57 protein-coding genes, 1 tRNA gene and 1 pseudogene (2 of these 59 only partly in view) are annotated in these 54,733 nt (G+C 58.1%); 34 read left to right on the top strand and 25 right to left on the bottom strand.

Features of this window, described 5'->3' with window-relative positions:
- On the bottom strand, positions 1–735 hold the 5' portion of the coding sequence (locus tag HMPREF1255_RS00885; RefSeq protein WP_024110498.1) for a hypothetical protein. 12 nt of this gene lie to the left of the window's left edge; 735 of the gene's 747 nt are visible here — the first part of the coding sequence; it begins with the start codon at positions 733–735; its stop codon lies beyond the left edge, outside the window.
- A gap of 76 nt (positions 736–811) precedes the next feature.
- Entirely contained in the window at positions 812–2,032 is a 1,221-nt protein-coding gene (locus HMPREF1255_RS00880; protein ID WP_024110436.1) for a MoeA protein, read from the bottom strand.
- A gap of 17 nt (positions 2,033–2,049) precedes the next feature.
- Here HMPREF1255_RS00880 and HMPREF1255_RS09290 point away from each other — a divergent pair, with 17 nt between their 5' ends.
- The 4 genes from HMPREF1255_RS09290 (at position 2,050) to mscL (ending at position 4,037) form a co-directional block, all read left to right on the top strand.
- Positions 2,050–2,646 (top strand): 5-formyltetrahydrofolate cyclo-ligase, encoded by a 597-nt coding sequence (locus tag HMPREF1255_RS09290; protein ID WP_051394950.1) that lies wholly within the window; start codon positions 2,050–2,052, stop codon positions 2,644–2,646.
- A 23-nt stretch (positions 2,647–2,669) separates the two neighbouring features.
- Positions 2,670–2,924, top strand: coding sequence for an FmdB family zinc ribbon protein (locus HMPREF1255_RS00870; protein WP_024110391.1), 255 nt, complete (start codon positions 2,670–2,672; stop codon positions 2,922–2,924).
- A 132-nt stretch (positions 2,925–3,056) separates the two neighbouring features.
- Positions 3,057–3,593 (top strand): SAF domain-containing protein, encoded by a 537-nt coding sequence (locus tag HMPREF1255_RS00865; RefSeq protein ID WP_036916615.1) that lies wholly within the window; start codon positions 3,057–3,059, stop codon positions 3,591–3,593.
- A gap of 72 nt (positions 3,594–3,665) precedes the next feature.
- Positions 3,666–4,037 (top strand): large conductance mechanosensitive channel protein MscL, encoded by a 372-nt coding sequence (gene mscL, locus HMPREF1255_RS00860; protein WP_016455483.1) that lies wholly within the window; start codon positions 3,666–3,668, stop codon positions 4,035–4,037.
- A 21-nt stretch (positions 4,038–4,058) separates the two neighbouring features.
- On the opposite strand, the gene HMPREF1255_RS00855 is transcribed toward mscL, so the two are convergent.
- Positions 4,059–4,421, bottom strand: a complete 363-nt coding sequence (locus tag HMPREF1255_RS00855; RefSeq protein ID WP_016455484.1) for a hypothetical protein — start codon at positions 4,419–4,421, stop codon at positions 4,059–4,061.
- Positions 4,418–5,797: a UTP--glucose-1-phosphate uridylyltransferase gene (locus HMPREF1255_RS00850; protein ID WP_024110495.1), complete on the bottom strand. Its 1,380-nt coding sequence runs from the start codon at positions 5,795–5,797 to the stop codon at positions 4,418–4,420. Before HMPREF1255_RS00850 ends, HMPREF1255_RS00855 begins: the two co-directional genes overlap by 4 nt.
- A 91-nt stretch (positions 5,798–5,888) precedes the next feature.
- Here HMPREF1255_RS00850 and HMPREF1255_RS00845 point away from each other — a divergent pair.
- Positions 5,889–5,964, top strand: a tRNA-Arg gene (locus HMPREF1255_RS00845).
- Between the two features lie 175 nt (positions 5,965–6,139).
- On the opposite strand, the gene HMPREF1255_RS00840 is transcribed toward HMPREF1255_RS00845, so the two are convergent.
- Complete coding sequence (locus HMPREF1255_RS00840; RefSeq protein ID WP_024110382.1) at positions 6,140–7,390, bottom strand: MFS transporter; 1,251 nt, start codon at positions 7,388–7,390, stop codon at positions 6,140–6,142.
- A 1-nt stretch (position 7,391) separates the two neighbouring features.
- Positions 7,392–7,736, bottom strand: coding sequence for a metalloregulator ArsR/SmtB family transcription factor (locus HMPREF1255_RS00835; RefSeq protein ID WP_024110483.1), 345 nt, complete (start codon positions 7,734–7,736; stop codon positions 7,392–7,394).
- Positions 7,737–7,952: 216 nt separating this feature from the next.
- Here HMPREF1255_RS00835 and HMPREF1255_RS00830 point away from each other — a divergent pair, with 216 nt between their 5' ends.
- Positions 7,953–8,516, top strand: coding sequence for an NADPH-dependent FMN reductase (locus tag HMPREF1255_RS00830; RefSeq protein WP_024110435.1), 564 nt, complete (start codon positions 7,953–7,955; stop codon positions 8,514–8,516).
- Positions 8,517–8,577: 61 nt separating this feature from the next.
- Here the strand turns inward: HMPREF1255_RS00830 and HMPREF1255_RS00825 are convergent, their stop codons facing one another.
- The 3 genes from HMPREF1255_RS00825 to sucB form a co-directional block, all read right to left on the bottom strand.
- On the bottom strand, positions 8,578–10,353 hold the full coding sequence (locus HMPREF1255_RS00825; RefSeq protein WP_024110496.1) for an ABC-F family ATP-binding cassette domain-containing protein: 1,776 nt from the start codon (positions 10,351–10,353) through the stop codon (positions 8,578–8,580).
- Positions 10,354–11,139: a DUF4191 domain-containing protein gene (locus HMPREF1255_RS00820; protein ID WP_197016954.1), complete on the bottom strand. Its 786-nt coding sequence runs from the start codon at positions 11,137–11,139 to the stop codon at positions 10,354–10,356.
- Between the two features lie 126 nt (positions 11,140–11,265).
- Positions 11,266–12,933 (bottom strand): 2-oxoglutarate dehydrogenase, E2 component, dihydrolipoamide succinyltransferase, encoded by a 1,668-nt coding sequence (gene sucB / locus HMPREF1255_RS00815; RefSeq protein ID WP_024110408.1) that lies wholly within the window; start codon positions 12,931–12,933, stop codon positions 11,266–11,268.
- Positions 12,934–13,138: 205 nt separating this feature from the next.
- Here sucB and HMPREF1255_RS00810 point away from each other — a divergent pair, with 205 nt between their 5' ends.
- On the top strand, positions 13,139–13,366 hold the full coding sequence (locus tag HMPREF1255_RS00810; protein WP_016455492.1) for a hypothetical protein: 228 nt from the start codon (positions 13,139–13,141) through the stop codon (positions 13,364–13,366).
- On the opposite strand, the gene HMPREF1255_RS00805 is transcribed toward HMPREF1255_RS00810, so the two are convergent.
- The 3 genes from HMPREF1255_RS00805 to HMPREF1255_RS09285 are packed head-to-tail and all read right to left on the bottom strand — an operon-like array spanning position 13,363 to position 15,707.
- Positions 13,363–14,874 (bottom strand): leucyl aminopeptidase, encoded by a 1,512-nt coding sequence (locus HMPREF1255_RS00805; RefSeq protein ID WP_024110422.1) that lies wholly within the window; start codon positions 14,872–14,874, stop codon positions 13,363–13,365. The genes HMPREF1255_RS00810 and HMPREF1255_RS00805 overlap by 4 nt on opposite strands.
- A gap of 13 nt (positions 14,875–14,887) precedes the next feature.
- Positions 14,888–15,100 carry a hypothetical protein gene (locus HMPREF1255_RS00800; protein WP_024110499.1) on the bottom strand — a complete coding sequence of 71 codons (213 nt, stop codon included), beginning with the start codon at positions 15,098–15,100 and terminating at the stop codon, positions 14,888–14,890.
- A gap of 52 nt (positions 15,101–15,152) precedes the next feature.
- A complete protein-coding gene (locus tag HMPREF1255_RS09285) occupies positions 15,153–15,707 on the bottom strand; it encodes a DUF3043 domain-containing protein (RefSeq protein ID WP_016455495.1) in 555 nt (184 codons plus the stop codon).
- Positions 15,708–15,878: 171 nt separating this feature from the next.
- Here HMPREF1255_RS09285 and HMPREF1255_RS00790 point away from each other — a divergent pair, with 171 nt between their 5' ends.
- The gene (locus HMPREF1255_RS00790) at positions 15,879–16,229 is read left to right on the top strand and encodes an iron-sulfur cluster assembly accessory protein (protein ID WP_016455496.1); all 351 of its coding nucleotides are present in this window, start codon (positions 15,879–15,881) and stop codon (positions 16,227–16,229) included.
- Between the two features lies 1 nt (position 16,230).
- Here HMPREF1255_RS00790 and HMPREF1255_RS00785 read toward each other — a convergent pair whose 3' ends face one another.
- On the bottom strand, positions 16,231–17,694 hold the full coding sequence (locus HMPREF1255_RS00785; RefSeq protein WP_024110460.1) for a GuaB1 family IMP dehydrogenase-related protein: 1,464 nt from the start codon (positions 17,692–17,694) through the stop codon (positions 16,231–16,233).
- A 135-nt stretch (positions 17,695–17,829) separates the two neighbouring features.
- Here HMPREF1255_RS00785 and HMPREF1255_RS00780 point away from each other — a divergent pair, with 135 nt between their 5' ends.
- The 10 genes and pseudogenes from HMPREF1255_RS00780 (at position 17,830) to HMPREF1255_RS00735 (ending at position 27,691) form a co-directional block, all read left to right on the top strand.
- On the top strand, positions 17,830–18,318 hold the full coding sequence (locus HMPREF1255_RS00780) for a hypothetical protein (RefSeq protein WP_024110384.1): 489 nt from the start codon (positions 17,830–17,832) through the stop codon (positions 18,316–18,318).
- 59 nt (positions 18,319–18,377) lie between these two features.
- Positions 18,378–19,460 carry an anthranilate phosphoribosyltransferase gene (trpD, locus tag HMPREF1255_RS00775; RefSeq protein WP_024110454.1) on the top strand — a complete coding sequence of 361 codons (1,083 nt, stop codon included), beginning with the start codon at positions 18,378–18,380 and terminating at the stop codon, positions 19,458–19,460.
- Between the two features lie 65 nt (positions 19,461–19,525).
- A complete protein-coding gene (gene pcrA / locus HMPREF1255_RS00770) occupies positions 19,526–21,925 on the top strand; it encodes a DNA helicase PcrA (protein ID WP_036916667.1) in 2,400 nt (799 codons plus the stop codon).
- 14 nt (positions 21,926–21,939) lie between these two features.
- On the top strand, positions 21,940–23,289 hold the full coding sequence (locus tag HMPREF1255_RS00765) for a DUF6350 family protein (protein WP_024110447.1): 1,350 nt from the start codon (positions 21,940–21,942) through the stop codon (positions 23,287–23,289).
- Positions 23,282–23,866, top strand: a complete 585-nt coding sequence (gene purN / locus HMPREF1255_RS00760; protein WP_016455502.1) for a phosphoribosylglycinamide formyltransferase — start codon at positions 23,282–23,284, stop codon at positions 23,864–23,866. The genes HMPREF1255_RS00765 and purN overlap by 8 nt, the downstream gene beginning before the upstream one ends.
- Positions 23,867–23,885: 19 nt before the next feature.
- Complete coding sequence (purH, locus tag HMPREF1255_RS00755) at positions 23,886–25,442, top strand: bifunctional phosphoribosylaminoimidazolecarboxamide formyltransferase/IMP cyclohydrolase (protein WP_024110465.1); 1,557 nt, start codon at positions 23,886–23,888, stop codon at positions 25,440–25,442.
- 17 nt (positions 25,443–25,459) lie between these two features.
- Positions 25,460–26,319 (top strand): annotated as a pseudogene (locus HMPREF1255_RS00750) (bifunctional methylenetetrahydrofolate dehydrogenase/methenyltetrahydrofolate cyclohydrolase).
- The gene (locus tag HMPREF1255_RS00745) at positions 26,316–26,639 is read left to right on the top strand and encodes a DUF3017 domain-containing protein (protein WP_024110497.1); all 324 of its coding nucleotides are present in this window, start codon (positions 26,316–26,318) and stop codon (positions 26,637–26,639) included. The pseudogene HMPREF1255_RS00750 and the gene HMPREF1255_RS00745 overlap by 4 nt, the downstream one beginning before the upstream one ends.
- A gap of 57 nt (positions 26,640–26,696) precedes the next feature.
- Positions 26,697–27,365, top strand: coding sequence for an AzlC family ABC transporter permease (locus tag HMPREF1255_RS00740; protein ID WP_024110484.1), 669 nt, complete (start codon positions 26,697–26,699; stop codon positions 27,363–27,365).
- Positions 27,362–27,691: a branched-chain amino acid transporter permease gene (locus tag HMPREF1255_RS00735; RefSeq protein ID WP_016455507.1), complete on the top strand. Its 330-nt coding sequence runs from the start codon at positions 27,362–27,364 to the stop codon at positions 27,689–27,691. Before HMPREF1255_RS00740 ends, HMPREF1255_RS00735 begins: the two co-directional genes overlap by 4 nt.
- Here HMPREF1255_RS00735 and HMPREF1255_RS00730 read toward each other — a convergent pair.
- On the bottom strand, positions 27,688–29,112 hold the full coding sequence (locus tag HMPREF1255_RS00730) for an amino acid permease (RefSeq protein ID WP_231376331.1): 1,425 nt from the start codon (positions 29,110–29,112) through the stop codon (positions 27,688–27,690). The two genes, HMPREF1255_RS00735 and HMPREF1255_RS00730, sit on opposite strands and share 4 nt — an antisense overlap.
- 290 nt (positions 29,113–29,402) lie before the next feature.
- Here HMPREF1255_RS00730 and HMPREF1255_RS00725 point away from each other — a divergent pair, with 290 nt between their 5' ends.
- Positions 29,403–29,774, top strand: a complete 372-nt coding sequence (locus HMPREF1255_RS00725) for a hypothetical protein (RefSeq protein ID WP_155948413.1) — start codon at positions 29,403–29,405, stop codon at positions 29,772–29,774.
- A 51-nt stretch (positions 29,775–29,825) separates the two neighbouring features.
- Here the strand turns inward: HMPREF1255_RS00725 and map are convergent, their stop codons facing one another.
- Positions 29,826–30,746 carry a type I methionyl aminopeptidase gene (map, locus tag HMPREF1255_RS00720; protein WP_051394949.1) on the bottom strand — a complete coding sequence of 307 codons (921 nt, stop codon included), beginning with the start codon at positions 30,744–30,746 and terminating at the stop codon, positions 29,826–29,828.
- Positions 30,747–30,753: 7 nt separating this feature from the next.
- Positions 30,754–31,599 carry a DUF2510 domain-containing protein gene (locus tag HMPREF1255_RS00715; RefSeq protein WP_024110449.1) on the bottom strand — a complete coding sequence of 282 codons (846 nt, stop codon included), beginning with the start codon at positions 31,597–31,599 and terminating at the stop codon, positions 30,754–30,756.
- Positions 31,600–31,647: 48 nt separating this feature from the next.
- On the opposite strand from HMPREF1255_RS00715, the gene HMPREF1255_RS00710 reads away from it, so the two are divergent.
- The gene (locus HMPREF1255_RS00710; RefSeq protein WP_028821936.1) at positions 31,648–32,982 is read left to right on the top strand and encodes a glutamine synthetase family protein; all 1,335 of its coding nucleotides are present in this window, start codon (positions 31,648–31,650) and stop codon (positions 32,980–32,982) included.
- Here HMPREF1255_RS00710 and HMPREF1255_RS10015 read toward each other — a convergent pair.
- Positions 32,979–33,716 (bottom strand): sterol carrier family protein, encoded by a 738-nt coding sequence (locus tag HMPREF1255_RS10015; RefSeq protein WP_024110389.1) that lies wholly within the window; start codon positions 33,714–33,716, stop codon positions 32,979–32,981. The two genes, HMPREF1255_RS00710 and HMPREF1255_RS10015, sit on opposite strands and share 4 nt — an antisense overlap.
- 165 nt (positions 33,717–33,881) lie before the next feature.
- Between HMPREF1255_RS10015 and HMPREF1255_RS00700 the strand changes: the two genes are divergently transcribed.
- Together HMPREF1255_RS00700 and HMPREF1255_RS00695 are read left to right on the top strand one after the other, a co-directional pair.
- Complete coding sequence (locus tag HMPREF1255_RS00700; protein ID WP_024110415.1) at positions 33,882–36,791, top strand: bifunctional [glutamine synthetase] adenylyltransferase/[glutamine synthetase]-adenylyl-L-tyrosine phosphorylase; 2,910 nt, start codon at positions 33,882–33,884, stop codon at positions 36,789–36,791.
- Entirely contained in the window at positions 36,788–37,528 is a 741-nt protein-coding gene (locus HMPREF1255_RS00695; RefSeq protein WP_024110482.1) for a decaprenylphospho-beta-D-erythro-pentofuranosid-2-ulose 2-reductase, read from the top strand. Before HMPREF1255_RS00700 ends, HMPREF1255_RS00695 begins: the two co-directional genes overlap by 4 nt.
- An 87-nt stretch (positions 37,529–37,615) precedes the next feature.
- Here the strand turns inward: HMPREF1255_RS00695 and glnA are convergent, their stop codons facing one another.
- Together glnA and HMPREF1255_RS00685 are read right to left on the bottom strand one after the other, a co-directional pair.
- Positions 37,616–39,037 carry a type I glutamate--ammonia ligase gene (gene glnA / locus HMPREF1255_RS00690; protein ID WP_024110421.1) on the bottom strand — a complete coding sequence of 474 codons (1,422 nt, stop codon included), beginning with the start codon at positions 39,035–39,037 and terminating at the stop codon, positions 37,616–37,618.
- A 90-nt stretch (positions 39,038–39,127) separates the two neighbouring features.
- A complete protein-coding gene (locus HMPREF1255_RS00685; RefSeq protein WP_024110432.1) occupies positions 39,128–39,649 on the bottom strand; it encodes a GNAT family N-acetyltransferase in 522 nt (173 codons plus the stop codon).
- Positions 39,650–39,728: 79 nt separating this feature from the next.
- Between HMPREF1255_RS00685 and HMPREF1255_RS00680 the strand changes: the two genes are divergently transcribed.
- The 3 genes from HMPREF1255_RS00680 to HMPREF1255_RS00670 all read left to right on the top strand — a co-directional run bounded on the left by HMPREF1255_RS00680 (position 39,729) and on the right by HMPREF1255_RS00670 (position 44,004).
- On the top strand, positions 39,729–41,408 hold the full coding sequence (locus HMPREF1255_RS00680; protein ID WP_016455518.1) for a ribonuclease J: 1,680 nt from the start codon (positions 39,729–39,731) through the stop codon (positions 41,406–41,408).
- Between the two features lie 100 nt (positions 41,409–41,508).
- Positions 41,509–41,694 carry a 50S ribosomal protein L28 gene (gene rpmB / locus HMPREF1255_RS00675; RefSeq protein WP_016455519.1) on the top strand — a complete coding sequence of 62 codons (186 nt, stop codon included), beginning with the start codon at positions 41,509–41,511 and terminating at the stop codon, positions 41,692–41,694.
- 96 nt (positions 41,695–41,790) lie between these two features.
- Positions 41,791–44,004 carry an ATP-dependent DNA helicase RecG gene (locus tag HMPREF1255_RS00670; RefSeq protein WP_024110427.1) on the top strand — a complete coding sequence of 738 codons (2,214 nt, stop codon included), beginning with the start codon at positions 41,791–41,793 and terminating at the stop codon, positions 44,002–44,004.
- 57 nt (positions 44,005–44,061) lie between these two features.
- On the opposite strand, the gene HMPREF1255_RS00665 is transcribed toward HMPREF1255_RS00670, so the two are convergent.
- On the bottom strand, positions 44,062–44,481 hold the full coding sequence (locus HMPREF1255_RS00665; protein WP_016455521.1) for a pyridoxamine 5'-phosphate oxidase family protein: 420 nt from the start codon (positions 44,479–44,481) through the stop codon (positions 44,062–44,064).
- Positions 44,482–44,534: 53 nt separating this feature from the next.
- Here HMPREF1255_RS00665 and rsmD point away from each other — a divergent pair, with 53 nt between their 5' ends.
- The 6 genes from rsmD to HMPREF1255_RS00635 all read left to right on the top strand — a co-directional run bounded on the left by rsmD (position 44,535) and on the right by HMPREF1255_RS00635 (position 48,206).
- The gene (gene rsmD, locus HMPREF1255_RS00660) at positions 44,535–45,107 is read left to right on the top strand and encodes a 16S rRNA (guanine(966)-N(2))-methyltransferase RsmD (protein ID WP_024110412.1); all 573 of its coding nucleotides are present in this window, start codon (positions 44,535–44,537) and stop codon (positions 45,105–45,107) included.
- A gap of 18 nt (positions 45,108–45,125) precedes the next feature.
- Positions 45,126–45,596 (top strand): pantetheine-phosphate adenylyltransferase, encoded by a 471-nt coding sequence (coaD, locus tag HMPREF1255_RS00655; RefSeq protein ID WP_036916664.1) that lies wholly within the window; start codon positions 45,126–45,128, stop codon positions 45,594–45,596.
- A 51-nt stretch (positions 45,597–45,647) separates the two neighbouring features.
- Positions 45,648–46,151, top strand: a complete 504-nt coding sequence (locus HMPREF1255_RS00650) for a YbhB/YbcL family Raf kinase inhibitor-like protein (protein WP_024110459.1) — start codon at positions 45,648–45,650, stop codon at positions 46,149–46,151.
- Positions 46,152–46,335: 184 nt separating this feature from the next.
- The gene (gene rplM / locus HMPREF1255_RS00645) at positions 46,336–46,779 is read left to right on the top strand and encodes a 50S ribosomal protein L13 (protein ID WP_016455527.1); all 444 of its coding nucleotides are present in this window, start codon (positions 46,336–46,338) and stop codon (positions 46,777–46,779) included.
- 21 nt (positions 46,780–46,800) lie between these two features.
- Positions 46,801–47,331 carry a 30S ribosomal protein S9 gene (gene rpsI / locus HMPREF1255_RS00640; protein WP_016455528.1) on the top strand — a complete coding sequence of 177 codons (531 nt, stop codon included), beginning with the start codon at positions 46,801–46,803 and terminating at the stop codon, positions 47,329–47,331.
- Between the two features lie 146 nt (positions 47,332–47,477).
- Entirely contained in the window at positions 47,478–48,206 is a 729-nt protein-coding gene (locus tag HMPREF1255_RS00635) for a phosphatidylcholine/phosphatidylserine synthase (RefSeq protein ID WP_016455529.1), read from the top strand.
- Here the strand turns inward: HMPREF1255_RS00635 and HMPREF1255_RS09275 are convergent.
- The gene (locus tag HMPREF1255_RS09275; RefSeq protein ID WP_024110511.1) at positions 48,187–49,068 is read right to left on the bottom strand and encodes a hypothetical protein; all 882 of its coding nucleotides are present in this window, start codon (positions 49,066–49,068) and stop codon (positions 48,187–48,189) included. The genes HMPREF1255_RS00635 and HMPREF1255_RS09275 overlap by 20 nt on opposite strands.
- A 61-nt stretch (positions 49,069–49,129) precedes the next feature.
- On the opposite strand from HMPREF1255_RS09275, the gene HMPREF1255_RS00625 reads away from it, so the two are divergent.
- Positions 49,130–49,432 carry a thiamine-binding protein gene (locus HMPREF1255_RS00625; protein WP_016455531.1) on the top strand — a complete coding sequence of 101 codons (303 nt, stop codon included), beginning with the start codon at positions 49,130–49,132 and terminating at the stop codon, positions 49,430–49,432.
- Between the two features lie 2 nt (positions 49,433–49,434).
- Here HMPREF1255_RS00625 and HMPREF1255_RS00620 read toward each other — a convergent pair whose 3' ends face one another.
- On the bottom strand, positions 49,435–50,877 hold the full coding sequence (locus HMPREF1255_RS00620; RefSeq protein WP_024110400.1) for a DUF2252 domain-containing protein: 1,443 nt from the start codon (positions 50,875–50,877) through the stop codon (positions 49,435–49,437).
- Between the two features lie 132 nt (positions 50,878–51,009).
- On the opposite strand from HMPREF1255_RS00620, the gene HMPREF1255_RS00615 reads away from it, so the two are divergent.
- Entirely contained in the window at positions 51,010–51,774 is a 765-nt protein-coding gene (locus HMPREF1255_RS00615) for a Bax inhibitor-1/YccA family protein (protein ID WP_024110469.1), read from the top strand.
- A gap of 49 nt (positions 51,775–51,823) precedes the next feature.
- Here HMPREF1255_RS00615 and HMPREF1255_RS09885 read toward each other — a convergent pair whose 3' ends face one another.
- The gene (locus HMPREF1255_RS09885; protein ID WP_036916607.1) at positions 51,824–52,522 is read right to left on the bottom strand and encodes an NUDIX hydrolase; all 699 of its coding nucleotides are present in this window, start codon (positions 52,520–52,522) and stop codon (positions 51,824–51,826) included.
- A 45-nt stretch (positions 52,523–52,567) separates the two neighbouring features.
- Positions 52,568–53,461: a hypothetical protein gene (locus HMPREF1255_RS00605; protein ID WP_024110501.1), complete on the bottom strand. Its 894-nt coding sequence runs from the start codon at positions 53,459–53,461 to the stop codon at positions 52,568–52,570.
- A gap of 104 nt (positions 53,462–53,565) precedes the next feature.
- On the opposite strand from HMPREF1255_RS00605, the gene HMPREF1255_RS00600 reads away from it, so the two are divergent.
- Entirely contained in the window at positions 53,566–54,129 is a 564-nt protein-coding gene (locus HMPREF1255_RS00600) for a CarD family transcriptional regulator (protein ID WP_016455536.1), read from the top strand.
- Between the two features lie 18 nt (positions 54,130–54,147).
- Here the strand turns inward: HMPREF1255_RS00600 and HMPREF1255_RS00595 are convergent, their stop codons facing one another.
- Positions 54,148–54,733, bottom strand: the 3' portion of a protein-coding gene (locus tag HMPREF1255_RS00595) for a uracil-DNA glycosylase (protein WP_024110394.1). The gene runs 95 nt beyond the window's last position; only the last 586 of its 681 coding nucleotides appear in the window; the start codon falls outside the window, past its right edge; its stop codon occupies positions 54,148–54,150.

The raw sequence follows: 54,733 nt of genomic DNA, 5'->3' as shown, positions 1-54,733 counted from the left end.
GGCACGAGGCAGGTCGTTCTCAAGAATTTCGGTTTCTTCGTCGTCGAAGATGGTCTTGACGTCCGGACGTGCGGAAGTGACCGGCTTCTGCTCAACCATGGGTGCCGACAGGTCGACTGTGCGTACGGAACGGGGCAGCAGCGGTTTGCTGACGTACGTCGTCGGGGTGACGGGAATCGGCGCGAGCAGAGAATCCAGCGTCTCTTCAAGGCGAATTCGAATGGAACGTTCACCGGAATCGCGGCCACGATTCAATTCGGACTCTTCGATGACGACGGTGGGCTCGTCACCGATGAGCTCGCAGCGCGCTAGGATGCGCTTGGAAACCCTGTCCATTGCGCATACAGAGTAGCGAGACAGCGCCAGCCATGCGATCAGAACCAGGGCACCACCGAGCGTGATCCAATGCGAAAACGAAGTGATGAACGGCAGCACGATCGTCGCGATGAAGATCAGCGTGTTGCCGATCAGGCCAACCCTGCGTCGCCTCGCAGCAACCTGCTTGCCGCGTCTAATCTCGTACTTCACTGCCCTGCGAATCAGCGGTGTGGAAACCTGGTATTCGCTTTCGGAGTCTCCGGATGAACAGTCTCGAACTAGTTGAACCGATGCGTTGAAATTCGACATCGAGTCGTCGTCTAACTTCACCCAACCTCGATCGCGGCGAGTTCCCCTCGGCACCAGATACGCAGCCCACAAAATCGCAATCGCTGCGAAGATCAACCCCGTAATCATACGGATGAATCTAGGGCAAAAATTTACTAATTCTGGGAGCCCTTACGGAGTGTCAGCCAAACAGCCTGAGATTTTATTAAATTCGCTCCTCTGCGAGCCTAATGAACCTCACAGGATCGCCTTCGTTGACGCTCGTGACGTGATCCGGCAGGCAGATCAACCCGTCGCAGTTTGCGATGTCAAGAAGTAGCCCATTCTCGGCGGATGCGAGAGCAGCCGCTTTGCCGTCGATGATCTTGGCGGTCAGGAACTGAGTCATTCCGGCTGGCGATTCCAGCCTTTCGGCAGAAGGGTATTCCTCGGATGCTGGAACGAAAGTTTCCAGCCCCATCAGCTTGGCTACCACCGCACGAACGAGGGTTAGATAAGTGACGTATGCATCGGTCGGGTTGCTTGGCAGTAAGAACATCGGGATAGCGTCTTCGCCGATTAGTCCGAAGGCCACCTTGCCACCGGGGGACACGGCGATATCGGCGACGTCGACCAGACCCATGGAGTCGACGACCTGGACCATCTGGGAAGTAGCCAGTCCGGCTGCTGACACAATCAAGTCGGCGCGTATCAGCTGGTCGCTGACCATGTCGCGCAGCTGTTCGTCGGTGCTAGCCGGAATATCTACTCGCCAGACCTGCGCTCCATCGGCCTTTAAAGCTGCGGCGATCAGGTGGGAGTTGACCTCGCTGACCGCCCGTTCGCTGACCGAAGTCGCGGCGGAATCCACCACATCCAGCACAACGACGCGCGGCCTGGGCCTAGCCAGAACACGGTCGAATCCTGCGCCTGCTAGCAGCCCGCTTAATCGCGCATTCAAGACGGTTCCGTTCTTGATCAGCAATTCGCCCTTACGAACCCCGGACCCTGAGACGCGAACGTTTAAGCCGGCGTTGACCTGCTTGGTAACGTCCACGATGCAGTTGGTGTCGGCATGAGTCACTACGGCGTCGGTTCCGGACGGCATTTCCTGGCCGACGGTGACGGGCACTCCGCGCACCCTAGAGCCCGGTAGCGCGAAGGACGACGAAATGGCGTATCCGTTGGAGTCGGCCACGTCCGTCGGCGGCAGGTCCGCGCAGGCGTGGATGTCTTCGCAAATTGGCATTCCCCACGCGTCGAGGAGATACATCCCGAATGCGGGCAGCGGCTCGATCAGGCTGAGCAGGTACTGCCGCTGATCGTCCAGGCTGCGTCGCCCGAACTCATCCGCCTCGGGAGGTTGCGGAAGGCTGGGGCGCAGTTCCTGTGCTTCCTCGGAAGAGGTGTTCTGCTCGGTTTTCTTTGAGCCTCGGAAAAATGCCATGGCACTACGATAGGCGAATGAGCAAGATTTGTGCTGCCAAGCGCGCCGAGGCGCGTGCACTATATCGTGATAGGCGCTCGGCTATAGCAGATGAGATGCGGAAGAGATTCGACGAAGCCCGTCGCCTAAACCTGGAAAAGATTATTGGCGATGCGCAAAAAGTGGCGATATACCTGTCCGCTCCGCCCGAGCCGGACACCATAGGCTTTGTTCGGTCTTGGCCAAGGCCTTTGTACGTGCCAGTCTTGAGAACTTTTCCGAAGACCAAATCCCCGGATTGGGTGCTGCTGGACCCCGGTCGATTCGACGAACTCACAAGACCTGGGTGGCAGGGGATACCAGAACCGACTCTGGAGCCGCTTGCAGACGAAATCTCACCGGACGTGATCGTGGTCTCGGCGCTCGCGGCCGATAAGGACGGCAACCGCCTCGGCACGGGTGGCGGCTGGTTCGATCGTGCGTTGTCTCGTCTTCCCCAAAGCTGTCTTCGGGTCTGTCTGCTCTACGCTGACGAGATTGTGGACGAGGTTGAAGCGCTGCCGCACGACAATTCCGTTGACGTCCTAGTTACGGAAAGCGGCTGCGAATGGTCTACAGTTAGCAGTCGTATTTAAAGAGTGCCAAACAGGAAGTGAAGATGCCTACCTATCAGTATCGTTGCAGGGATTGTGGAACCGATCTGGAAGTTTTCCAGAAGTTCAGCGATGACGCCCTGACGGTCTGCCCCGAGTGTAAGGGTGAGCTACGCAAAATCTTCAGCCCATCGGGAATCATCTTCAAAGGGTCCGGTTTCTACTCAACCGATAACAGTTCTTCCAAGGCTGCCAGCCCGCGTAACAGCCCGAAGCCTGCGGAAAAGAAAACGGAATCCAAGCCCGCGGCAGGTAAATAATCTTTGAACGGGTGAACTTTTTGGCGTTTCGCGTCAATAGTTCAATACGTGAGCACTAAGAAAAGTAAACCCGTCGCGCGCCTTCGCCACCTCCTTCTCTGGTACAGAAGAGAGGTGGCGGCGCTTTGTGCGGTGGCAAGTATCTTTTGCATCGTTTTTGCGTTGGCTCCGCGCCCCGCAAAAAGCACCCAGGTCTTCGTTGCCGCTTCTTCGCTTAGTGCCGGAACAAAGCTAAGCGCCCAAGACTTCACCGCCAGAGACGTCCCGGACGAGTACCTTCCCGAGGACGTCATTTCCGATTCGAGCCAACTGGTTGGACGCACCCTGACCGCAAACCTGGGCTCTGGAACCATGCTCACAAACTCGGTCATATTTGGTTCGCAACAATCCTCGGGATCAGAGAAACTCGTCCCGTTCCGCGTCGACGACACCCAGGTCGTGTCTCTACTAAAAGTGGGCGATGTGATCTCGGTCGTGGCGAATTCCTCAGACGGCACCAGTCAGACCGTCGCCAGCAACGTGAAGGTCGCAGCCTTGCCCGAAGTCGAGACGGCAGAATTCGGCGGAGCGCAGACGGGCGCCCTAGTCGTGGTTTCTGCCGACGAACAGACGGCTAATGCACTAGCTTCCGCGTCCGCGCAGTCCAAGTTGGGCATTGTCTTCGGTTAGATTGCAAAGGCTTTGTCACTATCTTGATAGGCAGGTAGCTTGATTGTCGTCGTACCTAAGAAAAGGGGAGAAATGAAAGAATTCAAGGAATTCATTATGCGAGGCAACCTCGTCGAACTGGCAGTCGCTTTCATCATGGGTGCTGCGTTCAGCAAAGTTGTTGACTCGTTCACCAACATCTTCTTAAGCCTGATATCTCTTATTTTCGGTAAAGAGCCAAATTTCGACGCATTCCAGCCATTTGGACTTCCGCTCGGGGAATTTTTGACCGCAGTTACTTCGTTTTTGATCGTCTCGGCTGTTTTGTTTTTCCTGGTCGTAAAGCCGATGAACGAGTTAAATCGTCGAGTATCCAAGGGCAAGGAGGAGAAAGAACTGCCGCCTACGGACAATCAGCTGCTTACCGAGATCCGCGACATCCTAAGCGAGAAAGCAAGCAAGTAATTTTTTTATTGCGCTGCCGTCTCACCCGACTTTTCCGTGGTGAGGCGGCAGTTGCGCTATCAACTGAGCATCGTGGGCGCTGAGCGGCATTCTTGCGTCTCGAAGTTTTGGCTTGTCGTTTAGCTCAAGCTCTAGGCAGACCTGTTGAATGAAAGCATGAGTCTGCGCCGGGCCGACGTCGCCCCGCGCTCTCGGCGATACCGGGAATGGCCAGCGTCGTTCTTGCTCGTGGGCCTCGTCTCGAAGGGCTAAAAGTTTCTCCCTGCTCCAACCGTTCTCTACGATCTTCTTCGCAACCGCGGCAGCAGTTTTTAGATTTGCCTGCTCGCCAGGATCGCAATCTTCACCACTTAGCGCGCTAAAAGCAGCGGAATAGAGGCTCATCGGTTCTCCTCTATTACCTCTTTGTCTGGAATCTTTGTGGGTTTGGGCGCCTCGATTTTTACGTCCCCGATTATCTCGACGTTTTCTCCGAAGCTGACGTCTCCTTTCACGCTCAAGGCGCTAGCGCGTGAAAGATGCAGTGGTTTAGGAAACCTAGCGTCGAAGTCTTGGATCAACTGATAGTAATCAGGGTCAAGATCGACCTTCGGCGCCTTCGCATTGGCAACCAGGTGGTACGAGTCGTCCAAGTTGTAGCAGTCGGAGCGCAGGATAAGCAGCTCGTTCGTTTTCTTCACGGGCACGAAGCGATCGCGGTCGATTTCTACAACTGCAGACTTCTTGAAGATCTCGATCGCTGCGCCCATCGCGGTCTCGATCTGGACCACCTTGGGGCTGCTCGGATCTGTGGGGTCAACTGTTTTAGTGTTCTTGATCAAAGGAAGCCCAAGGACGCCGTGCCGCTCATTTAAGCGCTCGCGCAGAGCCACTAGATCCAGCCACAGGTTGTTCGAGTTGAACATCGCGTGGCGATTTTCGTCGGAAAAGTATTGGAGGTCTTCTTCACGGGTCTGAGCAGATTCACGCAAAATTATGTGCTGGTCGGATCTTCTTACCGCCAGGTGACCTCCCTTGCGGTCGTTGGAGGTGCGGCGGCAGACCTCGCAAGCGAACTCGGCTCCGCTGCTAGCGAACCAGCCAGCGAGCCTGGCATCTGGACGCGCGCCCAGATTGTCGACGTTTGAGACGGCTGCGTAGCGGTATCCGCCTTCGATCAGCTGATCCAGCACTCCGGAGTCCCGAAGAGACGGATATATGTCGCCATGGCCGGGAGGGCACCACTCGAGGGACGGATCCGCGGGCCACGAGACGGGGGACAGGTCGCTCGCGTCCAGCTTCGGTTCGCTTGACTGCTCGAAGTCGATGGGGAGCCCATCGACGGTAAGCTCGGGATACTCCGAGAGCGCGTCCAGGCAAGGTTTGCGGGTGGCGAAAGAGTGCATGAAAATAATCGGCAGTTTGACGTCGTATTGTTTGCGCGCAGCGAGCACCTGCCGAACGGAAATGTCCAGGAAGGTGAGTCCGTCACGCACGTGCAGCAACGATTTGGGTCCGTCCAAGCCCATGGACGTGCCGAGACCGCCGTTCAACTTGATGATGACGGTTTTTGCCAGCGCATCTTGCGCCGCAGCTTCGTCGATCTCGATGTCGCGTAGGGCGGGTACGCCGGTGAGCGGTTCTATGTCTTCTTCGCGGATCGTGCCTACCGTGCCGTCTTGTAATTGCCGGTAGTAGAAAGTGAAGCTTTCGATAGCCGACGCACCTATTTCGGCCTGCTGCATCTTCGCAATCGCGGCCTGGAGCCCATTTTCTGCCATGTGGATACGGTAGTAGAAAAAGCGCGTTGACGCTCAAGCGACACTGTCGTCTTGGGTGTAAAGCAAAAAACCGGCTATTGTAGTCCGAGATGGCCCCGTAGCTCAGGGGATAGAGCAGTGGTTTCCTAAACCATGTGTCGTAGGTTCGATTCCTATCGGGGCCGCCATTAAATAGCCCTCTGACTAGGTGAGACGGTTTTACGCTTCACCAACAGGAGGACAATAACCCGCCTTGGTTTTTTTGACCTGCTGTCAAAGGGGCTGAAACTTTTACCCGGTAAAGATTTTTCTGCCGTGAAAAATAGTTCGGCGGCAGAAAAGTGCACCTAGGGCGTACCTCGGTTAGCCATTATTTAGGCTGCCGGGGTAAAGGCTTCTGCTATTTTCTTCGGATTTTTCTTTGGCTGGATTCCTCCAAGCCGACGTCGCTAGCACCGCGAAGACCAACGTCGTAACAGCGAATACAACAGCGGTCAGCGGCGTCTGGATTCTGGCGCATAAGAAGCCCGCCATAGGATAAAGGACTAAATAACACGAGTGCGAGAGCGCGAACTGAGCGGTGAACAGCTGCGTGGAGGTGTGCTCGTCGCAGTTCCTTTTGATTATGCGCGCAGAAGGCGTCATCACTAGCGAGGAAGTGGCGCCGAGAATTAACCAGCAAAAACAGGCCGCGATCCAGCTGCTGGTGAAGGTGAAGATGAATCCGGTGGCTGCAAGTGTGAGAGCTATCGCGAACGCACCAACGATTAGAACCAAGCGGTCGGATACACGATCTAGGATTTTGGGCAACAGCAAAGCAGACATCATGGAGCCTGCCCCGAAGGCGGCGAAAAGAATCGCCACATCCGAGCCGTCCCTGCCGAGCTCGACCTTTACCAAATTCGTGGTGGTGATGATCGATAGAGCGATGGGCGCTGCAACGCAAACATTAAGCGCCATCAGCGAACGCAGCTCCGGAACCCTCAAGAACTTTTTGGCGCCGCCAGCCACGCGGTCTAAGAAAGGGGGCTCTTCCACGTGTTGGTGCTGCGGGAAAGCAGTCGAAGTTACGAGCGCGAGCGAACCGAAAAAGCCAATTGCGGTGCCCACAAATAGTTGGTTGTAGCTCATGGCTAAAAGCGCCGCAGCTGCCAACCCTGGGCTGATCAAAGATTCCACGTTGTATGCCAGCGACGAGAGTGAGAGCGCTTTGGTGTATTCGCGCTCATCCGGCAAAATCTCGGGGATGACGGATTGGAAAGTCGGGGTGAACGTCGCGGATGCCGCCTGAAGAACGAAAATGAGTATGTAGATTTCTAGCGGATTCGCGACAAAAGGCAAGCAGAAGGCGACGAGCGCGCGAATCAGGTCGGCACAGATGAGAACAGCTTTTTGGGGTAAAGGGGCAACCAGCGCTGAAATGAATGGCGAGATGCCAACGTAGGCGATCATCTTTATGGTCATGGCTATGCCCAGAACCATGCTCGCCTGCGAGCCTGCGACGTCATATGCGAGCAATCCGAGGGCAACGGTCAATAGGCCGGTCCCGACCAGTGCTATGAACTGCGCCGAGAACAGCTTGGCGTAAGACGCGTTTCTGAAGACGCTGAGCATTTTAGCCTGCCCTGTGGTGGCGAGGGATTTCCTCGACGCTGTGTTCTGCCTGGTAGAGAGCGTCGCTGGCCAGTTGAGATACGTGCTCGTTAGCCACCCGGTAAAAGACGCGCTGGCCCTCCTGGCGGGTCTGAACGATTCTCGCCATCCGCAGCTTGGCGAGATGCTGGGAGACCGATGCGGGCTGCTTGCCTAGCATGCCGGCGATCTCGTTTACTGAACGCTCTGAGTCATTCAATATCATCACTATTCGAAGGCGAGTAGGATCCGCCAGCATCGAAAAGACCTCCACCGCCAAGTCGATGTATTCGTTATTCAGATCGAATGATTGCTTATCTGCGTTCATATGCAGATACTTGCATATCTTCTCAGCAAAACCAAAGGAAAAGGGGAAAAGAAGGTAGTGGAACCGAATTTTTTTAAAGTGGTAGCTTCTAAGTAATAGGTAAAACAGTCTGACGAGGCGCTTGGGCAATGACGTGCAACGGCTTCGCGAAATGCTTCGAAGCTCTCATAACGCCTGCCAAAGCCGAATCGGGCGATAGGTTACGAAAGAACGAATATGGTCAAAAAAATTTCTGTTTTGGTCGGTAGTCTGCGCAGAGAATCAATCGCGCGGAAAATCGCACACAATGTAATAGACCTTTTCCCCGAAGGGTATAAGGCTGAGATCGTCGAGATTAGGGATCTGCCTCTATACGATTTCGATTACGACGATCCAGAGGTAACAGACAAGAGCCTGCCTGCCGAATACACCAAATTCCGCGAAACAATCAAAGCCAGCGACGGCGTGTTGTTCGTTACTCCGGAGAATAACCGCTGCATTCCTGCTTGCCTGAAAAACGCGGTCGATATTGGCTCTAAGCCGAATTCTGATGTGGCTTGGAAGAACTTGCCGGCCGGCATAATCAGCCATTCTGTTGGACGAATGGGCGGCTACAGCTCGCAGAAGAATCTGCGTCTAGCATTGAGCTACTTCGACATGACCTTACCCGGCCAGCCAGAAATTTTCCTGGGGCAGTCGCCGACGCTGCTTGACGACGAGGGCAAATTTAATAACGAAAAGACTATCGAATTCGTTAAGGGATATATCAATAATTTTGTCGAAATTGTTGAAAATAACTAGTTAGGAAAATGTGGTGGCGGTTGCTATTAAATAGCAACCGCCACCACATTCTTTAAAAGCCCTAGGCGTTTAGTTCGAGCCATTTATCCTCGAGCTCAGATATTTGCTCCTGGAGCTCAACAAGTTTCCCGCCCTGTTCGGTCAGCCATACGTAGTCGCTAGGGTCGTGTTCTTCCATCTGAGCTTCCAGCTTCTCCTGCGATGCACTCAGACGTTTGATCTTGCGTTCCACAGCCTCTATTTCTTTTCGCTGGGCGCGGAGATCAGCGCTGGAAGGCCCGAGCTGTTTCGTCGGTTCCTCCGCAGCCAGGGGAGCGGGGACCTCACCGTCATCGAGCTTCTTTGCTAACCGGAGGTATTCGTCAACGCCGCCGGGCAGGTGGCGAAGCGTGCCACCCAGGATTGCGTACTGCTGATCTGTGATGCGCTCGATCAGGTATCGGTCGTGGCTTACCACCAGCAGGGTGCCCGGCCAGGTGTCTAGCACGTCTTCCATGGCCGCAAGCATGTCGGTGTCAACGTCGTTGGTTGGCTCGTCGAGAACCAGGACGTTCGGTTCGGAAAGCAGCACCATCAGCAACTGAAGCCGGCGCTTCTGGCCGCCGGAAAGATCATTGACGAATGCGCTGAGATGTGCAGACGAGAACCCTAGCCGCTCCAAAAGTTGAGCCGGGGTGAGTTCCTTGCCCCCGATGTCGAAAGTTGCTTGAGTGCGGCTGAGCACCTCACGAACCCTGTCCGTGCCGATTTCGGCTAGGGCCGAGAACTGTTGGTCGAGCACACCAAACTTGACGGTCTTGCCTCGCCTGACGCTGCCGCTGGATGCCTCGATCGTCCCGCAGATCAGCCCGAGAAGGGTAGATTTGCCCGCGCCATTAGCCCCCAAGATTCCAGATCGCTCGCCAGGCGCGATCTTCCAGTTGACACCATGAAGCACCTGATGATCGCCGTAAGAAACGTCCACGTCAAGAAGATCGACGACCCTCTTGCCCAGACGAGCCATCGACAATCTGGAAAGCTCAATCTTGTTGCGGGGTTCCGGTACATTGGCGATTAGTTCGTTGGCGGCCTCAATGCGGAACTTCGGTTTGCTAGTACGCGCAGGTGCGCCACGGCGCAGCCAGGCGAGTTCCTTGCGCATAATGTTTTGGCGTTTTGCCTCAGTAGCCGCTGCGATTCGATCGCGTTCGACGCGCTGCAAAACATATGCCGCGTAACCGCCCTCGAAAGGCTCGACGATCTGATCGTGAACCTCCCACGTCGTGGTGGCTACCTCGTCCAAAAACCATCTGTCGTGGGTGATTACCAGAAGCCCACCGGTGTTCTTTGGCCAGCGATTCTTCAGGTGCTCGGCCAGCCAGTTGACGCCCTCAATATCGAGGTGGTTTGTCGGCTCGTCAAGCGCGATGACGTCCCATTCGTCCACCAGCAACTTCGCCAGAGCGACCCTTCGCCTCTGGCCACCGGAGAGCTGGCCCACGGGCTTTTCCCAGTCGAGATCGGGAACCAGGCCGGTGATGACGTCCCTGATTCTTGGGTCAGAAGCCCATACGTATTCCTCAACGTCACCGACGATCGAGCGGCCGACGCTGATGTCCCCATCGAGTTCGTCGCGCTGCGTTAGCTCGCCCACACGCAAGTCGGAGCGGTATGTCACCTGTCCCGAATCGGGCTCGACTCGGCCTGTGAGCATTCCGAGCAGACTGGACTTTCCATCGCCGTTTTTGCCGACGATACCCACTCGGTCTCCGTCAGAGATGCCTAGCGTGACCGAGTCGAAAACCTGCTTGGTTGGGTAGGAAAGGCTCAGATTCTGAGCCCCAAGTAAATGCGCCATTTAGCGCCCACGCATGGCCCGGTGCGCGCCCTTCATGTTGGGCATTGGGCCCTTGGGTATTGGCATGCGAGGCTTGCTGGCATCCAGCGCCTTCAGACGCGAGCTCAGATCGATAACTTGGGTCTTGTCCAGCTTCTTGGGCATCCTCTGGATGTGCTTTGCCAGCTCATTTAGCGGCACCTGGCCCTCGCCGTCGCCGATGACGATTGTCTCGACGTCGACGTTGTAGGCGATTGCGGAGTGACGGTTCGCCTCGGTCTTAAGCAGCTTGCGGATGGCGCCGGTCTGGCCGTCGCCAACCAGAACCAGGCCGCATGGGCCGACAACGCGGTGCACGACGTCCTTGTTGCGGTTGAATGCGATGGCTGGGGTGTACTGATACTTCTTCTTGTTCAGCATCGAAAGAGCAACCTCGCCGGAACCGGCCTGGCCCTCGTAGCGGGTGTAAGTGGCCTTCTTCAGGCGATTGGTAAACACCAGCATCGCAACGGTCATGCCAAACAGGACGCCGAAGATCAGGAACCACAACCAGCTGAAGGAGCTGCCTGTAGCCGTACTGATGATCAGGCCGATAACAAGACCAACGACGGCCGTCAGCGCCCAAGCGCCGAACACGAAGAGCGGCAGCTTCTTGTCGAACTCGTACGTGGCCTTCCACGCCTCGCGCAGCTGCCTGATGGTTCCCCAGTCGCGAGGGTTATCGGAATTGCGTTTCTTCGCTCGCAGCGCCTTACGTTCCGCGCGCTGCTTGGCGGCTAATTCCTTTGACCGTTCGCTTGCCATTATCGCTCCGTAACTAGATTGCTTAACGTGTCGATTCTACATATAACGAAAACCAAGTTCATCCCGCGCGGTTTACGCAAAAACTTGGGGCCCGACGATGGTCGAGCCCCAAGAATTTTAGTCGTTTAACTAAGCGCCGAATTCAGCGCCGAAATCGCCGGATTCCAGGCGTGCCTTGATTGCAGAGAGGAAGTCTCCGGCCAGCGCACCGTCGATCAGGCGGTGATCATAGGTCAAAGAGATGTACATCATCTGACGAACCGCGATCGTGTCGTTGCCAAACTCGTCCGTGACGACGACCGGACGCTTCACCAGCGCGCCGGTGCCCATGATCGCCGAGTTCGGTTGGTTGATGATAGGTGTGTCGAACAGCGAGCCGTTGCCGCCGTAGTTGGTGATGGTAAAGGTGGAACCCGAAAGCTCATCCGGCTTGATGGAGTTGGAGCGGACGCGCTTGGCCACGTCGGCGATTGCTTTCGCCAGACCGCCAACATTCAGGTCTCCGGCCTCCTTGATGACCGGAACCATCAGACCCTTCTCGGAGGCAACCGCGATGCCGAGGTTCTCCGAGCCGTGGTAGGTGATGGTCTTTTCTTCCAGGCTCATCGATGCGTTGAAGATCGGGAACTTCTGCAGGGTCTCGACGGTCGCCTTGGCGATGAACGCCAGGTAAGTCAGGCCGACCCCCTCGCGGGAGCGGAAATCGTCCTTAACCTTCTTGCGCAGGTTCGCAATGCCGGTCAGGTCCACCTCGACGGTGGCTGTCAGCTGGGCAGCGGTCTCGAGCGACTCGTTCATGCGCTGTGCGATGATCTGACGCATCCTCGGCAACTTCTCGGTGGTGCCGCGCTTGTCCTCGTCGTGACCAGCCGGCGTGCCTGCTGCGGGCTTGGTTTCGGGTGCGGCCTGAGGTGCTGGGGCCTTTGCTGCCTCGGCGGCTGCCTGGACGTCCTGCTTGCGGATGCGGCCGCCAACGCCGGTGCCCTCGATGGTGCTCAGGTCGACGCCCAAGTCCCTAGCCATTTTGCGAACCAGCGGCGTTACGTAAACTTCCTTGCTGCCAGCGGCGCGAGGCGCTGCTACGGGTGCGGGAGCCGAAGCAGTCGGGGCCGCAGGAGACGGAGCGCTCGGACGCGGCGCAGGTGGCTGCGAGGCCGGAGGCTGTGGTGCCGCGGGAGCTGCCTGCTGAGGAGCGGGCGCTGTGGGCTGCGGAGCCGGGGCAGCGGAAGCGTCGCCGATGATGCCCAAAACGGAGCCGACGGTGACTTCCTCGTCCTCGTTCGCGCGAACCTCAAGTAGCGTGCCTGCTGCGGGAGCGGGAATCTCGGTGTCAACCTTGTCGGTGCTCACCTCTAGGACGGGCTCGCCGGCCTCGACCTCCTCGCCGACCTCCTTGAGCCAGCGTGCGATGACCGCTTGATTGACGCCTTCGCCCAACTCGGGAAGCTTGATCTCGGTGCCGCTCGCCTGACCTGTTGGCGCCTGCTGGGCCTGTGCCTCAGGAGCTACTGCCTGCGCGGGGGCTGGAGCCGCCGGTGCAGGGACGGCGGGGGCCTCGTTGGCGTCACCGATGATTGCGATGACCGCGCCAACCTCGGCGACGTCATCCTCGTTGTACTTGATTTCTAACAGTGTGCCGCTTGCCGGGGACGGCACTTCGGTGTCCACCTTGTCGGTGCTCACCTCGAGCAGCGGTTCCTGTGCCGAAACCTGCTCGCCAACTTCTTTAAGCCAGCGCGAAATGGTTCCTTCGGTGACGCTTTCGCCCAGAGCGGGCAGGGTTACTTCGGTCGACATTTGACGGACGCTCCTTCGCAGCACGTTAATCTTTCGAAACCTAGCCTAATAGCAAAGTCGGAATGTTCGGGCAATAATTAGCCAGGTGGGACTTAGGAGATTTTTTAGACGAGGCCGGCGCCGGGCACAGATAGCCCGAGCCGAGGCGACGATACCCGACGCCACGAAGACTCACCTCGAGGACTTCATCGCTAGTAGGCAGGGGGTGGAGGCTTGGGTAGAGTGCGCCGCGGGGTTCAACAAGGCCTCAATCCTGCTGATAGATAAAGAAGGCGAATCGACGCGCAGATCAGTCGAATCAGAAAGCTGGGCATTCGATTTCGCCAAGAAAAATGGGATACCGGCTTATCAGGCGGGTGTTGTGCCGTATCCCCAGCGCAAGCGTGACTTCGACGCCAAGTCTAGAGGGCGCAAACACCCGCCGATTAATTAGTTAGCCATCTGTTCGGCAACAGCGATCAGTGTGCGAACGCTGGTGCCAGTCGATTCCTTAGGAATGTAGCTATAGGCAGAGTCGCTCCAAGCCGGGCCGGCGACGTCCATGTGAGCCCAGTTGCCGCCATCGGCGACGAAGTGCTCAAGGAACGCTGCGGAGTAGATCAGGCCGCCGATGCGAGAACCGGAGGACAGCAGGTCTGCAACCTCGGACTTCTTGATCTCGGCACGGAGCTGATCGGTGATCGGCAGCTGCCAGAACTGTTCGCCGGAAATCTCGGCGGCATCCAACACCTGGTCGGCGACCTCATCGGAGCTCGCGAACAGGCCAGAAACGCGGTCGCCCAGAGCCGAGACGCATGCGCCAGTAAGGGTGGCGACGTCGATGATCAGGTCGGGCTTGTCCTGGTTCGCGCGGGAAATTGCGTCCGCCAAAACTATGCGGCCCTCCGCGTCGGAGTTGCCGTTCTCGACGGTCGTGCCGTCGTGCATGGTCATGACGTCGCTAGGACGGTAGGCGCGCCCGGAAACCAGCGACTCGGCCATCGCGCCATAAGCGGTCACCTGAACGTTCAGCCCGAGCTCGGCAATGGCGTGGATAGCTGCCATCACGTCGGCTGCACCGGACATGTCGTTCTTCATGGTGATCATGGAGCCGGCCGGCTTCAGGTTGTAGCCGCCCGAATCGAAAGTGATGCCTTTACCGATCAACACCAGGTGTTTCTTGGCGCCACGTGGGTTGTAGCTGGCGCGGACTAGACGCGGAGGACGGTCAGAACCGCCGCCGACGGCCAATATTCCGCCAAAGCCCTGTTTGGCAAGAGCCTTTTCGTCGAGGATCTCGACGTCTACCTTGACGTCCTTCATGTATCCGCTTACCTGGGAGGCGAATTCCGGCGGGCCCATCAGGTTCGGAGGGAGGTTGGTCCAATCGCGGGCCACGCAAACGGCGCTGGAGGTCTTCTCCGCGCGCTCAATTGCCTCATTGTTGGCGTCGGTCTTGGTGGTGACGATCAGGATTTCACCTATCTGCTGCTTGACGGGCTCGCCACTGATCTTGGCGAACTTGTTGGCCGCCAGGAGGGCGCCTTCGGCAACCGCCTGGATCTGCTCCGGGGAAACCGCGTCAAGCGAAATAGCCACCTTGCGCGGGTTGGCGTAGCTGGCCGAACCGATTGCGCGGACTGCGGAGCCTGCGGCGCGGCGCAGCTGTTCGGGGGAGACGTCGACGTCGTCGCCGAGACCGATGGCCAGCAGGCGAAGGTTGTGCAGCGTCAGGGAAGTGATCTTGCCCACGCCGGAGCTGATGCCCTGTTTAGCGAAGAAATCGGCGATTACCTCCGCTTTGATCCCGTCCACAGATTCCGGCAGACCGATGAGCTGCGGTTTGCTGCCCACGGCACCGATGACGACGTCGTCGGCCTCGAATTTATCAGTTAGCGAGACCGGTGGAAGGGCGTGACGATTGGGGTTGAACTTTTCAGCATTGAAACTGCTGTCAGTCAATTTTCCTCCTAGATTATTCGGCAGCTAGTGCCATCTTGTAGAGCAGTTCTTCGCCTTCATAAAGGCTCACTGCCTCCACGCCGAGTTCCTCGAGGAGTTCGTAGTTTTGGGTTACCCATTCCTCGGCCTCGGCGCGGCTATCAAATTCCTTATCAATCCCGGTGTCTGCGAGGTCCTCGACGTCATAGAGCGGGCCGTCCATCATTTGCGGTTTCCAGGTGAACATGATTCAAGTATCCCACCTAGATAAGGCTGCCGGGGTCGAATGAGCTTAGGGATCAGTACGGATCGCCGCGGTTGATTGCGGTGCCGGGGCGCCGCCAACGGCGAGGCTGCATCATGCGGCTCCACATGTAGCCGAGCATGCCGCGCTTATCCGCATTGGGGTAGCGCGAGTAGAGCACCTTCTTGAATTTGCTCCAGCACCAAGCGACCTCGACGATCATGGCCAACACCATCGCCCACAGGGCATAGGTGGCGATTTGAACCAGCCAGAAGAGGCGCACTCCAAACATGCTCACCGCGAGCACAATCAACATGCCGGGCATGATGAATTCGCAGAGGCTCCAGCGGGAATCGACGAAGTTGCGGGCTAGGACGCGCTCGGGCTGATTCTCAATCTCGGCCCATCGACGCTCGCGCTGGCGTGCCTGGATCTCTCGCTTGCGACGCTTGAATTCTTTGCTGTTGGGCTGCGGGTGAAGGCGATTCATGCGATCGGCCTCGGCCTGCTTACGCGTCGGTGTCGGCTCGGATTTGCCCACAGTAGGCGAGCTGTCCTTAGTTTCTTCCTCTGAGCGACCATCGCGCTTATAAGGCCTGAAAAGTCCCATGGGGCTCCATTCTAGCGAGAAGTTAGTGCTTAATAATAAGTCTACCTATCGTGAAATTCATTCAAGCCTAGCCAGTAGTTGCACCAGCTTCATCCGAATGTGTTTTGAGTCGGGGAATCAAACTAGATTTTTAGGTGTTGAATATTTTTGTTAACCGATTGGAGCTAGATAATGACTAATCCCAAGACCAACACCGGCGTGATCCTGAAGCCGGCAGCAGTCGAAAAGGCCGCCTCTTTGCTGGCTGCCGAGGATGGCGACACCAGCGGCATTGCCCTGCGAATCGCAGTACAGCCAGGCGGCTGCTCTGGACTGCGCTATCAGCTGCAGTTCGACGACACCAAGCTGGACGGCGACATCGTCGACGAATACGAGGGCATCAACCTCGTCGTCGACAAGATGAGCCAGCCATACCTGATGGGCGCGAGCATCGACTTCGTCGACACCATCGAGGCTCAGGGCTTCACCATCGACAATCCGAACGCGCAAAACACCTGCGCCTGCGGCGACTCATTCCACTGATCTAGCGCCAACTGGTGTTTAGCGGTCGCCCTTCGTCGTAACCGGAGGGCGACTGAGCGCCGACCACTGCGTACTCGGCCAATTCGCGCAGGTTCGAGGCCCCCGCATAGGTGCAGGAGCTGCGAACTCCGGACGTGATGAAGTCGACCAGGTCCTCAACGCCAGGCCTTTCGACGTCCAGATACATCTTCGACGAACTGATGCCTTCCTCAAAAATCGCGGCACGCGCCCTCTCGAATGCGGTCTTTTCTCTGGTCCTGTTGCGAACTGCACGTTTCGAGGCCATCCCGAACGATTCCTTGTAGTAGCGGCCCTCGGAATCTTGCAGCATCTCTCCGGTGGACTCGTGCGTGCCGGCGAACCAGCTGCCGATCATCACGGAGCCGGCGCCCGCGGCGAGCGCTAACGAAACGTCCCTGGGATATCGGATTCCACCATCGGCCCAGATGGATTTCCCGAAGTCTTTAGCTGCTGCCGCACACTCTACAACCGCAGAAAACTGCGGACGTCCAACGCCGGTCTGCATTCTCGTCGTGCACATAGCACCCGGGCCGATGCCCACCTTTACGATGTCTGCGCCGGCCTCTATCAGGTCGATCACTGCACCTCTTGTGACGACGTTGCCTGCAACGATCGGCACTCGCTTCTCCGCGACCAGCTCGAAAGCGTCTCGAGCCTCGAGGGCCTTGGGTAGCGCATCGATCATGCGGTCCTGGTGGCCGTGGGCGGTGTCGAGGACGATCACGTCTGCGCCAGCCTCCAAAAGCGCGAGCGCGCGGCGCTGGACGTCGCCGGAAATGCCGATAGCGCAGCCAACCTTGAGCCGGCCATCAGTGTCTAGTGCCGGGCGGTAGATAGTAGAGCGAAGCGCACCTTTTTTGGTCATCACGCCGATCAGGCGCCCATCGTCGTCGATGGCTATGGCCAGGTGCTCGTGATTTTCCTCGAGGGCCTCGAATACTTCCTGCGGGCCCGTCTGCGACGAAACGGTCGTCCGCACCGGGAACATCACCTGATGAACCTGGCAGAATCGATCCACGTTCTGCGCCTCGGCCTTGGTCATGATGCCGAGTGGGCGCCCGTCTTGGTCGACGGCGACAACGGCGTTGTGTGCCCGCTTCGGCATGAGCGTGAGCGCAGTGGCGATCGTGTCGTTCGGTGAGACGGTCACCGCGGTCTCGAAAACGGTCGGGGAGCTCTTCACCTTTTTTATGGTGCGGGCAAGAACGTCAACGGGAATGTCCTGGGGAAGAATTGCTATGCCGCCTCTTCGTGCGATTGTTTCGGCCATCCTCCGTCCGGAAATCGCGGTCATGTTAGAGACAACCAAGGGGATGCCTAGTGAAAGCCCATCGTTTGAGGTGAGGTCGACGTCCATGCGTGAGGGCACCGAACTGCGCGACGGCATCATGAACACATCGTTATAAGTAAGTTCATGCCCCAAAGGAGAGGAAATGAAATGCACACCTCATTGTGTCATTAACTTGAACTATTTGACCTATATAATCTGAACTTTTGTGCCGAGGCTTTAGTCCGATGGGTTATGGTACTGCAGTCGCAGTTTTAATCTAGAAAATAAAACATGAGGTAGAGTTCAAGCATGAGCGCTTCGAAGACGCAGCAGAACATGTCAGGCGAAAAGTTGCGAGTAGTCCTCTACTCGTCAGACAGAACAGTTCGTGAGCAGGTGCGCACCGTTTTGGGTCGTCGCATTGCTCCAGACCTGCCCGAACTTGAATATTTCGAGTTCGCGACCCAGCCGGCGCTTTTTAAATCATTGGATAAGGACGCTTACGACGTCGCAATTCTGGACGGCGAGGCAGTTCCGGGCGGCATGGGAATTTCGCGTCAGATGCGCGAAGAGTTGGCCGATCCGGCCCCGGTGGTGCTGCTGGTTGCTAGGCAGGCTGACTCGTGGATGGCCGCTTGGAGCAAGGCGGAAGCGGTCGCGCCATATCCGCTCGATCCGCTAACCCTGCCGCAGGCCGTTGCCCAGGTGGTAAGAGATCATCGCAGCGGACGCCGCACGCCGTTGTCTAGCGACCGCATCAAACCTGGCGTTTCCAGCCGACACGTCGAACAAAGCTAATCGCAGACACCGCTCGGACTGGGACTTGCCGCATAGCCCGAATGTGGTATTCGTGAAATATGGAAAATTCTCAGACAGTAACAAATTCTCACAAGGCTCCGACGTGGCCAGACCTGCTGACTAGCCTCATCAACGGCGAAGACATGACGCAGGAAAACACCGCTTGGGCTATGTCTGAGATTCTTTCGGGCAATGTTTCGCCAGCGATCATGGCCGGATTCATGGTTGCTCTTCGCGCGAAGGGTGAAATCGTCGAGGAGGTCGCAGGCCTCGCCGACGGAATGCTTGCTAAAGCGCGTCCCATCGAGCTTTCCCGCAACGCGGTTGACATCGTCGGCTCTGGCGGCGACCGTGCCAACACCGTGAATATTTCCACGATGGCCGCCGTGGTTGCGGCCGCCTCGGGCGCCAAGGTCATCAAGCACGGTAACCGTGCTGCCAGCTCCATGTGCGGCACAGCAGACTGCCTCGAGGCGCTCGGTCTTGAGTTGATGGTAGCCCCTGAAAATCAGCAGCGCGTGCTCGACGAATGCGGCATCGTCTTCTTGTTTGCGCCCCTGTACCACTCTTCTTTGCGGCACACGGCCCCGACGCGTCGCGAACTTGGCGTGCAGACCACTTTCAACTTCCTTGGGCCGCTAACCAACCCTGCTCGACCGAATGGCCAAGCAATCGGTATGGCAAACAAGTACATCGCCGATCTGGTAGCCGGAGTGCTGGCTGGCCGTGGCGATCGCGGTTTGGTCTTCCACGGCGAAGACGGTCTGGACGAGCTGACCACCACTATGCCGTCCGATGTCTGGCTGTTCGACGAAGGCAAGATCGTCACTACTCAGCTAGACCCAGCCGAACTGGGCCTTCGCGCTGCGGAGCCTCAAGAGCTCGTCGGCGGAGAGCCGAAGATGAACGCGCAGGTAATGCGCGATCTGCTTGCCGGGAAGACCGGCCCCGTTCGCGACATCGTGTTGCTGAACGCAGCTGCAGTCCTGCTCGCCTGGGATGGCCCCGACCTGGAGGCCCCGATCGTCGATCAGATGAAGGACAAGCTGGATCGCGCAGCCAAAGCAATCGACGATGGCAGCGGTGAAAAGCTCTTGGAAAAATGGATCAGCCTGACCCAGGAAATCGGTCCCATTAAGTAAGTTTCTAGCCTGGCGGTGCCGGCGATAATTTTTTGTCGGTGGCAGACATTATGCTTGAGGGCGAAATGATGAATCAGCAGTCACCGTTCTCAATATTCGATCAGCCGGCGCCGCAACAGCCTCAGGCCGCGCCGCAGTCTAGTCCTGCCCCTGTGGCTAGCGACCAGCTTTTGGATGGCCTCAACGATCAACAACGCAAGGCAGTCCTTCACGAGGGTGGGCCTGTTCTCGTTGTCGCGGGCGCTGGCTCGGGCAAAACCCGAGTGCTGACTAGGCGAATCGCTTACCTGGTCGGGGCCCGCGGTGTCCATCCCGGCTCTATCTTGGCCATAACCTTCACCAACAAGGCCGCCGCGGAGATGCGCGAAAGGGTTCAAGATCTGGTCGGAAACAGGGCGAAGTCGATGTGGGTTTCGACGTTCCACTCTGCATGCGTGAGAATCCTGCGCAGCGAAATCGATGCTCTGGGCTTCAAAAAGAATTTCTCGATTTACGACAGCACCGATTCTAAGCGGTTGATGACCATGGTGCTCAAAGACCAGGGCACCGATCCGAAAAAATTCCCGGTAAGGCAAGTGCAAAACTGGGTCAGCAATTGTAAGAACGAGTTGATCGGCCCGGCTGCTGCTGCAGAAAATGGCGAAGGCCCGAGCGGAAACGTCGAGATTATGGCCGAGGCATACAAGGAGTACGCGCGGAGGCTGAAGGCGGCAAACGCACTAGATTTCGACGACTTGATCATGCTCACGGTCGAACTTTTCGAAAAGTTCCCGGACATCCGCGAAAAGTATCGCAGGCGTTTCCGTCAGGTATTAGTGGACGAGTATCAGGACACAAACCACGCACAGTACATGCTGATCAAACAGCTCTGTGGACAGTTCCCGACGCCCGAGGGTGAGCCGGTAATTGTGCCTAGTGAGCTCATGGTAGTGGGCGACTCCGACCAGAGCATTTACGCGTTCAGGGGTGCCACAATTCGCAATATTCTCGACTTCGAGAAAGACTTCCCGGGCGCGGAAACAATTCTTCTCGAGCAGAACTACCGCTCCACGCAGACCGTGCTTTCCGCGGCTAACGCGGTTATTAAGCACAACTCTGGGCGTCCGGAAAAGAATCTTTGGTCCGACTCTGGCGACGGCGAAAAAATCGTCGGCTACGTTGCCGACACCGAGCACGATGAGGCTCGCTATATTGCGCAAGAGATCGATCAGCTTGTGGAAGATGGCCACAAGTATTCAGACGTGGCGGTTTTCTATCGTACGAACGCCCAGTCGAGGCCGATTGAGGAAGTTTTCATCAGGGTCGGCCTGCCATACCGGGTGGTCGGGGGAGTGCGCTTCTACGAACGAAAAGAGGTTCGCGACGCCATCGCATATCTGCGGACGATCTCGAACCCCGCGGACGACGTCTCGCTGCTTCGGGTCATCAACACGCCGAAGCGAGGCATCGGCGACCGCGCACAGCAGGCTCTGCAAGACTACGCCGCTTACAACCAATCGAGCGTGAGCGAGGCGATCGCCAACCTCGACGAAATTCCTGGCATCGCCACCAGGTCGAGAAACCAGATAAAGGCTTTCAGCGAATTGCTGGCACATTGGCGTCAACTGGATGCTGACGGCTCGGTAGCCAGCGACGTCCTCCAAGCCGTCCTCACAGAATCTGGCCTTTTGGACGAACTGAAGGCCTCGAAAGATCCGCAAGACGAGACGCGCGTCGAGAACCTCGTCGAGCTCGTCGCCGTCGCCCAAGAGTTTGTTGCCCAGGCCGGGGCAGTGGATCTAGAAGAGGTGGATGAGCACCTCGAGGCCGGTGGTCTGGCTGGTGGAATGGCGGAGCCGGACCAATCTCTGGCTGCATTCCTTGAGCGGGTGGCGTTGGTGGCCGATTCCGATCAGATCCCCGATGCGGGCGACGGCCTCGGAGTGGTGACGTTGATGACGCTGCACACCGCGAAGGGCCTTGAATTCGACACAGTGTTCTTGACTGGGCTCGAAGACGGTGTTTTCCCGCACAGTCGTTCAATGGGGGACAGGTCAGAGCTATCCGAGGAGCGCCGGCTCGCCTATGTGGGCATCACGCGCGCTCGCAAGAGGCTGTACCTGACTCGGGCTTCTGTGCGTTCGGTTTGGGGCTCGCCCAGCTACAACCCGGTTAGCCGTTTCGTCGAGGAGATCCCCGATGAGCTGATCGATTGGCGACGCACGGGCCACGATGTGTCAGCATGGCAGAACAAGCCGACCAGGCCCAGTCACGATGAGGGGGCCTCGGTGTTTGGTTCCGGCCGGGGCAAACCGAAGGTCGAGGACCAGTTGCGGGTTGGCGACAGGGTGTTACACACCAGCTTCGGAATGGGCGACGTGCTAGCCGTCAACGGCTCTGGCTCGAACGCCACGGTTGATGTCGACTTCGGGTCTCTCGGCAAGAAGCGCCTCGCGCTTCGCTATGCTCCGATGGAAAAGCTCTAGGCGGGGGATTGGACATGGCTAAATTCGGCTTCGGCAAGCGCGGCGATGATTCCGGAATGAAGATTTCCAGTAAGTCCTCGCTTAAAGCCAGGAAGGCCAAAGAACAGTTTCGGGCCAAGAGCAGCCAAGTTGTGGGCTTGGCGAGGGTCAGTGATTTTCGGGGATCTGCAAAGAACATCCCCTGGTATATCTCGGGGCCCGGGGCTGCAGCGAGCGTCGTATTGGTGTCCCTGATGGCCATCTTGATTTTTTCCGTGATTGCGTGGTTGCCCTACTCCGAATACACCGAATCGGTCCCGTTCGCGGTCTCGGGGCACATCTGGCTGCTCGTCACCGGGGTGCCGATAGGCCTAGAAGCCGGGCAGATGAGCCTTTTCCCGCTATTGCTCACGATTTTGCTTTTCGTCCTTTCCCACGTCGCTTGCCAGCTGGTTTTTCCCCGCACCCTGGGCTCGAATGAGTTGAGCGACGACGATAAAAAGATGCGCTTCGTGGCTAAGCTGACCGGCGGGTTTGCTCTGACATACGCCGCAATCGGGCTGCTCGTCTTGGCGCTTAGCGGTCAGGCGTCGTGGGGTGCTCTTTTGCGGTTGGCGATCGTCGGAGTGCTGTTGAGTTTCTTTAGTCTGAAACACGCCGCACACTGGTCAATCGTTCCGAGGGTGATCAGGGATTTAGGGTGGGCAGTGCTTTCCGGCATCTTCACATTGTTGTTCTTTTCTTGTCTGGCACTAATCGCTGCGCTAATTGGCGGGCGCGAAAAGATCGCAACTATCGCTGCATCCTTGGGCGCTGGTGGTCTAGATTCGGTTCTGCTGGCCCTGACGCAGTTGGCTTGGCTACCGAATGCCCTAATCTGGGTGATGTCTTGGGTGAGCGGGGCTGGCTTCAGCTTCGGCGCGGATTCGGTGATCACGCCAGCAGCAACCGAGGTTGGATTGCTTCCCGCGCTTCCGCTGCTCGGTGCTTTTCCAGATCCCGGCGGCACTCCGGCCGGCTTTAGTGCTTGGTTGGTGGCGCCAGTCTTGGCAGGTGCCGTTTGCGGCTACGTCTTTATTCGCCGTCAGATGAAGCAGGTAGATTGTCTCTTTAGCGCCGCTGTGTGGGGAGCAGTTGCGGGAATTTTCGCTGGTATGGCGCTAGTTGTGCTCGGTTATCTTTCTTCCGGAGACCTTGGTGGCGTCAGGTTGGTAGACGTCGGGCCGAGGCTTCCGGAGCTAGCGACGTTCGCTCCCGCACTGCTCGGTTTAGGCTCGCTGTGCGCTTCGACTCTCACCGCTTCGTTATTAGGGGTTCGTCGAATCCTGCCGAAAGTCCAAGTCGCAAAGCCCACCGAGCTACCCGAAGAGAGCTCGGATGGCTAGACTTGGCCAAGTGAGAATGGTGGTTTTGGCGTCCGGTACGGGAACGCTTCTGCAATCTTTAATTAATGCCCAAGAAGATGGGCAGTTGGCGGGGCAAATAGTTGCGGTCGGTTCTGACGTGCCCGGCTGCGGAGCAATCACTCGGGCTAAAAATGCCGGTCTGGAGACTTTCGAGTTGCCCCTAGCTAAGGGCGCAGACCGCGAAGAATGGGATCGAAAACTTAGCGCCAAGGTTGCCGAGTTCTCTCCCGATCTAGTGGTTAGCGCGGGTTTCATGAAGCTCTTGGGCGCTAACTTCCTGAATGCCTTCGGTGGTCGCTGCATAAACACCCATCCTGCCCTTCTGCCAAGCTTTCCCGGAATGCACGGTGTCCGCGACGCGCTCGCAGCCGGAGTAAAGGTCAGCGGTGCAACGGTCTTTATGGTCGACGACGGAGTCGACACCGGAAAGATCATCGCGCAACGCCCCGTGGAGGTGCTGCCAGAAGACGATGAGGCGCAGCTTCACGAGCGCATCAAGGTTGTTGAGCGTCAACTGCTCAAAGAAGTAGTGAACGATTTCGCGAAGAATTTTTAGCAAAGGAAGGCAGCAACAAATGAGCGATCGCAACGCGGTCAAGAGGGCTTTGGTTTCGGTTTTCGACAAGACCGGGATCACCGAATTCGCAAAGGGCCTAGCCGATGCAGGAGTCGAGATCGTCTCCACCGGTTCCACGGCCAAGACAATTCGCGACGCCGGCGTGAAAGTAACAGCGGTTGAAGAAATCACCGCCTTCCCCGAATGCCTGGACGGCAGGGTCAAGACGCTACATCCGCGCATCCACGCTGGCATCCTCGCGGACCGTCGTCTGGACTCGCACCGCGAGCAGCTCCAAGAGCTTGGTGTCGAACCGTTCGATCTGGTGGTTGTCAACCTGTACCCGTTCTCCGAAACCGTGGCGAGCGGCGCCAGCATCGACGACTGCATCGAAAAGATCGACATCGGTGGGCCTTCTATGGTTCGTGCCGCAGCGAAGAATCATCCGTCGGTTGCCGTCATCACGTCACCGGCTCGTTACGAGTCTGCTCTTGCTGCCGTGAAGGCTGGGGGCTTTACCCTCACCGAGCGCAAGAATCTTGCCGCCGAAGCCTTCGCCCACACGGCCGAATACGACGCAGCGGTCTCGCGCTGGATGGCCGAAAACATCGCCGAAGCCAACGAGGATGGCTTCCCGACCTTCGTTCCGGGCGCCTGGAACAAGCTGCACGCGCTGCGCTACGGCGAAAACTCTCATCAGCCCGCAGCCATCTACCGCGACGATTCGGTTCCTGCCGGCATCGCCCAGGCCGAGCAGCTGCACGGCAAGGAGATGAGCTACAACAACTATCAGGATGCCGATGCTGCCTACCGCTCCGCATACGACTTCGAGGAGCCTTGCGTAGCCATCATCAAGCATGCAAACCCGTGCGGAATTGCTATCGGAGCGGATATCGCCGAGGCACACCGCAAAGCTCACGCTTGTGACCCGGTTTCGGCTTTCGGCGGCGTTATCGCCACGAACCGCCCGGTTAGCGTCGAGATGGCCAAGCAGGTCAGCGAAATCTTCACCGAGGTCATCATTGCGCCTTCCTATGACGAGGGCGCTGTCGAAATCCTCGAGGGTAAGAAGAACATCAGGATTCTGATCGCTCCTGCCTATCAGCACCCGCAGTTCACCACCAAGCAGATTTCTGGTGGTATGTTGCTTCAGCAGCCAGACCGCCTGGACGCTCCCGGCGACGATCCCGCCAACTGGGAACTTGTTTGTGGCGAACCCGCAGACGAGGCGACGCTCCGCGATCTCGAGTTCGCTTGGAAATCTGTTCGTGCGGTTAAGTCGAACGCCATCCTGCTTGCCGATGACGGCGCCTCCGTTGGCGTCGGAATGGGCCAGGTGAACCGAGTCGATTCCTGCCGTTTGGCCGTGGAGAGGGCCGGCGATCGCGCCAAGGGTTCGGTCGCAGCTTCCGACGCCTTCTTCCCGTTCTCCGACGGCCCGCAGATCCTGCTCGATGCGGGCGTGCGAGCCATCGTCCAGCCTGGCGGTTCAATCCGCGACGACCAGACCATCGAGGCTGTTAAGGCTGCCGGAATCACGATGTACATGACCGGCAACCGTCACTTCCTTCACTAGTTCATCAGGAGACTGAATTGAGTGCGAACAAGCTAGATGGCAAGGCGCTAGCCGCCGATATTAAGGTGGAGCTGTCCCAGCGGGTCGAAAAGCTCGCTGTCGCAGGGGCTCGTCCCGGCCTGGCAACAGTTCTCGTCGGCGACGATCCAGCCAGCCAGAGCTATGTTCGCATGAAGCACAGGGACTGCGAGCAGGTCGGCATCCGTTCCGTGCGGGTCGATCTGCCCGCAGACACCACCGCGAGTCAGCTCGAAGAAGCGATCGAGGGACTGAACGAAAATCCCGATGTCACCGGCTACATTGTTCAGCTGCCGCTGCCTAAAGGGCTGGATCAGAATCGCTTTTTGGGACTGGTCGATCCGGCTAAAGACGTCGACGGTCTGCACCCGGTCAACCTCGGCAAACTTGTCCTAAACGAGCCAGCTCCGCTGCCATGTACTCCGCGCGGAATCGTGGAACTTCTGAGGCGCAATCAGATTGTTCTCGACGGGGCAGAAGTTTGCATCGTCGGTAGAGGGATCACCGTAGGGCGTCCGTTGTCATTATTGCTGACCCGGCGCAGCGAAAACTGCACCGTGACCCAGTGCCACACCGGCACCAAGGAATTGGCGGCGCACACCCGTCAGGCGGATATCATCATCGCTGCTGCAGGCAAGCCGGATACCATCACGGCAGACATGATCAAACCCGGCGCGGTGCTGGTGGACGTAGGTGTTAGCCGAGTCGACGGGAAGATCCGCGGAGATCTCTCCGATGACGTTTGGGAGAAGGCATCTTGGGTTACGCCCAATCCGGGTGGAGTAGGCCCGATGACTAGGGCCATGCTGCTGCGCAACGTCGTCGACATCGCGCAAGGCTAGGAGCGGATCCTAGATGAACGACGAAATCGAGCAGATCGAAAAGATCGAGGCAAAGGGGCATCAGAAACAACCCGAATATCCTTCTTTCTGGGCCCTAGCTTTCATCATCGCGATCTTTTCCGTCGGTGTCGTTCTGGTCATTCTTAAGTACTGGCGCAAGGGGACCTTCATCATGGGATTCGCGCTTGTGTGTGCCAGTGCTTATCGCGCGGTGGCTGCACCCGAGAGGGCGGGGTTGCTAGTCGTGCGCGGTAAGCGTTTCGATGTTGCATTTTTGCTGCTTGGCGGGGCATCGCTAATGGCACTAGCGGTGTTGGTGGCTGGCATATACATTTGATCCCACTCGTTGGAAGCGTCCGAAGCTATGGCTAGGACGTATTTATGATTGTGCAGCATGGCGACTACTGATTTGCGGCTTGCCGTGCGAGAAACGTTGCCGATTGGCTTGGGCTACGTGCCCCTGGGAATAGCGTTCGGGTTATTCGCGGTCAGCCAAGGGTTTCCTTGGTGGTTGGCGACTATAACCGCAATGATCATCTATTCGGGTTCGATGGAGTTCATTGCTGTCGGGCTGATCACCGGCGGAGCATCTTTCTTTAATACCGCTTTGACAACTTTCTTCGTCAGTTTCCGGCACATTTTCTATGGCCTTTCCGTCCCGATTCGGCAGGTTAATCCTGCGGCTAGGCCATACGCTGTGCATGCGCTGACGGACGAGGCCTGGGCTTTACTTAGCCGTCCAAGCGCGAAGGATTTCAGCGGCAAACGAATAATTCTTACTGAGCTTTTCTGCCACTTGTACTGGGTATTTGGAACGACTCTGGGCGCAGTCGTCGGCTCAAAGCTTCCTTGGGATCTTTCCTGGATGGGGTTTGCTCTGACCGCGCTATTCGTTGTGCTCTCGATCGAGGCCCTGGAAACTGCCCGGCAGCCTGCCTTATTGTTCTCGATCGCCCTGGTATGCGGGGTAGCCGCCCAACTCTTAATACCCGATTACATGATGGTAGGCGCGATGACGGCATATGCGGTCATCTCGGTGGTAGGCGGAAGGTGGCTGAAATGATTCCCGCACAACTCGAGATCAACGCGCACACCTGGATCCTCATCGCGATCATGTTTGCCGGCACTTTCGGACTGAGGCTGACCCCGTTCGTCGTGCGCGCGTGGCTCGCCGACAACGAGACATTAAACACACTGGGGCGGCTAATGCCGGTTGGCGTGATGGTGATTCTCGTCGTCTATTCGTTCTCTGGCATCGTCGACGACGGCTTGGTGCCGGCCGTAATCGGCATCGTCGTCACCGCAGCGCTGCACCTTTGGCGCCACCAGATGCTGATCTCTATCGTTGGTGGCGTTGGTGCGTACGGGCTCGCTTTGCTTCTGTTTTAGGCGTGCCTGGAAAGGTCTGCGTCTTGCGGGTGGACCTTCGGGGACCGCGTAACGATCTTGTGGCCGATCCAGATGCCAAGGAACAAGAAGAGTCCGAGGTAGATGCTGAAGAACTGCAGGAACGAGAAGTCGCTGCGGATGATGTCTAACGACTGACCAACGACCACCACCGCGCACATGCCCAGTGCGATCAGCGGGCCGGCCGGGTACCAGGGGGCCTTGAACGGCAGCTCGGAGAGGTCGTGGCCTTGCGCTCGGAATGCCCGGCGGAACTTGTAGTGCGACCAGGCGATGCCCATCCAGGTGATGAAGCCCGCCAGGCCAGAAGCGTTAACTAGCCAGACGTATACGGTTCCGGACCCGATCCTCGACGTGGCGAAGCAAGCGGCACCAACCAGGCAGGTGGCGATCAGAGCGGCCAGCGGAACGCCGTGCTTGGTGACTTTCGCGAACAACTTCGGAGCTTTGCGTTCCTTAGCGAGGGCGTAGAGCATGCGCGTCGAAACGTACACGCCAGAGTTGCCAGCGGACAGGATGGAAGTGAGGATGATCGCGTTCATCACCGCGGAAGCTCCGGCGATACCGGCACGCTCGAATACCAGAGTGAACGGCGAGGTGGTGACCGCCTGTGTCAGGCCCTCGGCGGTTGAGGTGTCTGCGGTCGCTGACTGCAGCAGGGACGGCTCGGTGTAGGGCAGCAGGAAACCGATGACGGCGATGGCGCCGATGTAGAACAGCAGGATGCGGTAGAACACGGCTCTGGTTGCCCTCGGGACGTTCTTTTCCGGCTCGTCGGTTTCGCCCGCTGCGATGCCGATCATCTCGGTGCCCTGGAACGAGAAACCGGCGATCATGAAGACGCCCATGATGCCCCAGAAACCGTTGACGAACGGTGCCTCGCCGATCGCCCAGTTGCCGAAGCCAGGGGAGGGCCCGCCCAAAATTCCGAAGATCATGAGCACGCCCAGAATCAGGAATGCGATGACCGCGATCACTTTGATCGCGGCGAACCAGAACTCGGACTCGCCGAATCCTCGAACGGTAAACGCGTTGAGAATGAACAGGAACGCCAGGAATCCGGCCGACCAGATCCACGGCGGAACAACGTCTGCGGGCACCCAGTACTGCATGACGATCGCGGCCGCCACCAATTCCGCGGCGACGGTGATCGCCCAGTTGTACCAATAGTTCCAGCCCTGCGCGAAGCCGAAGGACTTGGAGACATAACGGCTGGCGTATACCTCGAAGGCTCCGGAAGCTGGGCAGTAAGTAGCCATCTCTCCCAGAGACTGCATCAGGAAGTAGACCATGACGCCGATTGCGCCATATGCCAGGAGCGCGCCGCCCGGGCCTGCCCCGGCGATGGTGCCACCGGATGCCAAGAACAGGCCGGTGCCGATTGCGCCGCCAATGGCAATCATGTTTAGGTGCCTGGCGTGAAGAGACTTCTTCAGCTTGCCGCCCGCCTTGGACTTGTCGGCACTGTTTGAAACGTGCAAGGCGTTATTCGTGTCGTCGAACGACGTGCTAGCTGCTTCGGCCATGATTAACTCCCTTTCGAGCCAGACTGTTTAGAAGCTTATTATGCGATGCTCGACTAGGAGAAATAACTTGCCTCATATCCACCTGAAAAGTTCAGATTTCGGCTGCTGATTAGGTATCTGTGGTGCGGGACGGTTGTTTCTAGCTGGCGCTTGTTAATATTCGTCCCATGCGGTCTCGTAAAGGTATTAGTCTCAGCAGCTTAATTAACCTGGTAGTTGCGGTGTGTCTAGTTGGTTCCCTCAGCGCCTGTTCTTCGGAATCGGAGCACAGCGATTTTAAGTCCAGACAAAATATTCCCTGGGATAGCTACAGCGTTACCGATGACCACACAATCACGTTTAAGGTGACCACTGGCGACGAACGTTGCTATTACGTGGCCACCGGCAGTGCGGAGAGTGAAGGCCTGCTGAAGGTGAAATTCGTGCAGGGAACGCGTAAAGACGCACCTGACGAATGCACCGCAATTGGTGTCATTAAAGAAATTAAGATCCGCACTAAGCGTGTGGCCAGCACATTAAAAGTAGAGGAAATGAAGTAGTAGCTATTGAGTCGTTTTGGGTTCTTAGACGAGCCAAAAACGACTCAATAATTAAATCCCGATCGCGTCCTTTTCCTTCTGGGTGACGCGGCCGCCGGTGATTGGCTCACCCGTGCTCGGCAAGGTCAAGATCTCGACGCCATTTTCGCGGGCAACCATCGTCTGCTCGAACTGAGCGCAACGCGACTTGTCCTGTGTGACGACGGTCCAACCGTCATCCCACTGCTCGGTGCGTGCGCTGCCTAGGGTGAGCATCGGCTCAATGGTGAACGTCATGCCTGGCTTGATGACCGGCAGGGGTGTCGGTTCATCGTAGTGCAGCACAATCAGGCCAGAGTGGAATGCGGTGTGCACACCGTGGCCGGTGTATTCGCGCACAGAGTCGTAGCCAAAGCGGTCAGCGTACGCCTGAATGACTTTGCCGATAACGTTGAAGCGCCTGCCCGGAGCGACCGCCTTGATGCCTCGGTTCATCGCGTTCTGGGTGCGCTCGGTCAGCAGGCGAGACTCCTCGTCGACGTCGCCACAGAAGAAGGTTGCGCAGTTGTCGCCGTGCACACCATGGATAAAGGCGGTGACGTCGAGCTTAACCAGGTCGCCGTCCTCGAGCGGGCGAGCATCGGGGATGCCGTGGCAGATCACCTCGTTAACCGACGAACAGATGCTCTTGGGGAAACCCTGATACTGCAGAGAAGACGGGTAGGCGCCGTTGTCGCACATGAACTCGTGGGCGACCTTATCAAGATGATCGGTGGTCACGCCGGGCTGGATTTCGGCTGCTGCAACCAAGATTGCGTCCGCAGCGATGCGGCCAGCAATCTTCATCTTCTCGATGGTTTCTTCATCCATCACGTCAGGGCCGTCGTAGGTTTCCCTGGCCATCACTCCGACATAGTCCGGCTTTTGCACCGAACCAGGAACGTGACGGAGCGGACTAACTGCATAAGGCTTTACTGGAGAACTCACAAGCACAAGACTACTAGCGATCCACACGCAATGTGGTCAGCGCATCGGCCACCAGCTTCGCCCGGGGCCCGTCGCCGATGGTGATGCAGCTTATGAAGATGCCCATGCTCTCGGGATCGCCAGTGTCGATGACAATGACGGTGACCGTGTCACCGGGGATCCCAGGCAGCTCCCTGGGCTCGCTGATCCGAACGTTCATCTGGTAAATCCAGCCGCTGAAGGCACCTACGTTGTAGGCCGCGTCCTTAATGGTCTCGACCCCGGTGACGCCGTAATAGTAACCCGAGGTGGACACGCATTCTGCAGACTGCCTAGCCGTGGTGGCCATATCCGTGAAACCGTCGACGGTGTTCACTGCGCCAACGGCCATGTTCGACATCCACCCGTTAGAAACCGCGTCGTATTGGCTTTGCAGGTCCGAAATCCAAGGCAAATGGAACATGTGGCTGCCCCAGCCGGGGATCTTTTCGATGCTCAGGTTTCCGCCGTGCAGCCTGGAATCATTTGGGTAGTCGATGTCTCGAGAGACAGCCGTATATGGGCAGGCGATCATGCTTTGGTCGGGCGAAGGAGATTCCTCGGTGGGAGGAGATTTTTCGTCCCAACCGGAGATGGTTGGCTTGGAGCTGTTCGTGTCTTCCACGACGGGGGAGGAAGGCTTGGACCTAGTTGGTCCGGAACCGATAAGCCAGATCACTAGTCCGATCGCGCAAAGCACAGCGATAAGGACGATCACCAAGTTCCAGTTCGGACGGATTGAGTTGCGGGACATCGAAGTCCAAGACGTTCCATCCCAATAACGCTCGCCACGCCCATCCGGGTCGGGGTACCAGCCTGCGGGAACCTGCTGATTTCGCATATTGCAATTCTATGGTCGATGCTCAGCGCGAATGGCAAACTAGAGATCATGGATCGTCAAACCGAATATGTGCTGCGCTCGGTCGCCGAGCACGATGTTCAATTCATCCGCCTGTGGTTCACGGACGTGCTCGGATTCTTGAAATCCGTGGCTATCTCGCCCGCAGAGTTGGAGAGCGCGCTCGCCGAAGGCATCGGTTTCGATGGTTCTGCGATCGAGGGCTTCGCCCGAATTTTCGAGGCGGACATGATCGCTCACCCAGATACCGCGAGCTTCCAGATACTGCCCTGGCGCAAGAACGCCCCGACGGCGAGAATGTTTTGCGACATTTTGATGCCGGACGGCTCGCCTGCGCTTTCCGACCCCCGAAACGTGCTCAAGCGGGCCATGAACCGGGCAGCGGACATGGGCTTTACCTTCTACCTGCACCCGGAGATCGAGTTCTTCCTTTTCCGCGAACCAGTCATCCCCGGTGAGGTGCCAACCCCGCTTGATGCAGGCGGCTACTTCGACCACACGATCATGGACGAGGGCACCGAATTCCGCAGCGTAGCCATCGAGATGCTCGAGCAGCTCGGCATCTCGGTGGAGTTCAGCCACCACGAGGGCGCGCCCGGCCAGCACGAGATCGACCTGCGCTACGCAGATGCCCTAACCATGAGCGACAACATTATGACGTTCCGCGTCGTGCTGAAGGAGGTTGCGGCCCAGCAGGGCATCCACGCGTCGTTCATGCCGAAGCCATTCACGGATCAGCCTGGATCCGGAATGCACACCCACATGAGCCTCTTCGAGGGCGATACCAACGCCTTCTACGACGCGGCCGATGAGGTTCGCCTAAGTAAGATCGGCAAGCACTTCGTCGCCGGACTGCTGGCGCACGCTCGCGAGATCACCGCTGTCACCAACCAGTGGGTGAACTCGTACAAGCGGTTGAACTGGGGCGGGGAGGCGCCCAACTACGTCTCATGGGGACGCAGCAACCGTTCCGCTTTGGTGCGCGTACCGCTGTTCAAGCCGCAGAAGGCTAGCTCGGCACGAATCGAATATCGCTGCCTGGACTCAGCGACGAACCCGTATCTAGCGTTCGCCCTGTTGCTCAACGCTGGCCTCGACGGCATCGAGCGCGAGCTACCGCTGCCTGATGAGTCTGAGGACGACGTCTGGTCGTTCAGCGAGCGCGAACGTCAGGCGATGGGCATCGAAAATCTGCCCCGCAGTTTGGGGTCGGCGATCGACCTGATGGAAAAGAGCGAACTGGTTGCAGACACCCTCGGCGAGCACGTCTTCGACTACTTCCTGCGAAACAAGAAGGCTGAGTTCGACGCCTATCGCTCGCAGGTTACCCGCCACGAGTTGGCCACGATGCTGGGCAGGGTCTAGGGGCGAACCTGGTAGATAGGCAGCATCCGTTCCGTCTCGTCGGCGTGCGCTCCGGAGACGGAAAGCCTGCCGGAAGAGAAGACACGGTCCCAATCGTCCAGCCCGGTGGCAAGCGCCAGGAAGGTTTTCGCGTCCGTCTCTACGACGTTGGGCGGTGTGCCGCGCCGGTGGGTTGGGCCGTCGCCGAACGCCCCGACCTGGACAGCCGAGTATGGCGGGACCCTAACCTCAATGGATTGTCCTGGGTAGCGCTCTGCAAGCACGGACAGTAGCGCCCGGATGGCCTCCCCAAGCAGCTGCCTGGTCGGGGTTTCGCCCGCGCTGTAAATGAGCACGCAAAGTTCGATGATGTTGGCGCGCAGATAGTCCATCAGCCTAGCGATGCCGTACTGAGTATTAACGGTGTTCGGTAGCGAACTATCGTTTATCGTCGAGAGCAGGTCGCCGCTCAGCGGGGCGAGCTGACGGAGTAATACCGATGTGGTGGTTGCTGCCAATTCTTCGATGCTCTCCTGAGTGGCATCGGATTGCAGCCCCCTTTGGTAAAGGTGATCGCTAAGCGTTCCGGGAGAGCCGGAGGTCGGATTGTTTAGCGACAACAGGCAGGTGTTTGCCATGTATAGGAGAGTGGCGGCTTCCTTGGCTTCGCAGCGGCCGCTATTGGCGACTTCTGCGAGTTGCAGGCAGAAGGTATCGGCAACCCGCTCCAAGGCTGCTTTTGCTCGCGCTGCCAATAGTGTCACCCTCTAAAAATAAAAATGTAATGTCGCAGTTTCGTAACAATTCGGTTAACGTCTAGAGAATTATTTCAACTGCTTCGATTCGTTAATGTTATCTCGTCTGACTAGCCATTGCGCGCTAACTACAATTGAAAAACCAAGGCACTAAAGGGAAAGCTAATGGATCGGTTGAATACTGCCGCGGGCGAATTCGCCAGGCTCGGCTTCGTAAACGTGTCGGCTGCGATAAAACTTTTTGACGAAGTCGTCGACGTGCTTCCACAAGTTAGCTTCGACCCGGGCGAAATCGCGCTTGGCGCGGTGCCCGATTTGGCTCTGGCGGGTGTCGCGGCCCTGGCCCAAACTGCCCCAGAAAAGCTCCGTGAGGTCTGGCAGGACGATGGTGCACGATCCCGGCTGATCGCCGTGTTGGGCGGAAGTGAGGCGCTGAATCTTCATCTTCGCGCGCACCCCGACCAGCTAGACGCATTTTTCGTCGAACCGGTCAGGTCCAAAAAGATCGCCGAGAGACTCGCAAAAGCTGTAGCCACCGACGATGGCAGTCACGCCCCAATCGACAGGCTGAGGCTGGCCAACAAGTGGGAGCTGCTACGCATCGCGGCGCGCGACCTCATCGAGAAGGAGCCCCTGGAGATCCTCGAGGACGTGGCAGCAGAGCTGGCAGATCTTGCCGACGCGGTCGTCGAGGGCGCCCTGGAGGTGGCGAAGGAATTTGTGCCCGACTGGGAGAAGGTCAGGCTGGGTGTCGTCGCCATGGGCAAGTGCGGCGGTCAGGAACTCAATTACCTTTCTGACGTAGACGTTATCTTCGTCGCTGAACCTGCCGGCGATGCCTCCGTGAGTGAGGCGATGCAGATCGCCAGCAAATGGGCGGGGGCGGCGTCGAGGGTCTGCTCTGAGTTCACTAGCACCGGATCGATCTGGCAGTTGGACGCTGCGCTTCGTCCCGAGGGTAAGTCGGGGCCGCTGGTTCGCACCCTGGAGTCGTGCCAGGCCTACTACGAAAAATGGGCGGAAAATTGGGAATTCCAGGCCATGCTGAAGGCTCGTCCCCAGGCCGGCGACATGGATCTGGCCCAGAAATTCTGCGACATCGTCTACGAAAAGGTTTGGCAGGCCGGCGGCCAAGAAAACTTCATTACCCAAATGCAGGCCATGCGTAAACGAGTGGTAGATAACATTCCCGAGCGCCATCGCTTGCGGGAAATTAAACTCGGTTCAGGAGGGCTGCGAGATGTCGAATTCACCGTCCAGCTTTTGCAGCTAGTTCACGGCCGGGCTGACGAAAGGCTTCGCCAGAGGGGCACGCTGCCTGCGCTAAGGGCGCTCGTCGAACACGGCTACATCGGCAGGGTTGACGGTGCCATGCTCGAGCGCGCCTACAAATTCGCCAGGGTTTTAGAGCATCGTGAGCAGCTATTCAGGCTTCGCAGAACTCATCTGATGCCCACCGACGAGGAATCGCTGGGGCGGTTGGCCAGGCAGGTGGGCTCTGAATCTGGCAAGGCGCTGTTCGAGGATTGGAAGTCTTCAACTAGGACCGTCCTTCGCCTGCAGCAGAGGGTTTTCTATTCGCCGCTTTTGGATGCGGTGAGCAAGCTCAGCACGGATTCTCTGCGGCTTTCGGCGAAGGCCGCGCAAGACAGGCTGTGGGCGCTCGGCTTCTCGGACGCCAAGGCTGCGCTCGGCCATATCGAGGCGCTGACGGAGGGCTTCACCAGGGCCGCAGAGATCCAGCGGCAGCTGCTGCCAGCCATGCTGCAGTGGTTCAGCGAGGGCCCGAACCCGGATCTTGGCATTTTGTCGTTCCGCAGACTGAGCGAGGACATGGGCAAGACGAGCTGGTATCTGCGAGCGCTGCGCGACGAAGGTTCCATGGCGGAACGACTCGCTAAGATTCTCTCGGCAAGCCGGTACGCCAGTGATTTGCTGCGCAGGGACGCCTCGATGGTTCAATTCTTGTCGGACGATTCTCTCTTGGTGCCGAGGGCGCGAGAGGATCTCGTCCCGTCGATGCTGATGGCGGCGAATCGGCATCGCAAGCCGGAGGATTCTGCCGCGGCCGTTCGTGCGCTGCGCAGGAGGGAGCTGTTCAGGCTTGCGGTCGGTGACGTCTTGGGCATTATCGACCTTGAGGCTCTCGGTCGCGGGTTGTCCGATCTCGCCGACGCCACGATCGAGGCCGCCCTTGACATTGCTAGGCGGGTCGAGGACGTCGACGTACCGATAGGCATTGTCGCCATGGGACGCTGGGGCGGTGGGGAGCTGAGCTACGCTTCAGACGTTGATGCCATGGTGGTGGTCGGCAACGATGCCGACAGCGAACAGATTTCTGCCGCCGGCAGGGTAATCGCGACCGCGCGCAAAATACTTAATGCGCCCGGCCCCGACCCGTCGCTGGAGATTGACCTTGGGCTTCGTCCCGAGGGTAGAAAAGGCGCGATGGTGCGCACTGTGGGCAGCTATCAGGCCTACTACGACAAGTGGAGTGACACTTGGGAGGCGCAGGCGTTGGTCCGGGCCAGATACGGTGCGGGCGACGAGGCCTTGGTCGACGAACTGCTGCAGTTCATCAACCCGCTCAGGTGGCCGGAAGGTGGGCTGAGCGACAAGCAGGTGACGGCGATCCGCAGGCTGAAGGCAAGAATGGAGACCGAGCGTGCGGGTCGAAACGCCCAGCGAAATTTGAAGCTTGGGCCAGGTGGGTTGAGCGACATCGAGTGGACGGTTCAACTCGTCCAGATGCAAAAGGCCGCCGATGTGGAAGAGCTCAGGGTGACGGGTACGCTGCCTGCGCTGCAAGCCGCGACAGACGCCGGACTGATAAATCCTGATGATGCACACCATCTCGCCGAGGCCTGGACGTTGGCTTCCGAACTTCGAAATAGCGCGATGCTAGTACGGGGCAGGGCTTCGGATCTCCTTCCCGGCGACTACCGAGATATCGCAGCAATGGGCATGCTCCTGGGCTACGGGCGAGGCGAGTCGTCCACGCTCATCGGGAAGTGGGAACGCACGGCTAGGCTCGCAGATAAGGTCGTCGAGCGAGAGTTCTGGGGTAGAAAGTGAAGATTTTGGTGCTCGGCGGAGCAAGTCAGATCGGGGTCGCGATAGCTAAACGGGCGGCGAAGGGCTCGCCAAGCACGGCGATCTTGGCTGCGCGCCCAGGATCTAGCCACATCGAACAGGCGGTGGCGCAATTCGAGGCGAGCTCGATCGAAGTCGAGACGATCGATTTCGATGCCACCGATATTGCCTCGCACCCCAAGGTGATCTGGGAAGCTTTCAAGACTCGAGTCGATCTCGCCGTCGTCGCGTTCGGTGTTCTGGGCGACGAAGAAACCTGGCGAGACCACTCGGAGACGGTCCAACTCGCACAGGTTAATTTCACCGCGGCGCTGAGCGTCGGTGCGCTGCTCGCAGAGGCGATGAATACCCAAGAAAAAATTGCTGGTAGCAGGGGAAAGATCGTCGCAATCAGCTCGGTAGCAGGGGAGCGTGTTCGTCGTTCCAACTTCGTGTACGGCGCAACCAAGGCCGGCATGGACGCGTACTACCGAAAGCTCGGGGACGCACTTGGCGACGAAATCCAGGTTCTGGTCGTGCGCCCTGGAGTCGTCTCGACCCGAATGGTCTCTGGGCACAAGCAGGTGCCGCTCACCTCCTCGCCCGAGCACGTCGCAGACCGTGTCGTAGACGCGCTGAAAAAGAACAAGCGCATGATTCGAGTGCCAAGGATATTCGGCGCTGTGATGGCAGTGTTCAAGCTGATTCCTGACGCGATCGCCCGCCGGTTCGGGTTGTAAACCTCTAGATTCACTCGTCAATTCGGACAATAAAATTTTATGCCCCCTGGCAGAGGGCCAGGAGGCATAAAAGCTGATCGAGATTATTTAGATCTGGTAGTACAACTCGAACTCGTAGGGGTGCGGACGCTGCTGCATGTCAGAGATCTCCCTGCGCTTCATCTTGATCCAGATGTCGATGAGATCTTCGGTGAAGACGTCACCGGCGAGCAGGAAATCGCGGTTCTTGTCGAGTTCGTCGAGCGCCTCGCCCAGTGATGCGGGAACCTGAGCGACCTGTTCGTGCTCCTCCGGAGGCAGCTCGTAGAGGTCTTTGTCGATCGGATCGGCAGGCTCGATGCGGTTCTGGATGCCGTCGATGCCGGCGAGCAAAATCGCGGCGAACGCCAAATACGGGTTAGCTGACGGGTCGGGGCAGCGGAACTCGACTCGTTTTGCCCTCGGGTCGGGGCCGGTCAGCGGGATGCGGATGCAGGCCGAACGGTTGGAGGCCGAGTAAACCAGGTTGACAGGTGCCTCGAAGCCCGGAACCAGGCGGCGATAGCTGTTGATGGTCGGGTTAGTGAAGGCCAACAGCGCAGGGCCGTGTTTCAGCAGGCCGCCGATGTACCAGCGAGCAATGTCGGAAAGCTGACCGTAGTTGGTCTCGTCGAAGAACAGCGGCTTGCCGTCGGCCCACAGCGAGCTGTGCACGTGCATGCCGGAACCGTTGTCGCCGAAAACAGGCTTGGGCATGAAGGTTACGGTCTTGCCAAGTTCCTTGCCGGCGTTCTTGGAGAGATACTTGAAAAGCATCATGTTGTCCGCGCTCTTCAGCAGCTCGTCGAAGCGCCAGTTGATCTCGGCCTGGCCGGCGGCGCCAACCTCGTGGTGCGAACGCTCGATCTTCAGGCCCGCGGCCTGGCAGAGTTGAACCATGTAGTCGCGCAAGTCACCGTAGTGGTCGGCGGGTGCAACGGGGAAGTAGCCGCCCTTCTGGCGAACCTTGTAACCCAGGTTGCCGCGCTCCTCGACGCGTGCCGAGTTCCAGCCTGCGGACTCGGAATCGACCGAGTAGAAGGAGGTGTGCCCGTTGTTTTCGTAGCGCACGTCGTCGAAAACGTAGAACTCGGCTTCAGGGGCAAGGTACGCGGTGTCTGCGATGCCGGTGGTCTTCAGGTAGTTCTGGGCCTTGCGGGCAACGTTTCGTGGGTCGCGGCTGAACGGTTCGGCGGTCAGCGGATCCTGCACGAAGAAGTTCATGACCAGCGTCTTAACCTTGCGGAACGGATCGATGTAGGCGGAATCCGTGTCGGGCAGCAGGGTCATGTCGGACTTGTCGATGGTCGCGAAGCCCTCCACCGACGAACCGTCGAAGGCTAATCCCTGCTCGAAAACTTTCTGGTCGATCTCGCTGGCGGGCACCGTGAAGTGCTGCATTACTCCGGGTAGATCACAGAAACGGACATCGACGTTTTCGATGTTCTCTTCCTTCAGATATGCCTGTAGTTCGTCGGCATTTTTGAACATAAACCCTCCATCGCTGGTTGCTAGGGGTAACGATAGTCGCCTAATACCTGCTAACGCCACATGAATGTTGCAGTTTTGGTTGCGACCTGGCTAGTCGAGAGCGGTGTGCATCCTGATCAGACGCAGGTGGTTGCCTTTTTGATCTCCAACCTCTTCGTGTGCGCCATCGGGTGCCCAGCCGGTTTCCGTCAGCCAGGTGCGCAGCTCGTCGTCTGTGCTCGGAATCCACCAGGTGACACGTTCGAAGCCGTCAATTCGTAGGGTGTCGACGACGGCGTGCAGCAGCCGGTCTGCGTGGCCGTCTTCCTCGATGACTCGAAATTCTGTGACAACAGCGTCGGAGTCCTCGGAATCAGGATCGTCGGCGGGGCCGATGGCCGCGAAACCTGCTACGACTTCGCCTGCGAGAGCCACCAGCACCCTGTAGGTGGCAAGCGGGGGAGTGGAGATCGCCTTTCGCCAGGCCTCCTGCATCTCTTCTAGGTTTAAATTTGCAGATGCCGCAGCTAACTGGGGATCGGAGCGCATTTGCGCGAGTTGGAGATCGGCGATCGCCGCAGCCTCTGAGGGCAGCGCGAGACGGACGCGGAAAGCTGATTCATTGTCTCTCACCCCGCCAGTCTAGGTGGGCTAGTTAGCTAAGTGTCGATTTAAGATGCGTCTTTTCTGAATGTTCGTAGAATGAGTGTTGATGAATGCTCTAAAACTTCCTCCCAAGCTTGAAGATAATCAACTTCGGATTATTCCGTTGGGCGGCCTCGGTGATGTCGGTCGCAACTGCACTTGTTTCGAAATCAACGGCAAAATTTTGATCGTCGATTGTGGTGTCCTCTTCCCCGAAGATCGGCAGCCAGGCGTTGATTTGATCTTGCCGGGAATCGACTATCTGAATGAACGCATGGAGGACATCGTTGCGATCGTCCTCACTCACGGCCACGAGGATCACATCGGTGGCGTGCCGTACTTGCTGCGCAGGCGTCCTGACATCCCCCTTTATGGCTCCAAGCTGACGCTGGCTCTGGTCGATTCCAAACTGCGTGAACACCGGATCAAAGGGGCCCGCCCGCACACCATCCATGAGGGCGACACCGTGCATGTCGACGGTTACGACCTGGAATTTTTGGCCGTCAACCACTCGATTCCGGACGCGCTCGCGGTGCATATCTCCACTGCCGCCGGCACGGTTCTTGTGACCGGCGACTTCAAGATGGATCAGCTCCCGCTCGACGGGCGCATCACGGACCTTCGCGGCTTTGGCCGACTAGGCTCAAACGGCGTCGACGTGTTCATGGCCGACTCGACCAACGCAGAGGTGCCCGGCTTCACCCGCAGCGAGCGCGACCTGATGCCGGCGCTGGAGAAGGTCTTCGCCGAAAGCCGTCAAAAGCTGATCGTTGCCTGTTTCGCCTCGCACGTTCACCGCGTCCAGCAGGTGATGGATTTGGCCGTTGAGCACGGTCGCAAGGTTGCTTACGTTGGCCGTTCGATGGTCAAGAACATGGGCATCGCAGCCGAGCTCGGCTATCTGAAGGTGCCGGGCGGGACGCTGATCGAGCTAAAAGACATCGATAAATATCGCGACGAAGAAGTAGTCGTTATCTGCACCGGTTCGCAGGGCGAGCCGTTGTCCGCGCTGAGCCGAATTGCTAACCGCGAGCACCCGGTTCTGGAGGTCGGTCCAGGCGATACTGTGCTGCTGGCCAGCTCGCTGATTCCTGGCAACGAGAACGCCGTGTCGAGAGTTATCAATGGGCTCACCAAGCTTGGCGCGAACGTCGTGCACAAGGGCAACGCGTTCGTGCACGTTTCTGGACACGCCTGCGCTGGCGAGCTGCTTTACGCCTACAACATGGTGCAGCCGAAGAACGCCATCCCGATTCACGGTGAGCCGCGTCACCTGCACGCTAACGCTCAGCTCGCCATCGCCACCGGCGTGCCGGAGGACAACGTGATTGTTGCCGCCGACGGTGACGTCGTAGATCTGATCGACGGGAAGATCGTTTCCAGGGGAGAGATCGACGCGTCCTATATCTTCGTGGATGGCTCCACGGTGGGCGACATCAGCGAGTCGAGCCTCACAGATCGTCTGATCCTGGGCGAGGAGGGCTTCATCTCGGTGGTGGCTGCCGTCGATTTGCGCACGAGTTCGATAGTCGCGGGGCCAGACGTCTCGGCTCGAGGCTTCATCGAGGACTCGCACGTCTTCGACGAGGTCACCGAGCAGATTCGTGAAGGCATCCAGGACGCCCTCGACAAGGGCCAAGACGACACGTTCCGTCTGCAGCAGATCGCCAGGAGAATCATTGGCAAGTGGGTTTCGCGTACTTACAGGCGTCGCCCTATGATTGTGCCGGTGGTTATCGCAATTTAGTGTTGCGCGAGTTTTGCGTGAGCGCGCGATGCTGGATATGCTAACCAGGTTGCGTCTTTAGGGGCGCCTCTAACTATCAATCGCTGCAAGGAGTGTTCCCATGGCTGCCAGGTGTGAAATCTGCGGTAAGGGCCCGAGCTTTGGCCACAATGTGCCTTGGTCGAAGAAGAAGACGCCGCGGCGCTGGAACCCGAACATCCAGCGTGTACGTGCGGTTGTCAACGGCACCCACAAGCGTCTGAACGCCTGCACTGGCTGCATCAAGGCCGGTCGCGTCACGCGCTAATTTTAAGCATTTGAAGGCCCATCCCTTTCGGGGTGGGCCTTTTGCTGTGCCTGGAGACGTTAAAAATTGTCGGTGGGGCTGGCTAAAGTTTAAGACGTGCAATCAGATTATCGACTGTCGACGTTTAGACGCTTCGCGGAGCCGCTTAGCGAGGTGCTAGGCGGCAAGACTGCCAAGCCGTTAGCTAGCCTGGGGCTGGAGACGGTCGGTGATTTGCTGCGCCATTTTCCTAGGCGCTATTTATCGGGCACGCAGGTTACCGATCTTTCGAAGGTGATTCCAGGCGAAGAGGTTGCGTTGGTGGCCAGGGCCTCGAATATGCAGAAGTATGTCGACGGTCAACGTTCGTATTTCCAGGACGAGATTGCTTCCCAAACCGGCACGAGGGCAAGGTCCTCCGCTAGAAAGGGGCGCATGAGTGGCACACTGCTGGGCGGTTCCGGCGAAATGTCTGTGACGTTTTTCGGTCGCGAATACATGCTGGACTATTGGCATAAAGAACTGGTCGGTGGAAAGACGGGGATTTTCGTCGGCAAAGTCGGCATCTGGCAGAACCGTCCGCAGATGACCAACCCGCAGTTCATCATGCTGGATTCGGCGGGTAAGCCGATTGGCAAGGGCAAACAAGACAAAATTCGGTTGGTTAATAGGGTCCAGCGTTCCAGCTTTGTCGGCATCTACCCGGCCACCAAATCGGCCAGCACTTGGCTGATCGCGGACGCCGTCGAGGCTTTGCTCGAACTTCTTGTGGGTCTGGAGGATCCGCTGCCGGCCGGGCTGAGAAAAGAGCTCGGGCTGATGGAAATTAACGAGGCAATCAATCAGATCCATCGTCCGGAGAATCTGGACGAAAACGACGACGCAAGGTATCGGCTGAAGTTCGACGAGGCTCTCGCGCTGCAGGTCGCCATGGCGGATAGGCGTGCCGCCACTCGCGCCAACGAGGCTGCGCCAATTCAGTTGAAAGACGACGGGTTACTGGCCAAGTTCGATTCCCAATTGCCCTTTGAGCTGACCGAGGGGCAGCAGAAGGTTGGTGAAGAGATATTCGCGGACATGGCCAAGCCAGCTCCCATGCAGCGACTGCTGCAAGGCGAGGTGGGTTCGGGCAAGACGGTCGTTGCGCTGCGTGCCATGCTCGCCGCGCTTGACGCTGGCAAACAGGCCGTTCTGATGGCCCCAACGGAGGTGCTCGCCACCCAACATGCGGAGTCGATGTCGAAGCTTTTAGGCTCGCTCGGCCTTGATGTGGAGTTACTTACCGGTTCGATGGCAGGTTCGCAGGCGAAGACCGTGAGGTCGCGCATTGCGTCCGGACAGGCCCGGATAGTCGTTGGCACCCATGCGCTGATTTCTGCAGCAACCGAATTCCAAGACCTCGGCCTGGTGGTCATCGATGAGCAACACCGCTTCGGGGTTGCTCAGCGTGAAGCCCTGCAGCGCAAGGTGGGTCTTTGGCCGCACACGTTGGTGCTAACTGCAACCCCAATTCCGAGGTCTATCGCCATGACGATCTTCGGCGATCTGGAGGTCTCGACTCTTCGGCAGTTGCCTGCTGGACGTCAAGAAATTCAGACAACCGTTGTGAACAGGGCGCAGAATCCGGGATGGGTGCCGAGGGTTTGGCAGCGGGTGCGCGAGGAAATCGAGAAGGGCCGTCAGGCATTCGTCGTCTGCCCGAGAATCTCCTCGACTGATGACGAATTGCCAACCGGTTCCGAGGCTTCGCCCAGCGCGGCCGTCGAAGACGTCTTCGACGAATTATCCGCCGGCCCGCTTGCCGGTTTGCGGTTGGCCAAACTGCACGGGCGAATGCCTGCGGAGAAGAAGGCCACGGTGATGGCCGATTTCGCTGCCGGAAACCTGGATGTTTTGATTTCAACCACGGTCATCGAGGTCGGCGTCGACGTGCCTAATGCCTCCGCGATGATCATCATCGATGCGGACAGGTTCGGCGTCGCCCAGCTTCATCAGCTTCGTGGTCGCATCGGGCGTGGCGGTTACGCGGGGCTTTGCCTGCTGTTGACGAATTCGGCTCCGGACAGCCCATCCTTGGAGAGACTCAACTGGGTTAGTGCCACCAGGGACGGCTTCCAGCTAGCCGAATACGATCTTGAGGTTCGTCGTGAGGGCAACATCATGGGGCCGGAACAATCCGGCGGCAGATCCGCGCTGCGGCTTCTTCGGGTTGTGACGGATTCCGATCTGATCGAGCGCAGCCGCGAGGTAGCCGAAAAGATTGAGGGGCAAGAAGTTTTCGCTGATTTGCGTCACGATATGGCTCTTTCGATCGAAAGCCAGGACGCCTGATTTTGGGCTCAAAAAAATTGCCGGTTGGCGCCGTTGCCAACCGGCAATTGATGGTTTTTATTCGGCAGGCTCTTCGCCGAATGTGAAGGTGCGTCCGGAGATGTCCTTGGTGGGTGTTACTCGAACGTAGTTCGGCTTAACCGTCGGAACCCAAGGCAGCAGAGGCAGCTTGTCGAGCAGCTTCAACTCGACCTCATCGGTCACGACCTCGCCGCGGCCGTCAACAATGACACTCCAACCGGTCTCCTCTGTCCAGCCGTCGGCCTCGAAGCAGACGTGGCTGTTAGTGGCCAGCGCGTCGAGCTTGCTGCCCGCTGCGCTGCGGAAAACGATTGATTCGCCGTCGACGGCGTAGTTGATCGGGAAAATCTCGGGCGTGCCGTCCTGATCGATGACGGCGAGACGACCCAGAGACTGGGATGCAAGGTAACCCCAGCAGGATGCTTCGGGGATTATCGATACGGGAGATTCAGTCATGGTTTAATCATCTCTCATTTTTGCCTGGTTTGTTAGCCAGATAGCCTACTTATGTGAGCAGAATTATTGCCGGTGCTGCGAAGGGTGTCAGACTCAAGGCTCCCGCCGGGGCTAATACCCGTCCGACCACCGATAGAACTCGCGAGGCATTTTTTAACTCGTTGGCCACCTGGTTCGACTGTGCGGGCGTCGAAACTTCTCAGCAGATGGCAGGCGTGGCCATGCTCGACCTGTATGCGGGCAGCGGGGCCATCGGTCTGGAGGCGGTCAGCAGGGGAGCGGACGCGACTCTCGTAGAGAAGGCCAGGCCGGCATCGGCCGTCATTGCGGAGAACATGCGCTTGGCCCGCCTAAAAGCTGCCCTCGTCACCTGCTCCGTCGAGTCTTATCTGGCCGGTCAACCGAAAGCCTTCGATCTGGTCTGGCTGGATCCGCCCTATGACGTCACCACGGCACGCATCAACGAGTTGGTGGCTAAACTGACTAGAGGCTGGTTGGCGCAAGACGCGCTGGTGGTCATTGAAAGGTCCGTTCGCGACGAGCCCCCCACCTGGCCTAGTGAATACGACGAGGTGTGGGATAAGCGCTACGGCGAAACTGCGCTGTACTACGCCAGGTTTAGTTAGGAAGCTATGGAAAAGTCAGTGATTGCTGTGGTTCCGGGGTCTTTCGACCCGATCACGCTAGGCCACCTGGACATCATTAATCGTGCCGCTGCCGTGTTTAACGAGGTCATCGTCGCGGTCGGGCGTAACACCACTAAGAACTACATGTTTGAGCCGAACAAGCGTTTTGGATTGGTTTGCGACGCTGTCAGCGGAATCAAGAATGTTCGCGCAGCGAGCATCGGGGGTTTGTTGATCGATTTTTGCCGCGAAAACGGGGCCTCCGTCATCGTCAAGGGTGTGCGCTTTGGCTCGGATTTCGACTACGAACTTCAGATGGCGCAGATGAACCGCGCGCTGGGTGGGATCGAAACGGTGCTGCTGCCGGCAGGACGCGAATTCGGCACGGTCTCCAGCTCAATCCTGCGCGAGGTCGCCCACAATGGGGGAGATATCAGCCAGTTCGTGACGCCAGCAGTGAACCAGGCGGTTCTTGAGCGCCTTTCTTAAAGTTTTAGCGCTTGTCGGAATATTTTGTTCCGATGTGCTTGGCTAGCTGACATGAGAGATCCATATGAAGGTATTCCCGCACCAGCGAAGCTGAACGTCACAAGCAAGGACTTCGAGGACGGTGCGCCGTTACCCGTAGATACCACCGCCAGCGAGGGCGGCAAGAACATCTCTCCGCAGCTTTCCTGGAGCGACGTGCCTAAGGGCACGAAGGTTTTCTACGTCCACTGCTACGACCCCGACGCGCCAACTCCGTCCGGTTACTGGCACTGGTCGCTGGTCAACATTCCTGCATATGTGAACAGCTTAGACCGGGACGCGGCGAAGAACCCGCCGGCAGGCGCCATCACGCTGAGGAACGACAACGGGCAGCGGGAGTACACGGGCGCTGCCCCGCCAACCGGCCACGGCCCGCACCGCTACTTTTTCACGGTCTATGCCCTCGACGCTCCGCTAGATATCAACGAGAACACCACCGCCACTACCGCATCTTTCATGGCGAGGATGCACACGTTGGCTCGCGGCAGCGTTGTTGGCACATTTGAAAACAAGTAATTTAACAAGGCTTCGTAGCGACTGATATAGTCGCTCGACGCATCAGTTTTAGCTATACGCCACCAGTTGCGGTTAATAATTTTGACCCAAAATGGTTGTCGCGTTATGCTAGAGCGCTGTTGCACGCTAGCCGCGTGCCGATGCGAAATTGAACTTATTATCTAGTGGAAGAGGGCTCGCGACCGTGCCTACATACAGCCCAAAGCCTGGTGACTTGACCAGGAACTGGCTCGTCATTGACGCTGAGGACGTTGTCCTCGGCCGGTTGGCGACCACTGTTGCCAATTTGCTCCGCGGCAAGCACAAGCCGACTTTTGCGCCGCACATGGACGGCGGCGACTTTGTCGTCGTTATCAACGCTGGCAAGGTGTCGCTTTCTGGCAAGAAAGCTGAAGAAGATTTGCGTTACTCAGTTACCGGTGCTCCTGGTGGCATGAAGGTTGCTACCGCTGGCGAATTGCGTGCCAAGGACCCGCGCAAACTGGTTGAGCGCGCTGTTTGGGGCATGATGCCGAAGAATAAGCTGAGCCGTCGCCAGATGGGCAAGCTGAAGGTTTACGCAGGCGCGGAGCATCCGCACGCCGCACAGAAGCCTCAGCCGTACGAGATTAAGCAGGTCGCGCAGTAGGCGCGAAGGTAAGGACGTACTGTGACCGAAACGCAGACTGAAGACCTCTCAGTAGAGGCCACCGGAACCGAAGGTTTCGTTGACGAAAATGACCGTAACATTGCTTACCGCTCGGATTCGGCTCCGCAGACAGCTGTCGCTGGCGCCGACCGTTCCGCTGTGATCGCTCCAGGTCACGGCACCGGCAGGCGCAAGCAGGCTGTTGCTCGCGTTCGCCTGATCCCCGGCACCGGTAACTTCACCATTAACGGGCGTACCCTCGAGGACGTTTTCCCCGACAAGCTGCACCAGCAGACCGTCAAGGAGCCGCTGGTTGCTCTCGGTGTCGAGGACGCATACGACGTCGTCGTTCGCATTAACGGTGGCGGCATCACCGGTCAGGCTGGCGCACTCCGCCTGGGCATCGCCCGTGCGCTGAACCAGATCGACCGCGACGCCAACCGTCCGGCCCTAAAGAAGGCCGGTCTGCTGACCCGCGACGCACGTAAGAAGGAGCGCAAGAAGGCTGGTCTGAAGAAGGCCCGTAAGGCTCCGCAATACTCGAAGCGTTAAGACTTCAAAAATATGCCGTCGTCCCTTCTGGGCGGCGGCATTTTTTTTGGGACCTTTGGCAATAATCGTTGTTATTTGGCGCTCGTTACGAGATTTAGCATGGGTCTTGTTGTACATTTTTCTTTGCGAAATTGAGAGGACGCGATATGCAAACAGAGATTCAACAGCCCGCCTGGTCGCTGAGCAGAAGGCTCGGTGCGTGGGGAGTGCATTTCTTCACCATGAGCGGCCTAATCTGGGCTGTCCTTGCCATCGGCGCGTTAAATGCTGGCCAGCTGAAGCTGATGTGGCTCTGGCTGGGCATCTCTCTGGTCGTCGACTCGATTGACGGCCCGATGTCTCGAAAGATCCGGGTCACCGAGGTCTATCCCTGGTTTTCCGGTGCGATGGTGGACAACATCGTCGACTACATGACTTGGACCCTCATTCCCGCGCTTTTCATCGCCGCCCAGGTGCCGCTCGGCACTAAGCCCCTGGTCTATGTCGCCCTTGCGATGATCCTGATGTCCTCGATGTTCTGCTACGCAAACACAAAGATGAAATCGAGCGATTGGTATTTCGTCGGTTTCCCGGCGGCCTGGAACGTGATCGCCGTCGTCATGTGGATTTTCCAGACGCAAGTCGCCCTCAACTGGGTCGTGATTGTGGTCTTTAGCGTGCTGGCGGTCATTCCTTGGCAGTGGGTGCACCCGTTTAGGGTTCGCAAGTTGCGGTCGGTCACGGCCACGTGCGCGTGCATTTGGGTCGCGGCTACGGCATTTATGGTGGCTCTTCAGCCTGTTCACCCCTGGTGGCTCGTCGCTATCTGGTTGGTTGCCGGTCTTTGGATCATCCTCGTCGGCGCGTTGAAGAGCTTCACATCGTTTCTGGACTGACCCGACGAAGGTTGTTGGAAACCCGCTTGTCCATCCAGGCCTTCGTCCCCTCGAGCAGGATGGTGCTTGCGATGAGCAACGCGATGACGACGATGACGATCGGCGGATACTGCTTTCCGTTCAACGCGAAGTAGACGTATGGCGCGGTGAAGGTGACGACAGTCGTCACCATCCCTGCAAGACGCATCAGGAATTTTTTCGCGGTGAACATCGTTAAGATGCCCCAGGTGTAGGGGATTGCCGTGCCCAGATCGATGGCCCACAGCGCCCATAGGGAGCCCTCGAATTGTTCGACGAAGGAAACCGGTAGCACCCTGAGGGCTGAATAAACCAGCACCACCACGTAGGCCCAGAACTCAAAGTTTGTCGCTATCCGTACTAATGTCGAGCGTCGGATAAGCCGGATTCCTTGGTTAGTTAGCTCTCTTTCGTGCCTTGCCGAGACTAACAACCCGTCCTGCCCGTCGAGCACTCGATGCAGCAGGTCAAGATCATCCGTGCCTGCATGTTTGAGCAGGTGATCGAGGAAAATTCTGGGGGCGATTCCCACTGGGGTTACTAGTCGGCCATTGACTTGCTGCTTTGGTCCGAGCTCACTAAGCGGCCATTTCTTTCGCCATTGTTCGATTTGGGCGTCGCTCATAGGCGCCAGCCAAAGCCGTTCCCTTTTCCTGAAGGAATCTCTCATCAGCGCGCAAAAATCTGCGTATTCGCCTTCCGTTTCCGGCACCCTCATTTTGGGCAACTCCCGGATGTGCCAATCGCGAAGGTCGCCCAGTCGGTCGATTCCGGCAGCGTTTTTTACCGCTTCTGGCCACAGCTCGAACGAGGTGCCCGCTGAGGGACTTAGCGAAAGTTTCACCCGATTAACCTACCTGTTAGTTAGCTATCTAGCGCATGGGGAATCGCCGTATGCTGGATGCATGTTAGTTGCTTTCTGTATTACCCCATCCACTTCTGGCGAAGACGGCTCCGTGCACGACGCAGTGGCGGCGGCGGTCAAAGTTGTTCGCGATTCTGGGCTACCCAACGAGACCACGTCCATGTTCACCACAATTGAGGGCGAGTGGGACGAGTGCATGAAGGTCGTCAAGGACGCCTGCGACGCCGTCGCCAAGTTCGGTCCGAGAGTCGCCCTTGTGCTTAAAGCCGACATTCGCGGAGACCGCACCGGAGAAATGCAGGGCAAAGTCGACCGCTTGGAGAAGGCGCTCGAAGAACTCTGAGGCTAGATGCCGTCGATGGACGCGATCCGTCCGTCCTTAATGGCTTTCACGAACTTTTCGTGGTCCGACTCGTTCTGGTCTGCATAGGCCCGGGAGAAGTTGGACATCGCCTCGGCGAGCTTGTCGGACTTGCCGATGTATCCGATGATCATTGACGCGCCGGAGGTCCTGGCGTGGGACTTGGCCAGCAGCAGCCCTAGCACCCCCGCGTAGTCGGCGAGTGCCTTCGGATCTAGGTCGTCGATCAGAATGGCGCCCTTCATGTTTCGCCACTGGCGGACGTAGAACTGAACGGGGCCAGATCCCTCGTCGAGTCCTTCATCGTCCGGGTCGTATTCCCCGAGAGCGGGCGTCGAGGTCCAGCCGAGCAACGGATCACTGACCGTCTGCAGACACTGCTGATATTCCACGACCCGCTGGCCTTGGTGAGAGTGCAACGGGACGTCGCCGTGCACGTGCTTTGCTAGAACAGAACGCCTTGCCTGCTTCAACTGTAGGAATAGAACGTCTTCTGGGCTCGAACCCTGCAGCAGTGCCAGGTAGCTGCGCAGCCCGACAGAACCGACGCCCACCACCTTGTGCGCGACATCCACGAGGGTGTAGCCGTCCAGCAGGCGTTGCCACTGGGGCTGCAGAGTCTCTAGGTAGTTGTCCAGCGCCTTCCCTAGCTGTTCCGCACGCGCGGGGGATGTGTGGATGAAAAGCGGGGGATCGTCGATGATCTTGCGCTTTCCGTCGGATTCTTCTTTCGTGATCTTCGGCAAGGATCGGTCAGAGGTGCGCTTGCGGGCCTTCTTCACCGCGCGCTCTATTTCCGAATGCAACGCGGTCTCATTAACGGTCTCCTTTAGCCGGTCGACGTCGAGGCGGTTGAAAGACCTGCGGAGCAGCGGCTGGGTGGCGAGCCAGCGAAGCTCGTCGCGATATTCGATGACGCAGGTCATGACCGCCTCGTGGCAGTCATCCTCGCTGACGCCGTTCTCTCGACCGGCGATCCATAGGCTGGCCACCAGACGACGCAAATCCCATTCCCAAGGGCCAGGGTGCGCTTCGTCGAAGTCGTTGATGTCCATGACTAGCTCACCCTCTGGGGAACGATAGAAACCGAAATTCCCCATGTGGGCGTCGCCGCAGACAATCGGCTTGATGCCGGTGTACGGCAGGGTGGCGCAGTCATCGGCGAAGATGCTCGCCGCACCTCGGAAGAATCCGTATGGCGAGGTTGCCATCCGGCCGTGACGCAGCGGAATCAACATCCCGACGCGCCCGTAGTCTGATTCGATGACCTGGCGTACTGGGTCAACCCGATCCGGGCTGGCCTGCCAGCCTCCAAGGTCCTCCCTGGAAACTTTTTCGCGTAGCCCCTTGCCGTAGGCAAGTCTCTGCGGTCTGGTTGACCGCTGCCTGGTTAACGTTGGCTTGGCTAGATCTTCGAGAGGTTCCATACGCACATCCTTGCACTTGGCCGGAGTCATTTCCACCGAGTCGATGGTGAACGTCGCTGTGACCTAGCTGTGAGGACATTGGTTTGTGCCATATCCACACTTAAACTTGATGGTGAAGCGAAAGGTGGATTAATGCGAAGCAGTAACCCGGTCTTGACCAGAACGGATTTCGGCGCTGATCAGCGCGGTTACGGTTACGACACTGAACCGAGATTGGCCGACTACGAGTCGATGACGCTGCAGGACGTCGTCAACAAGTCTTTTATCCTGCTGATCTTGCTTGTCGGGGTGGCGATCGCCACCATAACGATTGTTCCTGTCCAAGCTCTTAGTGGTGTCGCCGTGCTGTGTTCTGTCGCAGCGCTGGTTGCCGCGTTAGTGGTTTCTTTCCGCCGCAAGGTGTCCGCCGCTGGCGTGGTCGTATACACGGTTCTCGAGGGCGCGGTCATCGGCGCCTGGAGCTACATACTCGAGTCCATGTACCCTGGCATCGTCTTCCAGGCTGTGCTCGGGACGTTCATGGCCGCCGCAGCGACGTTTGTCGCCTACCGCTTTGGGGGCGTACGAGTGCGCGGTAAGTTCGCGCGCGGAGTGGTAATCGGGATGTTCGCCTACGTCGGCGTAGCCCTGGTTAACCTGGTGTTTTCCTTCTTTGGCAACAGCTTCGGCTGGGCTGGCGTTGGAGCGGGAACGGGTGCCATCGCCTGGGTATCCGCTGGGATCGGTGTTTTTCTCGCCGTGGCCAGCCTGGTGATGGACTTTGACGAGATCGAGCGTGGGGTTCGCATGGGGGCGCCCAGGCAGGAGTCTTGGCGCGCAGCATTCGGCTTGATGGTCACAATGATCTGGCTCTACACTCAGATTTTGAGGATCCTGAGCTTCTTCAGGAACGATTAGTCCTCGTCGAGTAAAATTTTTGGGCGTCCAGTCGCGGACGCCCAATTTGTTAACTGATTTCCGGCACTTCGGATAAGTGCTTGTCGAGCATAGACCGCACCCACGACGACCATGCCAGGTGACGCCAGCGGTTCGCGGGCACCCAAGTGGCGGAAGAAGTGGTCCCGCCCACCTCGAGCACGCGCGGCTTAGTCGGGTTCTTGCAAGTTGCGCTGTAGACGATCCGAACGGCCTGGAAGTCCTCGAGTGTTCCGTTTGGTGCCCTGCCGACCCAGTGGTCGGATTGAATGTCGATCAGCCTGTCCAGTTCGACCGACTGAGCGGTTTCCTCATTTATCTCACGCAGCACACCCTCGCTGGGGCTCTCCCCGAGTTCGACGCCGCCACCCGGAAGCTGCCAAAAATCGGGAATCGACTCGTGCGGTGAGCACACGGTGCCAAGAACTCCGTACTTGGAGCGCACGATCGCGTACGCAGCGATACGCTGCCTGACGATCGGCTTCTCACCCTGCTGAACGACCAGTTGCGGGTCAACCCCGCGGGCCTTGTATCGGGGAGGTTTGGTGCGTTGCGTTTTGCCGGCGACTTGTGCCGTGATGACGATCTCGTCATCAATCAGATTCGCCGATAAAAGTTTCGAGATCACGTAGCCCGAACGCCACAGCATCATCTTGGGGTCTAGGCCGTGATCGACATGAAGACTAACGGAAATTGGCGCACCCGGCGCTGTCACTCCAATAATCCTCATATAGCCATAATGGCACCTAGGTAAAAATAGTTGTCAAAAGCGTCTCTAACGGGGCTTTACCGGGGTGCCATCTAGAGAGGTTAGTTCTTGGGTCCCGCCGTAGGAAAAGTTGATAAAAGGCTGGTCTTCGTCTTTCTGCTGTTTGACGGTTGCAACGAAGTCTTTGCTTTCCGATTCGGCTGCAGCGGCGAATTTTTCCGCAAGAATCTTGGCGTCGATCAGGGAAGGCGCGAAGGGTTCGTCGGAGATGGATTGCTTGCGCTGCAAGGAATAGACGGGCACCGAAGTCTTTCTGATCCTTCGGGTCACCGTTCCCGGGCCCGAAGCCACGTCCACCCAGAGTTGATCCGCCGTTAACCCGGCGGCGAGGATCCGCGTAGACGGGCCGACCGCCTCGGTCAGCGCCTGCGATACATCTTCCGCTGAGGTGAAATCCAGCGGCATTATGACGGTTGCGTCGGGCCTGAAGAACACGGTGGAGCTTTCAGGCGTCGTGCTAACCGTCATCAAGATCTTCGAATTGGCGTATTCGGTGATTTGAAGTTCTTGGTTCTCCGCTGATCCGCAGAGCTGCGCGGACTTCTCGAACATCGCGCCGACATCAGAGATGTTGAAATCTCGAGGATCGAAGCTAGAAGATACGACGGTGTCGGTGCCCTCATCTTGGGTTGTGATTTTCCCGTCCCGCCAAATCTCAGAAACTGGCTTCGACCATTCGTCGACGTAAGTCAGCCTGGCCTGGTCGCCGGTGATGCGGAGGCGGACGACGCTAGACGGGTCTGCTATCTGCCCAAGAAGCTCGCCGACTACCTTCTGTGCGGCTCCGGGAGTCAGCAGTTCGGTGCTCGGAGTCGGACTAGGGTCGGTCGGCTTCGCTTCTTCGTCGCATCCAACGAGTAGGAGCGTGAGGCAAGCCAAAAGAGCAAGAAGCTTCTTCATGGTTTACAGGCTACCGCGCAAAAATTTGGTTTTGAACGCAAAATCCTGCCGAAAAATAGATAGCATTGGCTGGCCATTTTTGGACTCTGGTAAGATGTGGGTCTATGCAGCTAAAAGTTGGACAGGTAGTTATTCACCCTCACCACGGCCCGGCCGAGGTTACAGACCTATACACCCGAACTGTCAAGGGTGAAGAGGTTGAATATGCAGACCTGGAGGTCCAGGGCAACAAGCTGCACGTCAGCCTTCCAGTCAAGAACGCCGAGGAGATCGGCATCCGCGACGTTGCCGGCCGCGAGGAACTCGGCGAGTTGACTGATGTTTTGTGTGCCCCCACCGTTAACGAAGAAAAGCAGTGGTCGCGTCGCTACAAGGCGAATCGTGCTGCGATGGCAACCGGAGATCCGCTTCAGCTGGCCACTGTGGTTCGCGACCTCGTGCGTCGACGCGAGCGCAGCTCCCTTTCTTTGGGCGAGCGCGACCTGCTTCGCGAGGCCTCGGCTCCCCTGATCGCCGAGATCGCGATCGCCATGAAGGTCAGCGAGGAAGAAGCCCAAGAGGCCATGTTCTCCATGATCATGGAGGAATCCGACCAGGTCCTAGACAGCATCGACAAGTCGGAAAAGAAGCCCGCTAAGAAGGCCACCAAAAAGACAGCTAAGAAGTAGCAAATAGATTTAGATTTTTTAGAGCGCCCAGTCGATCGGCTGGGCGCCTTGCTTTTCTAGCGCGGCGTTGGCCCTGCTGAATGGCCTAGAGCCGAAGAAACCGCGCGAGGCGGAAAGCGGGGACGGATGCGGCGACGCAATGATCGGCACTCCCGCGCTTTGTAGCTTCCCCGTTAGGGTTTGCGCGTCGCGTCCCCAGAGGATCGCCACGAGCGGTCCGCCGCGGGAAATAAGGGCGTCAATTGCGGTTTCGGTTATCGGTTCCCAGCCTTTGCCGCGATGTGCGGCAGGCTTCCTGGGCTGAACCGTCAAACATCTATTCAGCAGCAGCACGCCCTGTTCGAACCATCCCGTAAGGTCGCCGTGTTCCGGCACTGCCACTTTGAGATCGTCGTGCAACTCTCGATAGATGTTCACCAGGCTTTTTGGCAGCGGCCTGACGTTCTTGTCGACGGCGAAGCTGAGCCCGATGGCGTGCCCAGGTGTGGGGTAGGGGTCTTGGCCCACGATCAAAACTTTCACGTCCGCCAGCGGCCGTGTGAAAGCCCGCAACACTTTGTCCCCGCTAGGCAGGTAGCCCCTGCCGGCCGCGATCTCTTGACGC

The organism is Propionimicrobium sp. BV2F7 (assembly GCF_000510445.1).
Lineage (GTDB): Bacteria > Actinomycetota > Actinomycetes > Propionibacteriales > Propionibacteriaceae > Propionimicrobium > Propionimicrobium lymphophilum.
Note: the sequence above shows the minus strand (reverse complement) of the source record. Positions and strands in the feature narration are given on the sequence as shown.

Bases quoted from the DNA above. Each gene is read 5' to 3' on its own strand.
- HMPREF1255_RS00880 (WP_024110436.1), bottom strand. From the start codon at position 2,032: ATGGCATTTTTCCGAGGCTCAAAGAAAACCGAGCAGAACACCTCTTCC.
- HMPREF1255_RS09290 (WP_051394950.1), top strand. From the start codon at position 2,050: ATGAGCAAGATTTGTGCTGCCAAGCGCGCCGAGGCGCGTGCACTATAT.
- HMPREF1255_RS00870 (WP_024110391.1), top strand. From the start codon at position 2,670: ATGCCTACCTATCAGTATCGTTGCAGGGATTGTGGAACCGATCTGGAA.
- mscL (WP_016455483.1), top strand. From the start codon at position 3,666: ATGAAAGAATTCAAGGAATTCATTATGCGAGGCAACCTCGTCGAACTG.
- HMPREF1255_RS00855 (WP_016455484.1), bottom strand. From the start codon at position 4,421: ATGAGCCTCTATTCCGCTGCTTTTAGCGCGCTAAGTGGTGAAGATTGC.
- HMPREF1255_RS00850 (WP_024110495.1), bottom strand. From the start codon at position 5,797: ATGGCAGAAAATGGGCTCCAGGCCGCGATTGCGAAGATGCAGCAGGCC.
- HMPREF1255_RS00840 (WP_024110382.1), bottom strand. From the start codon at position 7,390: ATGCTCAGCGTCTTCAGAAACGCGTCTTACGCCAAGCTGTTCTCGGCG.
- HMPREF1255_RS00835 (WP_024110483.1), bottom strand. From the start codon at position 7,736: ATGAACGCAGATAAGCAATCATTCGATCTGAATAACGAATACATCGAC.
- HMPREF1255_RS00830 (WP_024110435.1), top strand. From the start codon at position 7,953: ATGGTCAAAAAAATTTCTGTTTTGGTCGGTAGTCTGCGCAGAGAATCA.
- HMPREF1255_RS00825 (WP_024110496.1), bottom strand. From the start codon at position 10,353: ATGGCGCATTTACTTGGGGCTCAGAATCTGAGCCTTTCCTACCCAACC.
- sucB (WP_024110408.1), bottom strand. From the start codon at position 12,933: ATGTCGACCGAAGTAACCCTGCCCGCTCTGGGCGAAAGCGTCACCGAA.
- HMPREF1255_RS00800 (WP_024110499.1), bottom strand. From the start codon at position 15,100: ATGTTCACCTGGAAACCGCAAATGATGGACGGCCCGCTCTATGACGTC.
- HMPREF1255_RS09285 (WP_016455495.1), bottom strand. From the start codon at position 15,707: ATGGGACTTTTCAGGCCTTATAAGCGCGATGGTCGCTCAGAGGAAGAA.
- HMPREF1255_RS00790 (WP_016455496.1), top strand. From the start codon at position 15,879: ATGACTAATCCCAAGACCAACACCGGCGTGATCCTGAAGCCGGCAGCA.
- HMPREF1255_RS00780 (WP_024110384.1), top strand. From the start codon at position 17,830: ATGAGCGCTTCGAAGACGCAGCAGAACATGTCAGGCGAAAAGTTGCGA.
- trpD (WP_024110454.1), top strand. From the start codon at position 18,378: ATGGAAAATTCTCAGACAGTAACAAATTCTCACAAGGCTCCGACGTGG.
- pcrA (WP_036916667.1), top strand. From the start codon at position 19,526: ATGATGAATCAGCAGTCACCGTTCTCAATATTCGATCAGCCGGCGCCG.
- HMPREF1255_RS00765 (WP_024110447.1), top strand. From the start codon at position 21,940: ATGGCTAAATTCGGCTTCGGCAAGCGCGGCGATGATTCCGGAATGAAG.
- purN (WP_016455502.1), top strand. From the start codon at position 23,282: ATGGCTAGACTTGGCCAAGTGAGAATGGTGGTTTTGGCGTCCGGTACG.
- purH (WP_024110465.1), top strand. From the start codon at position 23,886: ATGAGCGATCGCAACGCGGTCAAGAGGGCTTTGGTTTCGGTTTTCGAC.
- HMPREF1255_RS00745 (WP_024110497.1), top strand. From the start codon at position 26,316: ATGAACGACGAAATCGAGCAGATCGAAAAGATCGAGGCAAAGGGGCAT.
- HMPREF1255_RS00740 (WP_024110484.1), top strand. From the start codon at position 26,697: ATGGCGACTACTGATTTGCGGCTTGCCGTGCGAGAAACGTTGCCGATT.
- HMPREF1255_RS00735 (WP_016455507.1), top strand. From the start codon at position 27,362: ATGATTCCCGCACAACTCGAGATCAACGCGCACACCTGGATCCTCATC.
- HMPREF1255_RS00730 (WP_231376331.1), bottom strand. From the start codon at position 29,112: ATGATTGCCATTGGCGGCGCAATCGGCACCGGCCTGTTCTTGGCATCC.
- HMPREF1255_RS00725 (WP_155948413.1), top strand. From the start codon at position 29,403: ATGCGGTCTCGTAAAGGTATTAGTCTCAGCAGCTTAATTAACCTGGTA.
- HMPREF1255_RS00715 (WP_024110449.1), bottom strand. From the start codon at position 31,599: ATGCGAAATCAGCAGGTTCCCGCAGGCTGGTACCCCGACCCGGATGGG.
- HMPREF1255_RS00710 (WP_028821936.1), top strand. From the start codon at position 31,648: ATGGATCGTCAAACCGAATATGTGCTGCGCTCGGTCGCCGAGCACGAT.
- HMPREF1255_RS00700 (WP_024110415.1), top strand. From the start codon at position 33,882: ATGGATCGGTTGAATACTGCCGCGGGCGAATTCGCCAGGCTCGGCTTC.
- glnA (WP_024110421.1), bottom strand. From the start codon at position 39,037: ATGTTCAAAAATGCCGACGAACTACAGGCATATCTGAAGGAAGAGAAC.
- HMPREF1255_RS00680 (WP_016455518.1), top strand. From the start codon at position 39,729: ATGAATGCTCTAAAACTTCCTCCCAAGCTTGAAGATAATCAACTTCGG.
- rpmB (WP_016455519.1), top strand. From the start codon at position 41,509: ATGGCTGCCAGGTGTGAAATCTGCGGTAAGGGCCCGAGCTTTGGCCAC.
- HMPREF1255_RS00665 (WP_016455521.1), bottom strand. From the start codon at position 44,481: ATGACTGAATCTCCCGTATCGATAATCCCCGAAGCATCCTGCTGGGGT.
- HMPREF1255_RS00650 (WP_024110459.1), top strand. From the start codon at position 45,648: ATGAGAGATCCATATGAAGGTATTCCCGCACCAGCGAAGCTGAACGTC.
- HMPREF1255_RS00635 (WP_016455529.1), top strand. From the start codon at position 47,478: ATGCAAACAGAGATTCAACAGCCCGCCTGGTCGCTGAGCAGAAGGCTC.
- HMPREF1255_RS00625 (WP_016455531.1), top strand. From the start codon at position 49,130: ATGTTAGTTGCTTTCTGTATTACCCCATCCACTTCTGGCGAAGACGGC.
- HMPREF1255_RS00620 (WP_024110400.1), bottom strand. From the start codon at position 50,877: ATGGAACCTCTCGAAGATCTAGCCAAGCCAACGTTAACCAGGCAGCGG.
- HMPREF1255_RS00615 (WP_024110469.1), top strand. From the start codon at position 51,010: ATGCGAAGCAGTAACCCGGTCTTGACCAGAACGGATTTCGGCGCTGAT.
- HMPREF1255_RS09885 (WP_036916607.1), bottom strand. From the start codon at position 52,522: ATGAGGATTATTGGAGTGACAGCGCCGGGTGCGCCAATTTCCGTTAGT.
- HMPREF1255_RS00605 (WP_024110501.1), bottom strand. From the start codon at position 53,461: ATGAAGAAGCTTCTTGCTCTTTTGGCTTGCCTCACGCTCCTACTCGTT.
- HMPREF1255_RS00600 (WP_016455536.1), top strand. From the start codon at position 53,566: ATGCAGCTAAAAGTTGGACAGGTAGTTATTCACCCTCACCACGGCCCG.